At 42.5% G+C, this 57,671-nt stretch carries 52 protein-coding genes (1 of these 52 running past the window's edge); 41 read left to right on the top strand and 11 right to left on the bottom strand.

Features of this window, described 5'->3' with window-relative positions:
• The 7 genes from floA to CEQ75_RS00225 form a co-directional block, all read left to right on the top strand.
• Positions 1–241, top strand: partial view of a flotillin-like protein FloA gene (gene floA, locus CEQ75_RS00255; RefSeq protein ID WP_089608563.1) — the end only. 761 nt of this gene lie to the left of the window's left edge; the window shows 241 of its 1,002 coding nt (coding positions 762–1,002); the start codon falls outside the window, past its left edge; its stop codon occupies positions 239–241.
• A gap of 98 nt (positions 242–339) precedes the next feature.
• Entirely contained in the window at positions 340–777 is a 438-nt protein-coding gene (locus tag CEQ75_RS00250) for a hypothetical protein (RefSeq protein ID WP_157677230.1), read from the top strand.
• A gap of 103 nt (positions 778–880) precedes the next feature.
• Positions 881–1,948 (top strand): PdaC/SigV domain-containing protein, encoded by a 1,068-nt coding sequence (locus tag CEQ75_RS00245; RefSeq protein ID WP_089608561.1) that lies wholly within the window; start codon positions 881–883, stop codon positions 1,946–1,948.
• 170 nt (positions 1,949–2,118) lie between these two features.
• Entirely contained in the window at positions 2,119–3,042 is a 924-nt protein-coding gene (locus CEQ75_RS00240; RefSeq protein ID WP_089608560.1) for a LysR family transcriptional regulator, read from the top strand.
• A gap of 13 nt (positions 3,043–3,055) precedes the next feature.
• Positions 3,056–3,979 carry a LysR family transcriptional regulator gene (locus CEQ75_RS00235; RefSeq protein WP_089608559.1) on the top strand — a complete coding sequence of 308 codons (924 nt, stop codon included), beginning with the start codon at positions 3,056–3,058 and terminating at the stop codon, positions 3,977–3,979.
• Positions 3,980–4,225: 246 nt separating this feature from the next.
• Positions 4,226–5,749 (top strand): SLC13 family permease, encoded by a 1,524-nt coding sequence (locus CEQ75_RS00230; RefSeq protein WP_089608558.1) that lies wholly within the window; start codon positions 4,226–4,228, stop codon positions 5,747–5,749.
• A gap of 134 nt (positions 5,750–5,883) precedes the next feature.
• The gene (locus tag CEQ75_RS00225) at positions 5,884–7,770 is read left to right on the top strand and encodes an aryl-sulfate sulfotransferase (RefSeq protein WP_089608557.1); all 1,887 of its coding nucleotides are present in this window, start codon (positions 5,884–5,886) and stop codon (positions 7,768–7,770) included.
• Positions 7,771–7,864: 94 nt separating this feature from the next.
• On the opposite strand, the gene CEQ75_RS00220 is transcribed toward CEQ75_RS00225, so the two are convergent.
• The gene (locus CEQ75_RS00220) at positions 7,865–9,748 is read right to left on the bottom strand and encodes an aryl-sulfate sulfotransferase (protein WP_089608556.1); all 1,884 of its coding nucleotides are present in this window, start codon (positions 9,746–9,748) and stop codon (positions 7,865–7,867) included.
• Positions 9,749–10,059: 311 nt separating this feature from the next.
• Here CEQ75_RS00220 and CEQ75_RS00215 point away from each other — a divergent pair, with 311 nt between their 5' ends.
• The 3 genes from CEQ75_RS00215 to CEQ75_RS00205 all read left to right on the top strand — a co-directional run bounded on the left by CEQ75_RS00215 (position 10,060) and on the right by CEQ75_RS00205 (position 12,512).
• Complete coding sequence (locus CEQ75_RS00215) at positions 10,060–10,698, top strand: Crp/Fnr family transcriptional regulator (RefSeq protein ID WP_089608555.1); 639 nt, start codon at positions 10,060–10,062, stop codon at positions 10,696–10,698.
• 221 nt (positions 10,699–10,919) lie between these two features.
• Positions 10,920–11,246 (top strand): thioredoxin family protein, encoded by a 327-nt coding sequence (locus CEQ75_RS00210; RefSeq protein ID WP_089608554.1) that lies wholly within the window; start codon positions 10,920–10,922, stop codon positions 11,244–11,246.
• A gap of 48 nt (positions 11,247–11,294) precedes the next feature.
• On the top strand, positions 11,295–12,512 hold the full coding sequence (locus tag CEQ75_RS00205) for an FAD-dependent oxidoreductase (RefSeq protein ID WP_089608553.1): 1,218 nt from the start codon (positions 11,295–11,297) through the stop codon (positions 12,510–12,512).
• Positions 12,513–12,653: 141 nt separating this feature from the next.
• Here CEQ75_RS00205 and CEQ75_RS00200 read toward each other — a convergent pair whose 3' ends face one another.
• Positions 12,654–13,328: a Crp/Fnr family transcriptional regulator gene (locus tag CEQ75_RS00200; RefSeq protein ID WP_089608552.1), complete on the bottom strand. Its 675-nt coding sequence runs from the start codon at positions 13,326–13,328 to the stop codon at positions 12,654–12,656.
• 318 nt (positions 13,329–13,646) lie between these two features.
• On the opposite strand from CEQ75_RS00200, the gene CEQ75_RS00195 reads away from it, so the two are divergent.
• Positions 13,647–15,134, top strand: coding sequence for an aryl-sulfate sulfotransferase (locus CEQ75_RS00195; protein ID WP_198306594.1), 1,488 nt, complete (start codon positions 13,647–13,649; stop codon positions 15,132–15,134).
• 123 nt (positions 15,135–15,257) lie between these two features.
• Here CEQ75_RS00195 and hpsH read toward each other — a convergent pair whose 3' ends face one another.
• From hpsH to CEQ75_RS00170, 5 genes are all read right to left on the bottom strand, one after another.
• The gene (gene hpsH / locus CEQ75_RS00190; protein ID WP_089608550.1) at positions 15,258–16,193 is read right to left on the bottom strand and encodes a (2S)-3-sulfopropanediol dehydratase activating enzyme; all 936 of its coding nucleotides are present in this window, start codon (positions 16,191–16,193) and stop codon (positions 15,258–15,260) included.
• Positions 16,194–16,282: 89 nt separating this feature from the next.
• A complete protein-coding gene (gene hpsG / locus CEQ75_RS00185) occupies positions 16,283–18,766 on the bottom strand; it encodes a (2S)-3-sulfopropanediol dehydratase (RefSeq protein ID WP_089608549.1) in 2,484 nt (827 codons plus the stop codon).
• A gap of 87 nt (positions 18,767–18,853) precedes the next feature.
• A complete protein-coding gene (locus tag CEQ75_RS00180; protein WP_089608548.1) occupies positions 18,854–20,734 on the bottom strand; it encodes a TRAP transporter large permease in 1,881 nt (626 codons plus the stop codon).
• Between the two features lie 89 nt (positions 20,735–20,823).
• On the bottom strand, positions 20,824–21,858 hold the full coding sequence (locus CEQ75_RS00175; RefSeq protein ID WP_089608547.1) for a TRAP transporter substrate-binding protein: 1,035 nt from the start codon (positions 21,856–21,858) through the stop codon (positions 20,824–20,826).
• Between the two features lie 640 nt (positions 21,859–22,498).
• Positions 22,499–23,959, bottom strand: a complete 1,461-nt coding sequence (locus CEQ75_RS00170) for a sigma-54 interaction domain-containing protein (RefSeq protein ID WP_089608546.1) — start codon at positions 23,957–23,959, stop codon at positions 22,499–22,501.
• 187 nt (positions 23,960–24,146) lie between these two features.
• Here CEQ75_RS00170 and CEQ75_RS00165 point away from each other — a divergent pair, with 187 nt between their 5' ends.
• The 26 genes from CEQ75_RS00165 to CEQ75_RS00040 all read left to right on the top strand — a co-directional run bounded on the left by CEQ75_RS00165 (position 24,147) and on the right by CEQ75_RS00040 (position 50,051).
• Entirely contained in the window at positions 24,147–25,088 is a 942-nt protein-coding gene (locus CEQ75_RS00165) for an amidohydrolase family protein (RefSeq protein ID WP_089608545.1), read from the top strand.
• A gap of 112 nt (positions 25,089–25,200) precedes the next feature.
• Positions 25,201–25,500: an ethanolamine utilization microcompartment protein EutM gene (gene eutM / locus CEQ75_RS00160; RefSeq protein WP_157677228.1), complete on the top strand. Its 300-nt coding sequence runs from the start codon at positions 25,201–25,203 to the stop codon at positions 25,498–25,500.
• Positions 25,501–25,548: 48 nt separating this feature from the next.
• The gene (locus tag CEQ75_RS00155; RefSeq protein ID WP_338031982.1) at positions 25,549–26,838 is read left to right on the top strand and encodes an aldehyde dehydrogenase family protein; all 1,290 of its coding nucleotides are present in this window, start codon (positions 25,549–25,551) and stop codon (positions 26,836–26,838) included.
• A 548-nt stretch (positions 26,839–27,386) separates the two neighbouring features.
• The gene (eutM, locus tag CEQ75_RS00150) at positions 27,387–27,683 is read left to right on the top strand and encodes an ethanolamine utilization microcompartment protein EutM (protein WP_089608543.1); all 297 of its coding nucleotides are present in this window, start codon (positions 27,387–27,389) and stop codon (positions 27,681–27,683) included.
• Between the two features lie 143 nt (positions 27,684–27,826).
• Positions 27,827–28,174, top strand: coding sequence for an ethanolamine utilization microcompartment protein EutS (gene eutS, locus CEQ75_RS00145; protein WP_089608542.1), 348 nt, complete (start codon positions 27,827–27,829; stop codon positions 28,172–28,174).
• Positions 28,171–28,611: a EutP/PduV family microcompartment system protein gene (locus tag CEQ75_RS00140; RefSeq protein ID WP_089608541.1), complete on the top strand. Its 441-nt coding sequence runs from the start codon at positions 28,171–28,173 to the stop codon at positions 28,609–28,611. Before eutS ends, CEQ75_RS00140 begins: the two co-directional genes overlap by 4 nt.
• Before the next feature lie 24 nt (positions 28,612–28,635).
• On the top strand, positions 28,636–30,000 hold the full coding sequence (locus CEQ75_RS00135; RefSeq protein WP_089608540.1) for an ethanolamine ammonia-lyase subunit EutB: 1,365 nt from the start codon (positions 28,636–28,638) through the stop codon (positions 29,998–30,000).
• A gap of 17 nt (positions 30,001–30,017) precedes the next feature.
• Entirely contained in the window at positions 30,018–30,935 is a 918-nt protein-coding gene (eutC, locus tag CEQ75_RS00130) for an ethanolamine ammonia-lyase subunit EutC (RefSeq protein WP_089608539.1), read from the top strand.
• A 75-nt stretch (positions 30,936–31,010) separates the two neighbouring features.
• A complete protein-coding gene (locus CEQ75_RS00125; protein WP_338031981.1) occupies positions 31,011–32,477 on the top strand; it encodes an ethanolamine ammonia-lyase reactivating factor EutA in 1,467 nt (488 codons plus the stop codon).
• Between the two features lie 54 nt (positions 32,478–32,531).
• Positions 32,532–33,188 (top strand): ethanolamine utilization microcompartment protein EutL, encoded by a 657-nt coding sequence (gene eutL / locus CEQ75_RS00120; RefSeq protein ID WP_089608538.1) that lies wholly within the window; start codon positions 32,532–32,534, stop codon positions 33,186–33,188.
• 37 nt (positions 33,189–33,225) lie between these two features.
• Positions 33,226–33,984 (top strand): ATP-binding protein, encoded by a 759-nt coding sequence (locus CEQ75_RS00115; protein WP_157677226.1) that lies wholly within the window; start codon positions 33,226–33,228, stop codon positions 33,982–33,984.
• Between the two features lie 21 nt (positions 33,985–34,005).
• A complete protein-coding gene (eutJ, locus tag CEQ75_RS00110) occupies positions 34,006–34,842 on the top strand; it encodes an ethanolamine utilization protein EutJ (RefSeq protein WP_089608536.1) in 837 nt (278 codons plus the stop codon).
• 48 nt (positions 34,843–34,890) lie between these two features.
• Positions 34,891–35,139: a BMC domain-containing protein gene (locus CEQ75_RS00105; RefSeq protein ID WP_089612439.1), complete on the top strand. Its 249-nt coding sequence runs from the start codon at positions 34,891–34,893 to the stop codon at positions 35,137–35,139.
• A gap of 43 nt (positions 35,140–35,182) precedes the next feature.
• Complete coding sequence (locus tag CEQ75_RS00100) at positions 35,183–35,452, top strand: EutN/CcmL family microcompartment protein (RefSeq protein WP_089608535.1); 270 nt, start codon at positions 35,183–35,185, stop codon at positions 35,450–35,452.
• 14 nt (positions 35,453–35,466) lie between these two features.
• On the top strand, positions 35,467–36,807 hold the full coding sequence (locus CEQ75_RS00095; RefSeq protein WP_089612438.1) for a 4Fe-4S dicluster domain-containing protein: 1,341 nt from the start codon (positions 35,467–35,469) through the stop codon (positions 36,805–36,807).
• Entirely contained in the window at positions 36,807–37,352 is a 546-nt protein-coding gene (locus CEQ75_RS00090) for a BMC domain-containing protein (protein WP_089612437.1), read from the top strand. Before CEQ75_RS00095 ends, CEQ75_RS00090 begins: the two co-directional genes overlap by 1 nt.
• A 41-nt stretch (positions 37,353–37,393) precedes the next feature.
• A complete protein-coding gene (locus CEQ75_RS00085; protein WP_089608534.1) occupies positions 37,394–38,074 on the top strand; it encodes a cupin domain-containing protein in 681 nt (226 codons plus the stop codon).
• Positions 38,075–38,129: 55 nt separating this feature from the next.
• Positions 38,130–38,429, top strand: a complete 300-nt coding sequence (gene eutM, locus CEQ75_RS00080) for an ethanolamine utilization microcompartment protein EutM (RefSeq protein ID WP_089608533.1) — start codon at positions 38,130–38,132, stop codon at positions 38,427–38,429.
• Positions 38,430–38,456: 27 nt separating this feature from the next.
• Complete coding sequence (locus CEQ75_RS19135; protein WP_089608532.1) at positions 38,457–39,032, top strand: BMC domain-containing protein; 576 nt, start codon at positions 38,457–38,459, stop codon at positions 39,030–39,032.
• Positions 39,033–39,047: 15 nt separating this feature from the next.
• On the top strand, positions 39,048–40,493 hold the full coding sequence (locus CEQ75_RS00070) for an acetaldehyde dehydrogenase (acetylating) (protein WP_089608531.1): 1,446 nt from the start codon (positions 39,048–39,050) through the stop codon (positions 40,491–40,493).
• Between the two features lie 62 nt (positions 40,494–40,555).
• The gene (pduL, locus tag CEQ75_RS00065) at positions 40,556–41,182 is read left to right on the top strand and encodes a phosphate propanoyltransferase (RefSeq protein WP_089612436.1); all 627 of its coding nucleotides are present in this window, start codon (positions 40,556–40,558) and stop codon (positions 41,180–41,182) included.
• 181 nt (positions 41,183–41,363) lie between these two features.
• Complete coding sequence (locus tag CEQ75_RS00060; protein ID WP_089608530.1) at positions 41,364–46,220, top strand: Ig-like domain-containing alpha-2-macroglobulin family protein; 4,857 nt, start codon at positions 41,364–41,366, stop codon at positions 46,218–46,220.
• Positions 46,217–47,098 carry an AmmeMemoRadiSam system protein B gene (gene amrB, locus CEQ75_RS00055; protein ID WP_089608529.1) on the top strand — a complete coding sequence of 294 codons (882 nt, stop codon included), beginning with the start codon at positions 46,217–46,219 and terminating at the stop codon, positions 47,096–47,098. The genes CEQ75_RS00060 and amrB overlap by 4 nt, the downstream gene beginning before the upstream one ends.
• A gap of 147 nt (positions 47,099–47,245) precedes the next feature.
• Positions 47,246–47,752 carry a potassium channel family protein gene (locus tag CEQ75_RS00050; RefSeq protein WP_089608528.1) on the top strand — a complete coding sequence of 169 codons (507 nt, stop codon included), beginning with the start codon at positions 47,246–47,248 and terminating at the stop codon, positions 47,750–47,752.
• A gap of 76 nt (positions 47,753–47,828) precedes the next feature.
• Positions 47,829–49,088 (top strand): amidohydrolase family protein, encoded by a 1,260-nt coding sequence (locus tag CEQ75_RS00045; protein ID WP_157677224.1) that lies wholly within the window; start codon positions 47,829–47,831, stop codon positions 49,086–49,088.
• A gap of 93 nt (positions 49,089–49,181) precedes the next feature.
• On the top strand, positions 49,182–50,051 hold the full coding sequence (locus tag CEQ75_RS00040; RefSeq protein ID WP_089608526.1) for a homocysteine S-methyltransferase family protein: 870 nt from the start codon (positions 49,182–49,184) through the stop codon (positions 50,049–50,051).
• Between the two features lie 167 nt (positions 50,052–50,218).
• Here the strand turns inward: CEQ75_RS00040 and CEQ75_RS19130 are convergent, their stop codons facing one another.
• The 4 genes from CEQ75_RS19130 to nudC all read right to left on the bottom strand — a co-directional run bounded on the left by CEQ75_RS19130 (position 50,219) and on the right by nudC (position 53,285).
• A complete protein-coding gene (locus CEQ75_RS19130) occupies positions 50,219–50,350 on the bottom strand; it encodes a hypothetical protein (RefSeq protein WP_257912488.1) in 132 nt (43 codons plus the stop codon).
• A 170-nt stretch (positions 50,351–50,520) separates the two neighbouring features.
• Positions 50,521–51,819 carry an FtsW/RodA/SpoVE family cell cycle protein gene (locus tag CEQ75_RS00035; protein WP_089608525.1) on the bottom strand — a complete coding sequence of 433 codons (1,299 nt, stop codon included), beginning with the start codon at positions 51,817–51,819 and terminating at the stop codon, positions 50,521–50,523.
• The gene (locus tag CEQ75_RS00030; protein WP_089608524.1) at positions 51,810–52,154 is read right to left on the bottom strand and encodes a PadR family transcriptional regulator; all 345 of its coding nucleotides are present in this window, start codon (positions 52,152–52,154) and stop codon (positions 51,810–51,812) included. The genes CEQ75_RS00035 and CEQ75_RS00030 overlap by 10 nt, the downstream gene beginning before the upstream one ends.
• A 312-nt stretch (positions 52,155–52,466) precedes the next feature.
• A complete protein-coding gene (nudC, locus tag CEQ75_RS00025) occupies positions 52,467–53,285 on the bottom strand; it encodes an NAD(+) diphosphatase (protein WP_089608523.1) in 819 nt (272 codons plus the stop codon).
• A 158-nt stretch (positions 53,286–53,443) separates the two neighbouring features.
• Here nudC and CEQ75_RS00020 point away from each other — a divergent pair, with 158 nt between their 5' ends.
• The 4 genes from CEQ75_RS00020 (at position 53,444) to CEQ75_RS00005 (ending at position 57,294) form a co-directional block, all read left to right on the top strand.
• Positions 53,444–53,902, top strand: a complete 459-nt coding sequence (locus CEQ75_RS00020) for a hypothetical protein (protein ID WP_242965326.1) — start codon at positions 53,444–53,446, stop codon at positions 53,900–53,902.
• A 251-nt stretch (positions 53,903–54,153) separates the two neighbouring features.
• Complete coding sequence (locus CEQ75_RS00015) at positions 54,154–55,629, top strand: protein adenylyltransferase SelO (protein ID WP_089608522.1); 1,476 nt, start codon at positions 54,154–54,156, stop codon at positions 55,627–55,629.
• Positions 55,630–56,217: 588 nt separating this feature from the next.
• A complete protein-coding gene (locus CEQ75_RS00010) occupies positions 56,218–56,610 on the top strand; it encodes a secondary thiamine-phosphate synthase enzyme YjbQ (RefSeq protein ID WP_089608521.1) in 393 nt (130 codons plus the stop codon).
• Between the two features lie 102 nt (positions 56,611–56,712).
• On the top strand, positions 56,713–57,294 hold the full coding sequence (locus CEQ75_RS00005; RefSeq protein WP_089608520.1) for a hypothetical protein: 582 nt from the start codon (positions 56,713–56,715) through the stop codon (positions 57,292–57,294).
• Positions 57,295–57,671: the final 377 nt, after the last annotated feature.

Here is a 57,671-nt window from a genome sequence, read left to right as displayed (position 1 = left end):
GGCCATGGCTGTGGCTAAAGAACAGGAAATGTTGGCTCGCGTCCAGGAAATGAGAGCAAAAGTGGTTGAGGCTGAAGCCGAGGTTCCTGAAGCCCTGGCGGAGGCTTTCCGGAACGGACGACTGGGTGTGATGGATTATTATAATATGCAAAATGTGATGGCGGATACAAAAATGAGGGAAAGTATTTCCCAGATTGATAAAGATAACGTCACACCAAGCACCACCCCCCCTAAGAAGTAAGAACAATGAGAAAAGGTGAGGATTGTAAAAGGTGAGGTGAGGTTACGATCGATATTCTCGGCATATTATTATTGGTGCTCTTCTGGATTGCTTCTAATGTGGGAAGAAAGAAAAAAACACCTCCTAAGGGGGGACAGGGACAATCCACGCCCCCTGCTACATCAAACTTCCCTAAATTTGAGGATTTTGGTAAAGAGCTGCAGGATCTTCTGCGAGAAATGAGCGGGGTTCCGCCCACGGAAAAATCTGCTCCGAAACAAGAGCAGCCGGAGCCGGTTATCTTGGAACCGGAGGTTTTTCAAAATAAGAAGACTTATCCCATCAAAAACATGGAAGAAGGTGAGATGCTTTCTACCACACCGGCGGAATCGGTACTTCCTGTCAACGAAGTTGCGGTAACCGCACCGAATGTCAAATCTGATAAAGTTCGGGGTTCCCGGAGGGATTTGTCTTTGACACCCCAGACCTTAGTTCAAGGCATTATTATGTCGGAAATCCTCCAGCCACCCAGGGCAAAACGCCCCTATCGACGCTAAATTTAATTTTACTGTAAAGCAAGGAAAGGGGCTAATCTCATTTCCTTGCTTTTTATACGAATACGAACTTTTCTAATTCTAGATAAACTGGAAAGGATGGTTTATGATGAAGAAAATTATTACATTTGGACTCATGGCTTTCATGCTGGTCACATGGTCTTTAGGAGCCTGGGCTGCTGATTTCAAGACCCAGGAAATTAAGTTGAATAACCGGATCCTTCAGCTTGGTGCTTATGCGGAAGATGGTTCTCTCTACCTCCCGGTACGGGAAATTTGTGAGACCATGGGATATAAAGTGGGTTGGATGTCCTCGAATCATTTAATTTCCCTTGACAACCAACAAAGATCATTTTCCTTGGATTTAAAAAACCGATTGATCAGGGATGATGATCATCTTTTCTATTTTTCACATGAATACAGGATCATTCAGGGAAGAACTTATTTCGCCGCGGAGTTCTTTTCCGATTATTTTTCTATGCAGACCCAATGGGATCAATCCGAGGGAACAGTGCTATTGAAAAAAATTCAGGAAAATAATATTACCATTGATACGGTAAAAGAATCTTCGGAAAATGATACCCTTAAAATTACCCTTCAGTATCCGGTGATCGAAGGAATGAAATCACAAATGCTTCAGGATGAAATCAACGGAATTTTTAAGGAGCTAGCAGAAAAAGCAGCCCAAGAAGGGAAAAATAATGCCTTGAGTCTTACCGAAGCTGCCAAAGAAGTAAAGGACTGGATACCCAATCAGTGTGAAACTTATTTTAACTATCAGATCAAATTTAATCAAAAAAATATCTTGAGCCTGGTCTTTCAAAATTATCAGTATGCAGGCGGAGCCCATGGTAGCACGGTACAGACCTCCTATACCATCAATCTGGAAACGGGGCAGCAGTATGCTTTAAAGGATTTGTTCCGGGAAGATGCAGACTACGTCTCTCTGATCAGTAATGAAGTAAAGCAGCAGTTGGAGGAAAGGGACTTAACCGAAGCATTGTTTGAACCTTTCGATCAGATTGCTGCTGATCAGCCTTATTATCTTTCCAATAACGGTATCGTAGTCTATTTTCAACAGTATGAAATCCTGCCTTATGCAGCCGGAATACAGGAATTCAGTAATGAGCAACTGCCGAGCCAACTTTTGAATGATCCGGAGCTCTTCCAATAAAGGATTGACCATGATCTTTCACCACAGGAAATCTTTGCGTCAGACAGTGCTGCTCATGAATTAGACCTCCTGCTTTTTAATAGATTCTCGGGACAAAAAAGAAGTGGAAATCAAGGATCGAGAGAGAATACAAGAGATAATGAAAGACAATTGAGGGAGGGGTATTATCTGTGCGTATAGAGCAGCTTCAGCATATCATCGAGATTAATAATAAGAAATCTATCTCTGAAGCGGCGAAAACATTTTTTATGGGTCAGCCTCAGCTTAGCCATTCTGTGAAAAACCTTGAAGACGAGCTTGGCTACAAAATATTTCGCCGCAATCGTATCGGCATGATTCCGACCTGCCAGGGGAAAGAAGTCATTAGTATGGCCCGGGAAATAATTAATAGTATTGAAGTACTTAAGTCTCTGTCAAGTGGCGAAGCCAATCTAACCGGAAATTTCAGTCTGATTCTCGCCCCGGGAGTATTCAACTCTTTTGGTGGCCTTCTCATAGCGCGATTCCATGAAAAATACCCCAATGTTAATCTTGCGCTTACAGAGGATATAGGCATCAGCATCGTTGACAAGGTAGCCGCAGGAGCATGTTTAATGGGAGTCACGGTTTGGAACAGTAATTATGATGAGACAATGCGCAAGCTCCTTGATCAACTGGACATTGCCTATGAAGAAATAATTCAGGATGATTTATGCTTGATAATTGGTACACATCATCCTCTAGCAGCTAAAGAGACCATTAGCTTAACAGATATTGAAGGAATGACTATTGTGGATTATCGCGGCAGGTATCGTAATTTATTGCGAAATTGTGGGATAGATATCGCTAAGAATGAATTTTTGATTGTTTCTAATCGTGAAGTCATGAAAATAATCATCGCCAAGAATCAGGCAATTGCTGTCTTCCCTCGTTTCTTTTTTTATAACGATCTGTTTTTTGAAAAAGGGCTGCTGAATTATCGTACCATTGAGAAGGTGACCGATGAAAATAAAATGAAAATGCACCTTATCTATTCAAAAACTGAGCCTTTGTCTTATTCGGCAAAACAATTAAAAAAGATACTTATCGATACAATTGTCGACAACTGTAATTAAAGGAGAAGTTCCTATGCGTATCGAACAGCTTGAGCAAATCGTAAAAATTGATGAATTTGGATCACTGTCAAAGGCTGCCAATGCTCTTTTTATTAGTCAACCCTCCTTAAGTGTATCTCTTAGTCGACTGGAAGAAGAACTGGGCTTAAAAATCTTTGAACGCAGCAGCACAGGCGTTGTCCTTTTAGAACAAGGGGAAGCTGTCCTGGAGCTGGCAAAATACACCTTAAACTTAAGCGAAAAGATTAAGGGAATCATGGACGAAAAAAACATCCTGATCCGAAATTTTCATATGGCTATTCCAGGAGCCTTTGCAAATGCCATAATCCCTGAGCTACTTATGAAATTTCATTCCCTTCACCCAAAGATTTGCTTGCATATTCATGAAGCACCTTATTATGAAATTGTGGAGAGCATGGATAAGGGCGCCTATTCCATTGGCATAATAACCTGCGATCCAGAGGGTAAAAACAATTTACTCAAGCAGTTAAAAGATGTAGATATTGAATGTGAGATTATTTCCGGAAGTCAGACTAGACTGTTGGTTTTTTTAAGCAGTAAGAACCCTCTGGCTGATAGAGAATGGCTCGGCGCCTCTGATCTCAAGTCTTTGAAGATGGTTTCTTATAAAGAAAACTATGTCCAGGTTTCTAAAGCCTTGAGATATCATCTTAATAAACCAATTATAGTCGAAGATATCGAACTGCTTAAAAGACTTATCAGCGATGACTTCGGATTCTCAATTTTTCCTGAGATTTTATCCTTTAATGATCTATATATGAACAGTGGCATGATTAAAGCCATACCGATACAGGAGTTCAGTGAGCAATGGGATATTTTTATCTTATACACTCCCTATGAATCCTTATCATTTGTCGAGAAGGAATTGCTTGCCCTGGTTAAAAAACTGATTAAGGAGAACTTGATAAACAAATGACAAACTTCTATTTTCTGATTAGTTAAAACAAAATAGAACTATAATTATCAACAAAAATATATGCACTTTAGGTGCATATATTTTTTTTCACATGAGCGATATCACAAAATCTGTATTATGCTAAAGAAGATTGATACATTATAATAGATATAACCAATTGGTTTATAAGTATCATTTATCTTAAAAGTTCTGTTAGCGGAGAAAATGGAAAGAAAGAATCTAAGTACTAAAGGAGTGTGAAAAAATATGGGACCCGCTGCTGGTTCTAAAAAAGCGGTTGCTAGTGATAAAGGAATACTTCCTAATGATAAGATGGTTTATTTTCATAGTTTGGTTGGTCTTGCTATTATGGCGATTTTTTGGTTTATGTCTCCGATTGAACCGATTACCCCAGTGGGGATGAAGGTCGTTGGTGCTTTTCTGGGTATGGTGTATTTGTGGTCAGCCGTCGGCAGTTTATGGCCAAGCTTGATTGGCCTGGTACTTATTGCTATATCCGGCTATGCTGGACAAGGCGCTCTTGGCTTTAAAGCCGTTTTCCTCAATGCCTTTGGCGCGGACGTAGTTTTGCTGACTTTGTTTTCGATGATCTTGTTTGGCGCTATTGACGAAGCGGGCTGCACCAAATATATTGCGCGCTGGTTGCTAACGCGGAAGATAATTAATGGGCGTCCCTATTCTTTTATGGCTGTAGTTTGGTTTACCTGCTACGTTATTTCTGCATTGGTAACGCCGATCACCGGTTTGATCCTGATGTGGCCAATCACCTTGCGTATCATGGACTCATTGAAGATAGAACGTAGCGATAAAATCTGGCCCTATTTCTTTGTGGGCATGTTTGCCGTTATGACTTTGGGTCAACCCTTTTTCCCCTTTATGGGTGCACAATTGATTGTTGTAAGTGCGTATGGTTCCATGACTGGTGTTCCTGCTGATTTGACACCGGTTCCTTATGTGCCTTATATGGCGTTTAACTTTATTATGACTATGCTGCTTCTGATCACTTATATTCTCGTTTTGAAATATATTCTGCGTCCGGATGTCAGCAAACTCAAGGGCGTCGATGCTGATCAGTTGGCCAAAGAACAGCCGTTGCCGGCGATGGTTTGGCCGCAGAAGCTAATGATGCTGATGATACCTTTGTACCTCATCATGCTGCTGGCTCCGAGTTTCCTGGACAGAAGCAATCCGGTGGTAAATATTTTAGCAACTTTAGGACCCTTAGGTGTGACATTAATCTGGGTTATCTTTTTCACCATCATTCGCTATAAAGGCAAAGAAGTTTTGAATTTTAGAGACGTTGCCTATAAACAGTTCAATTGGGGTATTTACTTCATGATCGCTGCCGCAGTTTACGGTGCTAATGCCTTGTCCAATGAGGCTACCGGTGTTACAGGTTTCTTGCTGAATGTACTTAATCCTATTTTGGGCGGACAATCAGAGATGGGCTTTGTCGCCATTATGTTTACAGTGGCTTTAATCCTTACCAATTTTGCTAACAACGCTGCTATGGCAGTGGTGCTTATGCCGGTAATACTGGCTTTCTGTGGACAGATGGGTCTGAATCCTTTACCGGTTGCCATGGGCGTGACCATGATGGTCTTCGTAGCGATGTTAACCCCTGCCGCCTCCCCTCATGCCGGAATGATGCATGGGCGTAAGGATATCTATAGTACTGGTGAGATTATGCGTATAGGCTTCCCAATCTGCATTGTATCTCTGATATACTACATCTTCATTGGTTATCCATTGGCGAAGATGCTGTTTTAAACAAAATTTTCAAGGGCTGATGTGTCCCAGGCTTTACCACGTGGATGACCGCTGGAGAAAATCGATTAATAACCGGTAACATTCGGTATTAAGCTAGTAAATAATAAATTTAAAATATAAGGAGTGTTGATTGAATGAATGCTATCAAAAGTGAACAAGTTCCCCATATTATTCATCAACAGGAAAAACTAGAAAAGGCATTTTTAGCTGAATTTGCAGCAGGGGGTTATACCCTTTATAACCCCCTTGTTAAAATCAACCCCTATGGAATTTGTCCCCTGACAGCTATGGTCCTATTTGAAACACCGGTAGCTACTGAAGCGACAGTCGTCGTGCGCGGCAAGGAACATCTTGGGGATATCCGTCATACCTTCCCCGCCGGTAAGAAGCATATTCTACCAATATATGGTCTCTATGCAGATTATGAAAATAAGATCGAACTCATCATGGCTAATGGGCAAAAAAACACAATCAAAATACAGACCGAGCCGCTTCATACGGATGTTCCGGTCGCTACCTCTATTAAGACTACCCCTGAATACATGGGAAACAATCTGATGTTCCTGACTGCTGCTATGCGATCGATGCCTGTAGGCTACGACTATGCCGGTGATATTCGTTGGTATGCTACGAAGAATTTTGCATTTGATCTCAAGCGCTTACCCAATGGTCATATTCTCGTAGGAACAGAACGTTTAGTAAAAATGCCCTATTTCACCACAGGCCTTTATGAAATGGCCTTTAGTGGTAAAATCTTTAAAGAATACGTCCTGCCCAGTGGCTATCATCATGATCAATTCCCCATGGAGGATGGCAACATCTTGGTTCTCACTTTTGATTTTTACTCTGGTACCGTAGAAGATATGTGCGTATTGTTGGATGCAAAAACAGGAGAGGTTTTGAAGTCCTGGGATTATAAAAAAGTCCTGCCTCAGGACGTCGCTGGTTCGGGAAGTCAAGATGAGCATGACTGGTTCCACAACAACGCCGTTTGGTACGATAAAAAGACCAATAGCTTAAGCTTATCCGGTCGTCATCAAGACGCTGTGATCAACATTGATTATGAGACAGGAGAATTAAATTGGATTATCGGTGACCCGGAAGGTTGGCCTAAGGAAATGGTGGATAAATACTTCTTTACCCCGGTTGGAGACGGAGATTTTGACTGGCAGTATGAACAACACGCTTGCGTCGTATTACCTGACGGGGACATCATGCTGTTTGACAACGGTCACTTCAGAGCAAAAAACAAAGAAAATTATTGGCCTAATAGCAAGAACTTCAGCCGTGGGGTCAGATACCGCATTGATACTGAAAAGATGACCATCAAGCAAGTATGGCAGTATGGGAAAGAACGGGGCGCCGAATTTTTCTCTCCTTACATTTGCAATGTGGAGTATTATAATGAAGGCCATTACTTGGTTCATTCCGGTGGTATAGGCTATGAAAATGGTAAACCATGTGAAGGTATGGCGGTCATGAAGACCATGCAACCGGAGTTTAAGGATAATGTGTATACCTTCAATTCCATCACCTGTGAGCTTAAAGATGACGTGCTCATGTACGAATTGCAGGTGCCTGCCAATTGTTACAGAGCGGAGAAATTACCGCTCTACTATGCAAACGAAACTGCGGAATTGGGCGCTGGAGAAATCCTTGGCAACTTAATTAAGACCGAAGAAACAAAAATGAAGATTAAAGCTGAAGAGACGGGTGCGTTAGTACCGGATCATTTCCAAGCATCCATCACCGAGGAAGAAGATCGTTTTCTCTTTAATGCCATCTTCGACGCCGGGGAAATGGCCCAATTGCTCCTGGTGAACGAAGCCGGTGAGATAAAAAGATATCCCATCAATACCGTACCTCAGGCCTTCCAAGCGATGTGCGTAGGTACTTTCCAAAAAGCGGATCCACGCAATATCGATACCTTTATCAACAAGATCGGATTATCCGGTAACTATCAAGTAAAACTTGTCGCCGAAGAAAAAGTTTATGAGACCGGCGTTACAATTAAGGCATAAATACAGGTAATAAACTTTATAAAATTAAAACGGCCGGAGAGTAAGGGTAATACCCCTATTCTCCGGCCGTTACATAAAATCCACAAGGCTATTTTTAAAATTTTACGCCCTTGTTTACATCATATCTTAGATTATCAATATTTAAATAGATGTCAAATTCTCCGCTAAATCCCTCGTTGCTGACGTAGAATTGGAAATCGTTATCGCTCTGTTCCTCAAAGGATACACAAGCGGCGGTCACATCATGAACCACTGTGGGTATGGAATAGAATTTGGACCCATCCCTGCCTTTCAATTCCAGGAATACATCTGAGCCTTCTCTAAAACGTGCCCTGAGCGCCAATCTATCTTCTTCCAATGTCAATGATAAGTTATGTTTTTCCGGAAGCTCAGCATCGGCATCTTTAAATTTGATCTTCATGCCAAACTCAGGGGTTACACCGAACCCGCCTAACATTTCCCCTTTACCCAAAGCAAAATTGATGGTTTCGTCATAGAAAGTAAGTCTTCGCGCCCGGTAATAGTTACCGCCCTGCACGTTTAACTCGTATTTTACTTCATCATTTTGCACTTCTACGGTGATGGACTCCAGGGTTAAATGAATATGCTCATCCTTATATTTGTTTAAGAGCATAGCGCCCAGACCGTCAGTATGTTTCCCCCTGTAGGTGGCGATGCCGCCGGAGTGAACCATATAATGGTCTTCCCCGTAATAATCAACGTTGCAAATATAGGGGGAGTAAAATTCCGCACCTCTTTCCTTGCCGTACTGCCAAACCTGCTCGATTTCCATTTTATCTGTATCAATGCGGTAGATGACACCTCGGGAGAAATTATCTTGGGGATCTACTCTGGTGGCTTCATTTTTTGACCGGTAGGTACCGTTATCAAAGATGAATACATTCCCGTTAGGTAAAATCATCGCTGCATGCTGTTCATATTGCCAGTCAAAATCGCCTTTGGTAACATTTTTAAAGAAATATTTTTGCCATTCTTCGCCCCAGCCTTCCGGGTCACCAATGATCCAGTTCAGTGCACCGGAATCATAATTAAAATTAATTACGGCATCCTTATGTCTGCCGGACATAGTGATGGAATTGGTCGGTTTGTCATACCAAACAGAGTTGTTGTGGAACCAGTCATGGTGATTCCAGTCGCCGGCTTTGCCGCCGTCTCTGGGCAAGATGTCCATCAAATCCCATGATTTAACGATTACGCCCGTTTTTCTATCGATCTCCACCACGAAATCTTCCACTGATTCATTAAAGTCATTATCAGAAGCGGCCAGCAAGTTTCCGTTTTCTAACTCGATGACATCATGGTGATAACCCCCGGGCATTCTGTATTCTTTATAGATTTTGCCGCTAAAGTCAATTTCCATAATACCTACGGTGTAGTATGGCTTTTGGATCGTTCTGTAAGATGTAACTAACAGTCTGCCATTGGAAATTTTCTTAATATCCCAGCTTTGTTTATTAGTTATACACCATCTTAAATCACCAGCATAGTCAAAACCTACTGTTTTTGCCGATTCGATTAAAGGTGTTGTGGTGGAAATAGCCATGATATCTTTTCCAAAATACTCCGATGTTGTCTTGCAATATTGGGCTTTATTAACATTTAATTCGGGGATAGAGATTTTCACCTCTGATGTTTTTCCCCTGCCGTCTTTTAAAATAACCGTATTTTCATAATCGTCATATAATCCATAAATGGGTAGGATATGCTCCTTGGCGGCATCGAAGGTATGGGTTAAATCGCCTGGTTCTGCTTTTCCTTTTACGGTGATTTCTATTGCCGTTTCTTCGTTTGTGTTAAAACATATGACTGCTGCCAGGGGATTAATGATATAGGGATTCTCCACCACCAGAGGATTTTCTAAGGTATAGTTTCCTGATCTTAGTTCAGCTAAGAATTTTTCTTCAGCTTCGAATTGTACGGTAATTAAATGTTGTTCAGTTTCCAAATAATTACTCAAAATGGTCACTCCTTTTAAAATAATTTCGAATATGATATTATTATTTTAATAATGATTGTATTATACAAGTCTAAATAAGAATGTAATATAAATTACATTCTCGCAAATTAAAAACTTATCAGGTAAAAAACAATCAAAAAATGCGATCAACCTGCGTGACAAAAAGAAGAAGTGGTTTATAATAATTACAATAGTTTCTAATATAAACTAAGTTAGCGTGGTGATGGTTTATAAAAGATACATCAAAAGAATTAATTGAATATATTACCCAGTCCCATTATTTTGGAGAAACTACCCAAGAGAGTGAAGGAATGTCTTCCCAGATATGGGACAAGTATCTGCATTTGGGCACGAAGATATTGAGAAAAAGCGGTGAATATATTATAGCAGTCAGTGACAATCCCGCCGGTCTGTATTTTCTTAACAAAGGCAAAGTAAAAGGCGGTTTACTAAGTAAAGATGGTATGTTGAAAACAATAAGTATCAAAGCAGAAAAAACAATATTTGGCGAACAATTTGTTTTTCATCACCAACCCGGCATATATGAAGCGATTGCCATAGAGGATTGTGAATTGTATTTTTTTACCCGGGAAAGAATTTTGGAAGTGATGAAGGAAGATTTTGAAATTACATTGTTTATTGCTAAATCCCAATCTATTTTGTCAAGAATGATGGCATATCAAATTTATGATATGTCCGTAAGCAACATTTTGCGCAGTTTAGCAAGAGTTCTTTACAGCATCTGTTGTTATGAGAAAAAAGAGAATCCCCAAAACAAAAGTATCACAATTAACCTGACTCATGAGCAGATCGCAAATATGCTAGGTGCTCATCGGGTTACAATAACGAAAAATTTGAATCGATTAAAAAACCTTGGTATTCTTGATTATAAATATGAGAAGATTATGATTAAGGAACCGCAAAAATTGCTGGATATCGCAACTGAATAAAATATTTTACTGGAGGGGATGAGAATACTCTCCGATATCTTGTTTTAGGGTCATTTTTGTATGAAATATATCTCAAAAATATCTCAGGAAAATGTAACTTAGGCTACTGAATTTTAACCTAAAAGCTAGTATATTTATAATAAGTATATCTTATTGAAATGGTGCTTTCACTGGGTTATCATGCTGTTGAAGAATATATTTAAAATAGAGGAGTGGGGAAAATGTCTTTGAAACAACTGGAAGTAAGTAGCTTTGAGGAAATTATCTATAATAAAGGTGAAGCATGTTTAGTAATTTTCTCACGCAAATCTTGTCATGTTTGCCAAGAGGTCACAGATGTCTTAGAGGACCTGGTAGATCAATATGAAGGTAAATTTGGTTTCTATTATGTTGATGTTGAAGAGCAAAAATCTCTCTTCCAGCAATTTTCTCTTAAAGGAGTACCACAGATTTTATTCTTTAATGAGGGAGAATATCAGGGGAAAATGGCTGGCAGTGTAGAGGATGACCAGATAGAAGAAAAGATTGCCGAGGTATTGGACAACTAACTTGCATTATTATCCGAAATTTTAGGGATAAGAAAGGACAGAAGATAATTGGAAAACAACTATGATTTAATTATTATTGGTGGTGGCCCTGCCGGTCTTTCAGCTGCCATTTATGGGGGCAGGGCAAAGCTTAAAACCTTAGTTATTAATAAAGGTGCTGTTGGCGGCTTGGTAAATACGACTCAAGAATTGGTTAATTATCCTGGTTACACAAAAGTTCATGGGCCGGACTTAATGAAGGATTTTAAAAACCATGCAGAATCATTTGGTGTAGAATTTTTAAAAGATGAGGTCATTGGGGGAGATTTTTCAAAAGACGAAAAAATCATTAGAACCAAAAAAGGCAAAGAATTTTCAGCCCCGGCTGTGATATTGGCTTGCGGCAGTGAACCAAGATTATTGAATGTACCCGGAGAAAAACGGCTGCGGGGCATGGGTGTTGCCTATTGTGCTACCTGCGATGCCGAATTCTTTGAAGGTGAAGATGTAGTTGTGCTGGGCAGCGGTGACCAAGCTATTGAAGAAGGCATGTTTATTACTAAGTTTGCCCGTAAGGTAACAGTTATTGTTCTCCATGATGAAGGAATCTTGGATTGTAATAAAGCCAGTGCGGAAAGGGCCTTTGAAAATGAAAAAATGGAATTCATTTGGAATTCGACTATTGAAGAAGTCTTAGGTGATGAAAATGTGGAAGGGGTTGTGGTTAAGAATCTAAAAACGGGGGAATTAACAAACCTTGAGTGTCAGGGGGTATTCTTCTTTGTTGGGATGATTCCTTCCACAGGGTTTTTGAAGGATAGCGGAGTGAACCTGAATGAAAAAGGCTATATACCGGTGAATAACATGATGGAAACTAATGTTAACGGTGTCTATGCCGCCGGCGATAATATTGTTAAATATCTGAGACAGGTTGCTACCGCCACCGGTGATGGTGCAACAGCTGCAGTTGCCGCTGAGCGTTATATTGAAGAAATGAGTGAATTCAAGACGAAGGTACTCCAATGTAACAGTAAAAGTTTATTGCTCTTTATGGATCCCACTGTGGAAAAAAGCTTGAATTTTGGCACCTTGTTGGAGGCAGTGATTCAGGATCAAGGTGGGGAATATAAGATTGTACAGGTGGATATTTCTACCAAGAAAACCTTAGCAGAGAAGTTTGATGTTAAAGAAGTACCATCTGTCGTTGTGCTTTGTAATGGCGAGAAGTTGAAAGATCTGGAATGTACCATGGATAAAGAAAAATTAGCTGCGCAGATTATTTCATAGAGTGGAATTTCTCATGGTTGGTTTTTTTTTAATCCTCGAATGATAGTTAAATGATAGACATTCTATTCATTCAAATATTAAGCTGTTTCAACGATCAAAAAGAAAGTTGGAACAGCTTATTTTATTTCCGGTTCACAATGTTTATTCTTGTTCAGCCTCAATTAATTCTAATAAACCTTTAGGATCACAAAGAGAAAATCTTTTTTCGTTTTCATTTTTTTGGATAATCCCATCATTCTTTAAATCTGAAATTATCCGGTTTAAGGTAATCCGATGCATACCTAATAGATCTGCTAACTCTTGTTGTGATATGTGCGCAGTTTCATTATGGGACAATGAGGCATAGATCATTTTATAAACGCGTAATTTAGGAGGATTAAGGCTTAAATCGTTAATTTGGCTGGACATCAAGCGAAGCTTTTTAGCCATTGTTTCAAAGATATTCATTACAATATGGGGATATTTAGGAAAAATAGTTTCCATAAGTACTTCTTTACTAAAAAAATAAACACTACAATCTTCGGTGCAGATAAAATAACTATTCATAATGCCATGATCAAAAAAAGGGACCTCCCCAAAGACATTCCCTGCTTTTATATACCAGATTGGTTTTTCGTTACCGCTGGCACTGGTACTGGATAATTTAATTTCACCGGTGTGCAAATAACAGAGTTCACTAACGGTTTGACCTTGCCCCAAGATGATACTGTTTTTTTTGTAATGCCGCTTTCTACCCAAATCCAAGATTTCTTCCCAAGGTGTATTTGAGGTATCCAACCAAGGGGACCATAAGTATAAAATTTCACTATCTTGCATAACAAACACCTCTTATGAAATGCATTTTATCATTTATGGTTTTTATTTTGTTATTGACTACAGTATATCATAAAATCGATTAAATATTTAAGAACATAGTAAGACGGATTACAATAATAGTGTTGCTTATACTACAACATTAATTATATGTTTATGCTATTATATTAATAAGATTTAATTATATATGCAGTTATTGTTGCTGTGACAGATTATCTTAATAGCGTAGTATGCTGTGGTCCTGTTGTAGTTGATGCTAATGCAGCTTAGATACAGTTTATGTGAATTTAAAAAAGTAATTAAAAGTAAGGAGTGTTATCTATGGGTCAACCTTTTATTCATCCTACAGGAGTAACCATGTACGATCCGGAAAAATGTTTTAACGGTTATACCATTTTGAATGCACCAAAGTTAGGTACTGTAATCATCGACATGAATGGAAATGTAGTTCGTGTATTTAAAGATCTTATGGGTTTCCCCAATAAAATTCTTCCCGGCGGTTATGTTATGGGGAGCCGCGGCAGAAGAAACGGTAAATTTGGCTATCAGGATCAAGTTGATCTGATTCAGGTGGATTGGGAAGGAAAAGTGGTTTGGGAATTCAACAAATTAGAACATATTGAAGATGAAGGCGAAAAGCCGCAATGGATGGCTCGCCAACATCATGATTTTCAAAGAGAGGGGAACCCCGTTGGTTATTATGTTCCCGGCATGGAGTGTAAAACCGATGGTGGCAACACCTTAATTCTTTGTCATAAGAACTGCTATAATAAACGCATTTCCGATAAACAACTACTGGACGATGTCATTGTCGAAGTAGACTGGGAAGGCAATGTTGTTTGGGAGTGGAATGCTGTAGATCATTTCAACGAATACGGCTTTGATGCTGTTGCTAAATTAGCCATCTATAAGAACCCCAACATGCATGAAGCAGGAGGCGGTATGGGTGACTGGATGCACATTAACTCCATGAGCGTTCTAGGGCCCAACAAATGGTACGATAAAGGTGATGAGCGTTTCCATCCGGATAATATTATTTGGGATGCACGTGAGTCCAATATTTGTGCGATTATCTCCAAAGAAACTGGAAAAGTAGTTTGGAAAATGGGTCCTGATTTCAGTGACGATCCGAAGCTCCGGAAAATTGGGCAAATCATTGGTCAACACCATGTTCATATGATTCCCCAAGGTTTACCTGGTGCGGGAAACATCCTTATTTTTGATAATGGTGGTTGGTCCGGATATGGCGCACCCAGTAATGTCTCCAGAGACGGTACCAAAGTTAACATTGCTGACCGTTCACGTGTCTTGGAATTAAACCCTGTGACCATGAAAGTGGTTTGGCAAATCGCGGGAAGTGAACTTATGGATTACGGTTCCCCCCTTATTAATGATTATCGTTTCTACAGTCCATTAACAAGTGCTGCCCAGCGTCTTCCTAATGGGAACACCTTTATTACCGAAGGTGTAGGCGGTCGTTTCTTCGAAGTTACCAGAATGAAAGAAGTTGTGTGGGAATTCATCTCCCCCTTTACGGAGAATCCGGCTGTGATTTTCTATCGCGGATATCGTTATCCTTATAGCTATATCCCACAGCTTCCCGAACCAAAAGAAACGGCTATCCCCAAGCTTGACATTCGTAAATTCCGCGTTCCCGGAGCAGCTGATTGTGAAGTTAAGGAAGAAAATGTACGCTCAGTAGAAGGAACCATCGGATATCCTGCGGTTCATCAAGGCTGCGTAGCGGCCGGGGATCAGGATCTTTCCTTGCAAGATGATGATGATTACGATGGCTACACCAAGTTCTAATATAGTCATATTCCAAGCATTCTCAGGGTTATACGACACACGGCTTTCTTTGAAACATTAATGTCGAAAACCTCCTGCTTTTTAGCAGGAGGTTTTCGTATAAATCGGAGGTATCATTGACCTTTATTGATCAGAGGTGTAACTATTGTTTACGATTTCATTTAAAACTTTCATCTTATTATCATCCGGTCTGAGATTGACACAGGGGTAATCTTTGCCAATGAACTCATATTTTTGCTGGCCTAGACGGTGGTAGGGAAGAAGTTCATACTTTACATTAGGGAAGTCTTTGATGAATGCGATAATAGCTCGGATATCTCCCTCGGTATCATTAAATCCCGGTATTACCGGGGTTCTTACATGTACTGCTAAACTGGGATAAGCAGTACACATTTTCTTAAAGTTATCGAGGATAAGTTCATTTGAAACTCCGGTAAATTTTTTGTGTTTTTCGGAGTCCATGGATTTAATATCATACAATATTGAGTTTAGGTATTTACATGCCTCTGATAGGTTTTCCCAATCTGTATAACCCGTTGTTTCAATGGCTGTATTATGCCGCCTTTTTTTTGCTTCTTTAAGCAGTTCAATAGTGAATTCCGCCTGCGTAAAAGGTTCACCTCCACTGATGGTGATTCCGCCGCCGGAGCGGGAGAAGAAGATACTGTCTGCTTCCGCCTCTTTTAAAACTTCTTCCACACTCATTAGTTTTCCATAGACAGTTATAGCTTTGGCAGGGCAAACCTCAGCACATGCCCCGCAATTATTGCACAGCTCCCGGTCAATCATAATCTTGTCATCAGGTCCTTTTTTAATGGCCCCTTTGAGACAAATCTCAATACAACGAATACATTCATTGGTTCCAATGCATTTGTTTTTATTATAGGCTATTTCGGGATGCCGCTCATGGGATTCCGGATTGCTGCACCAGCTGCATCTTAAAGGACAGCCTTTCAGGAAGATCATGGTTCTGATACCGGGCCCGTCATGTACGGAATATCTTTGAATATTAAAGACATAGCCCATTTTGTTCTTGTCAAAATTTTCATTACTTGTCATATTAAAAATTCCCTTCGGTTAAATATAAAAATCAATAGAATGCAGATATAGGGAAGTCCTGCTAAAAAGCAGGACTTCAGCTAATGGACTTATACAGCCTCGTGTTCAGTTCTTTCAATAATATCTTGCTGCAATTCCGGAGATAGATCTACAAAATAGGCACTGTATCCAGCTACCCGCACCAGCAGGTTGCGGTATTTTTCCGGATCATCTTGAGCAGCCAGCAAAGTTGCCTTATTGACGATATTAAATTGGACATGCCAGAGTTTCAAGTCGCAGAAGGTTCTGATATAGGAAACCAGTTTTGCGGTACCTTCATCGCCGGCAACACATTTAGGACTAAATTTGATATTCAGCAAGCGGGCAGCTCGTTCCCTGTGGTCATAGTTCTTCGATTCAAAGTTGGACAGCATTACCGCTGTGGGACCATGGGTATCGGCGCCCTGTGAAGCAGAAGACCCGTCGGATAGAGGCGTCCAGGCTTTACGTCCATTTGGTGTAGCACTGACTACTTTACCAAAGGGAACGTGGGAGGTAAAGGGTACATATCTTAAATCAAGATGTACGCCTAATTCCTTGGAGTATTTCTTAGTGTATTCCAAAGAAGCCAGATCCATATCCTTGGCAATCGAATCAGCATATTCATCGTTATTTCCGTATTTAGGAGCATTTAATAACATTTGACGAATGACTTCCTTGCCTTCGAAATTGCTTTCTAAAGCTTCTAATAACTCAGCCATGGTCAATTTTTTCTCTTCAAAGACAAGCTTTTTGATGGCAGCCAATGAATCAACCACGGTAGCATAACCAATACATTCAAAGTAACCTAAGTTAATGCCGCCTTCAATATTAGGCTGATGCAGGTCAATGCAGTTTTTCATACATAGGTCATGCATTGCCGAACCCAAAGGAGCCGCAAAATGCTTGGCTCTATTACTAATTACGTGGTGCTGTTGGATGAAAGCGTGTTTAAGGAAATTATCTTGTTGAGCAATATAAGCGTTCCAGAGTTCATCCCAGGTTTTAAATTCTCGAAGATCTCCCGTTTCCAATCCCAGCTGTTCATCTCCATAGGTTTTCATTTTGCCGTTATAGAGCAGCATCTCTAAAGCAGCAGCGTAGTTAATGTAGGGGTTGCCGCTGGTGTAAGTGTCTCTGTTCGGCATTCTGATTTCAGCACAACCGGATACAGCATAATCGTAAATTTCTTCAAAAGTCGCTCCTTTGGCCAGATGGAGAGGAATAACTTCTTCATCGTTAATCAGTTTGGGGAACCCAGAACCTTCCTTGATAGTTTCTGCTACTTCCCAAAGGTATCTTTCCGGAGCCCGGGCATGAATTCTCGCTGCCAGGTCTGGATAGTTCAGAGGGAATTCTCTCTTGGACTGTAGGAAAATGTATGTCAAATCGTTGGTCGCATCACGTCCATCTGGAGTTTGGCCGCCAACGGTCACAGCTTCCCAGTGGGCATAGCCTTCATTGATTGCTCCGCCAGCAGGTGAGATGTACAGATCAATAAATTGGGCCATGGCCACCCACATTAATTCAATTAATTCTGTGGCTTTTTCCGGGGTTATTTTGCCTTCTGCCAAATCTTTTTTATAGTAAGGATATAGATATTGGTCCATTCGGCCATTAGAAACCACGGTGCCTGTTTTTTGTTCTAAACGGGAGAACATTTGGGTGAACCATTGAGATTGCATCGCTTCGTGGAAATTACGTGCCGGATTTTCCGGAACCCAAGCACATCTTTCAGCGATTCCTTCCAGTTCTGCTTTTCTTTGAGGATCAGTTTCTTTGGCAGCCAGTTCTGCTGCTAATTTGGCATGACGATTAGCCCAAAGTACGATAGCATCGCATACAGTAATGATTGCTTCTAAGAACGGCTTCTTTTCCACATTGTCTGCCGGACTCATAGGATCGAGAGCGGCCATTTGCTTCTGAGCTTTTTCTTTGATCCCTTTGAAACCAATTTTGAGCACCTTTTCGTAGTCATGCACCCATTGGATGGATGAACGGAAGGAAGCTGTTTCGTTAACGATGAAACGAGATTTCAGTAGATCCTTGGGGTCATAAGTTAATTTCAAGGTATCTTCAGGTAATGATTGGGCAAATTCTTCGTGGAAGGTTTTACCTTTCCAATAAGGTGCAATTTCATTAATGATGATGTCCCCATCTTTATTAGAGAGATTAAAAGGGGATTCCACTCGCTTGGGAAGATCCTTAACGGCTAAATCAAGGAAGTCTCCGTCTAATTCCGGGTAAAGAATACCATATCTGCCGGGATGGCCAATTCTGCCCGCTAATAGCTGCTGGTCGTCAATATACACGGTGATGTTTTCTGCAATGTGCTTTAAAGCCTTGGCCCAACGTAAGGTTAACAATTCACCTTCCGTTTCTTTAAAAGATTCGGTAAAGTACTGGGCTCTTTCCACATCCACGCTGGGGCGTTGTCCTTGGAAACTATTCAAAATACCAAAGACTCTTTCCCGGCCTTCAATACTTGCCTTTCCCATAATTTCGTCTTGGATTCTTTGTTCATGGGGTGATAATACTCTTGCACAGCATTCCATAATAAAATACTCCTCTCGATAAATATTATTATATTTTTTATTTACTTATAAATTTATCCAAATCTTAAGGCGTGGAAATTAAAAACCTTATTTAACATACTTGGTCAGGAACATGGAGACCTCTGGTACATAAGTGATCAAAAGTAAAACAGCAATCATAGCAAGCAACATAGGTATCACAGCCTTAGCAATATCTTCGATTTTGGATTTGGCGACTCCGCAAGCCACGAATAAGTTCACACCTACTGGTGGGGTAATAAAGCCAATTGCCAAATTGGCCACCATGATTACGCCAAAGTGAACAGGGTCTACCCCAACCTGGGTTACGACGGGAAGGAGAATGGGGGTGAGAATCACAATTGCCGCCAATGCTTCCATAAAAGTCCCTACCCAGAGAAGGAAGATATTAATAATCAGAAGGATCATAATCTTACTGGATGTAAATTTAAGGATAGCAGCAGCGATCATCGTCGGTACCTGTTCAACGGTCATTATATTACCGAATATTGTAGCCATGGCCATTAAAACGATGATAACCGCGGAGGTGCTGCAGGCCTCCATAAAGCAGGAAATAATATTCTGCATGTTAATTCCTTTGTAAACAAATAATCCTACAATTAATCCATAAAAGGCAGATACCGCAGCTGCTTCTGTGGGGGTCATCTTTCCTGAATAGATACCACCTAAAATGATCACAGGTACCATTAATGCCCATTTGGCATCCCAAAAAGCTAATCCAATGCTCTTGGCGGTACGCTTACGCGCTTCGCCTTTCCAATTATTTTTCTTAGCGTAATAATAACTAACACCCATTAATACTAAGCCGGTTAAAATTCCTGGTACGATCCCGCCCATAAAAAGCTTGCCAATAGAAGCCTGAGAGGAAACACCATAGACCACAAAAGGATTGCTGGGAGGAATCATGACCCCGATGGCGCCGGCCGCGGCAACTAAGGCGGCGGAAAAATACTTGTCATATCCTCTTTCCACCATGGCTGGAATGGTTAAAGAGCCAATTGCGGCCACTGTGGCAGGTCCGGACCCGCTAATGGCAGCGAAAAACATACAGGTAGCAACAGTGGCTAGAGCCAAACCTCCGGTGAAATTGCCCAGAAGTTCATCAGCTAAGTCTAAGAGTCGTTTGGATAAGCCCCCTACGCCCATAAAAACACCACCGGCAACAAAAAAAGGAATGGCCATAATAGGGAAGCTGTCAATAGATGTAAAAGCAATCTGGGCTACATATTCTACCGGCATCGTTCCTGCTCCGATAATGGTGGCCATGGCGGAAAGTCCTAAGGACATGGCCACAGGCACACCGATAGCCAAAAAAAGGATAAAGTAACCGAACAGCCAAACCAAAGCAGGTAATTCCAAGCCGATAAAGAGAGGAATTGCAATAATTATTGCACAGAGTAGGCCTATAAGCGTATCTTTCATTGGTATTGATTTTATTTCTTTTATCAAATCCTGAATCGCACGGATGGCCATTAAGCCAAAGCCAATAGGTAAGATTAAATAGGGAATAAAATAAGGGATACCCATTGAAGCAGTATTTTGGGGAAATTCAAACTGCATCCGGATGTGGTCGATCCCCATGTAGAAAATCATTCCAGTGAGTGCAAGAATGCAAAGATCCACCAAAATCCAGCTGATTTTTTTCCATCGATCCGAAAGACGGTCATAAAGTATATCTACTCGAATGTTACTACGTTCCTTAATGGCTATGGGAACAGCTAAATAGGAGATCCAAATAAAGATAAATCTGGATAGTTCTTCAGTCCAAACGGGAATCCCGGCTCCGCCAAAAAATTGTGAAACTAAATAGCGATAAAGGGTTTGGTAGGTAATAAAGATAATTATCGCCAACATACCAATAAAGAGGAATGGTTTCTCAAAATTTTCATCCAACCATGATAGGATGCCCTTAGGCTTTTTAGATTGATTTTCATTAGATGTATTAGCCATATCGATCCCTTTCTATACAGTAAGTTTTTAGAACGGTAAGTAGGATGTGAGGGGGTGTTACCCCCCTACACTCATATCCCCTGCTGCGTTTATTGTTGGGTTGCTACCACTAAATCAACCAGTTCTTGGGAAACCTGGTCTTTAAACTTATCCCATACCGGTTTGGTTATGTTTTTGAATTCCTCTCTTTCTGCATCAGTCAGTTTATATACTTCAATTCCTTGATCAACAAACTTTTGTTCAGCTGCTGTTTCTAAGTCATTGGAAATGCCACGTTGATAAGCTAAAGCTTCTTTGCCGGCTTCCATGATGATTTTTTGGATGTCCTCAGGTAAGGCATCATAATATTTCTTGTTCATCATTAACATGTGCATGCTGTAGTTATGGCGGGAATCAATAGCATATTTTAAAACTTCGCCGTGTTTGGCATCCCAAAGTAAACCAAAAGTATTTCCTTCCCCGTCAACGGTACCTTGTTGCAAAGCGGTATAGGTTTCACCCCAGGCAACTGGAGTCGGAACCATGCCTAGTGATTCCGCCACAGCAATTTCAACAGGGGAGTCCGTGGTTCTCACCTTCAGCCCCTTAAGACTGGCCGCATTGGTAATGGATTTGGTGGCGGAAGCAAAGTTTCGATAACCGTATTCACTGTACATAATGGGCTTTAAGCCAATTTTGGCAGAGGCTTCATCCAAATATTTTCCTAATGCGCCTTCATCCAGGGCAGCGTATAATTTTTCTTGGTTAATAGGATCTGTGATATAGGGGAAGTCAAATACTAAAAATTCTTTTGAGAAACTGGCCATATTAGGGGTAGAACTGGAGGCCATTTCTAGGGTGCCTTTTTGGGTGGATTCCATGGTAACTCGGTCACTGCCCAAGGTGTTATTGCCATAAATTTGAACTTCCACTCTGCCTTCAGAATTTGCTTCCACCAGTTCTTTGAATTTTTCATAGCCTACGGTGACGTTATTCCCGGGTGCCATGGGATGACCTAAGCGGATGGTGATTTTTCCACCGTTATCACCAGTGCCTTCTTCCCCGCTGCCTCCGCAGCCGGTCAAAGCAAATACGACAAGAATAAGGGCAAGTAATAAAGATGGGATGGCAAATTTTCTTCTCATGTTAATAAAACCCCTTCCAAAAATACTTTATAATTTTTTGAATATGTCTTTCTTTAGCATATAAGGGATTACATATTCAGATTCATGCAAAGCGTTTCTTCACCTCCCCGAAAAGTAATGTAGACCTGATCAAAAATAGGCAACAAGTCCATATAATAAGCCGCACTTATTATGATAACTTAAGTATAATAATTAGCAAATTTGATGCCAATTAAAGATGCCGCATTTAAAACTTTGCATATATAGTTAGAACAGGTCGATCAAGAGGAAGTTATTTTGGGGGAAATTTTTTAAAATACGTGTAAAAAGCAATGATGATGAAAGGTTTTTTGATATTATCAAAAGATTTAAGCAGGTTGCGTGCCAGAATAGTAATAATTATCGTTAAAGATAATATTTTGTTATAACCAGTAAGATCATTACCGACATCGTTGAAATTTTTAAATTCTTCTATGATTTATTTTTCTAATAAAAAAGGATTTTTCCATTGAATTCAACAGAAAAACCCTCAAAATATGAAAATTGGTGCAAAAATGCAATGATAATAAATATATTATATAATTAAAAAGCATTGATTTATTATGCGTTTACTGGGTTTGAAAGAATAGCAACAACCAGTGCAATTATGCACTGGTTGTTGCTATTCTGCAATATATTCGGGATTCTTTTTTAATTTTCTAAAGATTGTAGACCGATCAACTTTAAATGCTTTAGCGACTGCTGATATACTCCCATATTTTTGCATTGCATCATCCAACAATTTTTGTTCGATCTCATTCATGATCTCTTTAAAAGATTTATCAGCAGTATTAATATTAATAGAGGGAAATTGGGCAACACCGGCATGATTCGTATTATGATACATATTGGAAGGTAAATTGGTAGTTCCGATCACATTGTTTTCCGAGGTGATAATTAAACTTTGAATCAAATTTTCCAATTCGCGAATATTTCCCGGCCATTTATATTGGAGGAAAACATGCTCAACATCTTTTGAAAAAGTTTTTCTTTGGTTATATTTAAGATTAAATTTCTCCAGGAAGAATTGGGCCAGAGGCAGGATGTCCTTATTTCTTTTCCGCAAAGCGGGAATATTGATCACAGCTACTTTTAGCCGGTAATAAAGGTCAGATCGAAAAACCCCTTTTGCAACTTCATCTTCCAGATTTCTATTGGTAGCAGCGATGATGCGCACGTTAACATTTTTGACACTCGTCGCTCCAACCCTCAAAACTTCCTGGTCCTGAATGATTCTAAGGAGTTTCCCTTGAATGGCCAAGGGAAGTTCCCCGATTTCATCAATAAATAAGGTGCCTGTATCGGCCATTTCAACCAGACCCGGTTTCCCCTTGGCATTTGCCCCGGAAAAGGAACCTCGTTCATAACCGAACAATTCCGATTCAATGAGACTGGGCGGAATGGCGGTACAATCAATTTTAAAAAAAGGTCTTTTGTTGCGGGGACTGAATTCATGAATTTTTCGGGCGATAACACCTTTTCCTACGCCGGTTTCTCCCAGCAACAGCGCAGTAGCATCTGTTAAAGCAATTCTCTTCAATAAATCCATCATGTCCAACATTATTTCATCGCAGCTGTTAAAAAATTTGCCGCTTTCCTTCTGATGTTTGTTATATAAAAACTCCACTTCTTGTTGGGATTTCTTAATGATTCCCTGTTGAAAGCTGATTTGATCCTCCAATTGGGACAAGACAGTGATATCTCTGGCAAAGGTAACTACTAAAACAACTTGGCCGGTTGTGTTAAAGATGGGATATCCGCTTAATACCACCTTTCTTCCTTTGGCATTGTATTGTACCGAGGAGGCGGCCTTCCCCGTTTTGACGATTTTCGGGTTTAATATGTTATTAAAAACACCCTCATTTTCTAAGTCTGTGACATATTTGCCGATTATTTCTTCTCCCTTAATACCGGTAAGCATTTCATAAGTTTTGTTGACTTTTAAGGTTTTACCGGAAGCATCAGAAATATAGATGCCATCAGTAATGGTATTAAGAATATCATCAAAATATTCTTGCACAATAAGGTCTTCGTCATGATTCTTTTTTGTATTTAGCGTATCACTCACCTCAATTATGCCCATGCAGTAATATTATCCATAATAAATTGCTTTAGGATTTAAAAACATTTTATCATAGGTAATGAAAAAAGGGAAACACGAAAAATTTTCTCCGCTAGTTCAAAATACTTTTAGTTGGTATGAATATTGCTATAAATTTGACGATATGAAACTATTTTTATTGATAACTTGAAAATGAAGGGAGAAAATCATGAAGGTAATTGACTTTAGGTTTAGACCTAACACCCCTGAAACATTAGCAGGGATTGCTAATAGCACCATGTTCAAAGGATTATGTGCTTCCATTGATTTTTCGAAAATGAAAGGACAGGCTTTATCTGAAGTTGTAGCAGAAATGGATAAGTATCAAGTGGTTAAGGCCGTTATCACAGGACGTGACTGCGAAACAACTTATGCGGCCAAATCAAATAATGACAGCGTCATTGAATTCTCCAGTAAATATCCTGATAAATTTATCGGTTTTGTTGGCCTTGATCCCCATAAAGGTATGCGTGCTATTGAAGAATTAAAAATTGCTGTCAGCGAGCATAACATCAAGGGTGCTGCCATTGATCCTTACCTAGCGCAAATCTATGTAAATGACGCGAAGTATTATCCTATTTTCGCCAAATGCTGTGAACTGAACATTCCGCTTGTTATTACAACTGGAACAGCAACTTTAGTGCCAAATGCTATTATTGATCATGTTGCCCCCAGATATATTGATTTTGTAGCCAGAGATTTTCCAGAGTTAAAGATTGTGGTCAGCCATGGCGGTTATCCATGGGTAAATGAAATGATCATTGTTTGCCAGCGTAATGCAAATGTATATTTGGAATTATCCGAATATGAAGCATTTCCTTTGTCGGATACTTATATTCAAGCTGTTAATACCATCATCGGTGATAAGGTGATGTTTGCCAGTGCCCACCCCTTTGTAGACTTTAGAGAAGCCATCAAGACTTATGAAAATATGCCCCTCAAGGATGATGTAAGAGAAAAAATCATGTATAAAAATGCCTCCCGAGTTTTGGGATTACAAGATGAAGGAACTATTCTACCAGATCAACCAAAAACTCAAAATTCCCAGTTAGAAAAAATGATCATTGAAAATGTGATGAAGGAACTTTCTAAAAGAGGCATGCTGGGTTAATGTTTCTCTATTGAATGCTTGATTTTTACTGACTCAAAGCTGCCATTAGATGGAAAGGGATTAAAATAAATTAAAAGAGATTAAAAGAGATAACTGAAGGAGGATTATAATTATGACGAATGCATTAGGAATGATCGAAACGAAAGGTTTGGTTGGTTCTGTCGAGGCAGCAGATGCCATGGTTAAAGCGGCCAATGTCTCCTTGATAGGAAGAGTTATTGTCGGTGGTGGTTTGGTGACTGTGATGGTCAGAGGCGATGTGGGAGCTGTAAAAGCTGCTACAGATGCTGGTGCGGCAGCCGCACAAAGAGTAGGAGAGTTGGTTTCAGTTCATGTAATTCCCAGACCTCATCAGGATGTAGAGATGATTTTACCTGATGATTATAAGAAATTTCCCCAAGGCAATGAATAACGGGCACATCATAAAATCTCCTCAAGGATGTGGGAAGGAGTTGGCATAGTGACAATAGATTATGATTTGAGTTCCATTCAGGAAGCTCGGGATGTGGCCCGTAGTGCCAAAGCAGCTCAGGGAATATTAGCCGGTTATTCTCAGGAACAGATCGATAAAATTGTAACTGCAATGTTTGAAGCAGCCAGAGATAATGCGGAATGGTTGGCAAAGATGGCCGTAGATGAAACGAAATTCGGGATTTTTGAAGATAAAGTCAAGAAAAATTTATTTGCTTCACAAAATGTTTATGATTATATCAAAGATATGAAAACTGTTGGGGTGCTAAAAGAAGATCCGGAACGTAAGGTTATTGAATTTGGTTCTCCCATGGGTGTGGTTATGGGGATTATTCCGTCTACCAATCCTACCTCTACGACTATTTTTAAATCATTAATTGCTCTCAAGGCAGGAAATGGGATTGTTTTTTCACCCCACCCCAATGCCAGCCGTTGCATTAATGCAGCTGCTCAGGTTATGCATGAAGCGGCCATCCGAGCTGGTGCTCCGGAGGGGATCATTGGCTGTATTTCCAAGGTAACACAGGCGGCAACCAATTCATTGATGCATGATGAAAATATTGCCGTCATCCTTGCCACCGGCGGACCAGGCATGGTGAAAGCTGCTTATAGTTCCGGTAAACCGGCGATGGGTGTGGGAGCAGGAAATGCACCGGTTTTTATTGAACGTACAGCTAATATTAAAAAAGCGGTTTATAGCATCGTTACCGGGAAAACCTTTGATAATGGAGTGATTTGCGCTTCTGAAAATTCAGTTTTAGTGGATGAGCCGATTAAGGAGCAGGTAGTTGCTGAATTCGAAGCACAAGGCGCATACTTTCTGAACAAAACAGAGGTTGAAAAGGTAAGCCGAGTTGTCATGACACCAAAAGGTGGCATGAATGCCGCCATGGTAGGGAAAAGTCCTCATGTTATTGCGGATAAGGCGGGTATTCAGATTCCCGATGGCACGCGCCTCTTAATTGCCCCTTTAGACGGTTTCGGCCCGGGATATCCCCTATCATATGAAAAACTTACCACAGTTTTGGCTTTTTATGTGGTAAAGGACTGGGAAGAAGGCTGTTATCTGGCGATTGATTTGCTCTCCTTGATGGGAGCGGGACATACCTTCTGTATTCATTCTGAAGATGAAACTGTGATTCGAGAGTTTTTCCGTAAACCTGTGTCCAGGATTCTAGTGAATACCCCGGGTTCCCTGGGGGGGGATTGGCTTAACTACCGGATTGGTTCCCTCTTTGACTTTAGGCTGTGGTACTTTGGCAGGAAGCAGCACATCTGATAATGTATCTCCGATGAATTTAATTAATATTAAAAGGATGGCGTACAACCTCAAATCTGCCGAAACGAAAATTTCTTTTATTTGTAAACATGATGAATTAAATATCGATAATATTACAGCGGTTGTTCAAGAAATAGTTGCCAAGCTAAAATAGAATTAAATGCCAAGTGGCGGCAAGTCGAGAAACTCTTCAAGGCTCAGCTTTTGTGGAGCCTTGGTGAGTTTTTACGCTCACGTGGAAAAGTCATGTGATATCTTTTTTATCTTGAAAAGACATATGTCGGGAATTATTTTTAATTTTTGCCGATGTGTTTATGGATATAGAAATATAATAGTAAGTTCAACAGCATTGGTTGAGTCATGAATGACTCGAAAGGAAATTGCGATTTGTGTTGTAATCCCAGTCTGGCGGGCCTTCTGAGGTTTTTGTATGTGGCATGATTCTTGCAATAGAAAATATATAATTTAATATGAAATTTTGCAGAAAAGAAACAGTGTAAGCATGGAACGAAGGCGGAGCATACTATCAACTTGAGGAGGATGAAACAATGACGAATGCATTGGGCATGATTGAGACGAAGGGACTGGTCGGCGCCATTGAAGCGGCTGATGCCATGGTAAAAGCTGCCAATGTATATTTGATCGGTAAAGTACATGTCGGCGGTGGCTTGGTAACTGTAATGGTTAGAGGAGATGTGGGAGCAGTGAAGGCAGCAACCGATGCGGGAGCAGCTGCCGCCCAAAGAGTGGGAGAACTAATCTCTGTACATGTGATTCCCCGTCCCCACAACGATGTGGAAATGATTCTTCCGGCTGATTATAAAAAGATTGAGCAAGCTGAGTAAATCATCAAAAGTATGTTTAATTAGATTTTTGACAAAGATGCTCCCGGGATATGACAGGCATATTTTTTGTCATGGGACTGACTTAAAAAGTCAAAACTGACTTAAGAATTAAGGCGCCAAGAATATGAGGAGTTGAACACCAGATGGATGATCATGAAAAAATACAACGTTCCATTCAAGAATATGTTCCCGGTAAGCAAGTAACCCTTGCTCATGTTATTGCCCATCCGGTAAAAGATATCTATGATAAAATGGGTCTTCCGGAAAGAGGAGCCATTGGGATTTTAACCCTCACCCCCGGGGAAACAGCCATTATTGCGGCCGACCTGGCCACGAAAGCCGCAGAAGTGGAAATTGGTTTTTTGGACCGCTTTACGGGAGCATTGGTGATCATTGGTGATGTAGCCAGCGTCGAAACGGCGTTAAAAGAAGTCAACAACATTTTGGAAATTCAGCTGAATTTCACCCCGGCGAGGATGACAAAATCATGAAAACAAAACGAATTATGTTAGTGGGTGCTGTAAACAGTGGTAAGACGACTTTGGCCAATGCTTTGAATGGGGATGCCACGGCTTCTGTACCTAAAACCCAGTCATTAGGGTATTCGGCATGCTCCATTGATACCCCAGGGGAATTTATTGAAAACCCATCTTATTACAAAGCACTGTTTGCCACTTCCCTGGAAGCAGATGGGGTTGCTTTTATTCAGGATGCCACCCGCAACCGATCCGTTTTTCCGCCTGGATTTGCCGCTGCCTTTTCCAAAAGAACCATGGGTATTGTGACCAAAATAGACCATCCTCAAGCAGATGTGGAGCAGGCCAAAGGATTTTTAAAAAGCCTGGGTTTAAGCGGCGCCATCGTTGTTGTATCTGCTCTTACCGGGGAAGGAATTGATGATCTAAAACAACTTTTAAATAGAGATTGATTTTTTGAGGGGAGGTCATTATAAGTGAATTTATCAGCGAAGGTTTATAACAAATCTTTTACCTTCAAAAGTGTCAAGGAGGTTCTCGCGAAAGCCAACGAAGAAAAATCAGGTGATATGCTGGCGGGAATCGGTGCTGCTTCCGCATCGGAGCGGGTAGCGGCTAGACTTGTGCTCAGCCGTCTGACTTTAGAAGATATATATAATAATCCGGTGATTCCCTACGAAATAGATGAGGTAACCCGGCTTATCTACGATGATTTAAATATCAGCATTTATAATCAGTTTAAAAATTATACCGTAGGTGAGTTAAGGGATTATATCCTGGATCTGGATACCGGGGACAATGATCTGAAACATCTGGGCCGGGGCCTGACCAGCGAAATGATTGCTGCCGTGGCCAAGCTCATGTCTAATATGGACTTGGTCTATGCAGCCAAGAAAATGAGAATTCAGACTCATTGCAATACGACCTTGGGGGTTCCGGGAACTTTGGCTTTTCGTAACCAGCCCAATCATCCTACAGACAGCATTCAGGGGATTATGGCGTCCATGAAGGAAGGCCTGTCTTTTGGAGCAGGAGATGCGGTGATTGGCATCAACCCGGTGGAAGACAATGCGGAAACGGTCAAAAGACAATTGGAAGCCGTTAAAGAATTTATGCATAAATGGGAAATTCCCACCCAGGCTTGTGTATTGGCCCATGTTACCACTCAGATGAAGGCTCTGGAATTAGGTGCTCCCTCTGACCTTATTTTCCAAAGTATTGCCGGAACTCAGGCCGCTAATGATGCTTTCGGTGTCACCAAGGCAATCTTGGATGAAGCCTATGATCTGGCTTGCCGCAAAGGTTATGGCACCGGCCCCAATCTCCTGTACTTTGAAACGGGACAAGGTTCTGAGATCTCCCTTGAATGCCATCATGATGTGGATGAAATGACATTGGAAGCTAGAACCTATGGCTTTGGCCGGCACTTCCGTCCCTTTATGACCAATAATGTTACCGGGTTTATTGGACCGGAAACCATCTATGACGGTAAGGAAGTAATCCGGGCAGATCTGGAAGATCTGTTTATGGGTAAGCTCCACGGACTTCCCATGGGTATTGCCCCTTGTTATACCAATCATATGAAAGCGGATCAGAATGACCAGGAAGTAGGCACCATGCTATGTGCCATGGCAGGCGCTAATTTCTTTATGGGTGTTCCCGGCGGAGATGATATTATGCTTAGTTACCAGGACACCAGTTATCATGACGATGCTTCTGTACGAGAAATCTTAAATTTAAGGCCGCTGCCGGAATTTGAAAAGTGGTTGGAGAAAATGGAAATCATGGAAAATGGACGGCTCACGAAGAAGGCGGGAGATCCTTCAATTTTTGATAAATAATTCAGGGGGTGACACGGATGAGTGCAGATAATCAAATGGAAAAATTGATCATAGATAATGTGATGAAAGAATTGGCGAAAAGAGGGATGCTTGGCGGAGAAGTGGAAGCGGCTTGTAAAGAGGCAGTGCAATCGGTTACCACTGGATCTCAAGCTGCAGTATCTTCCCCATATACTGAAGAAGCTCCGATTGAAGTGCCTGATATCAGCGGAGTTTGGGTACCCAATCCGGTGAATTTGGATGCGATTAAAGCGATGAAAGCATCTACGCCGGCCCGAATTGGCTTATTCCGAGCGGGAGCACGGCCCAAAACCGATGCCCATCTAAAATTCCTGGCAGATCATGCCCAGGCTATGGATGCTGTCTTCATGGATGTTGCCGAGGATTTTCTTGCTAAGATGAATCTTTTCACCGTAGAAAGTGCAGCTAAAGATAAAGATGAATTTTTAAAAATGCCTCATCTGGGGAGAAGATTGTCTGAAGAAGGGAAAAAAATAGTGGCCGAGAAGTGCCAGCAAAATCCCCAAGTGCAAATTATTATTATCGATGGCTTAAGTTCCTCCGCGATAGAGGCCAATGTGGCAGATGTGCTGCCTGCTCTGACTCAGGGCCTCACCGCAGCAGGCATTAAGGTGGGCACGCCCTTCTTTATTAAAAACGGCCGGGTTGGAGTACAGGATGAGGTAGGGATGCTTTTGAATGCTGAGGTGGTAGTGTCCTTAATTGGAGAGCGCCCCGGATTGGTTACGGCAGATAGTATGAGCGCCTATATGATTTACAAGCCAAATAAAAATACAGTTGAAGCGGATCGTACGATGATCTCCAATATTCATAAAGGGGGTACTCCTCCGGCGGAGGCAGGAGCCCTTTTGGTTGATGTTGTGAAACAAATCTTAGCAGCTAAATGCAGCGGGATGAAATTAAATCTTCAGTAAAAGTCTATTGAATGCTATTCATGGGAGCTTACTTTAATTTGAGGAATTTGCTTTAACCAAGCCCTTTTAAAGGTGGTGAGTTCAATCAGTAGTTCCAGCAAGCAAAGTATCATCAGTGTGGGCATCGATATTGGGACGACAACCACCCAATTGGTCATCAGTCGCTTAACTATCAAGAATATTGCTCCCGGATCAGCCATTCCCCGCATGGAGATTACAGATAAGGACGTGCTGCACCGCAGCGCCATTCATTTTACACCTTTAAAGAACCATGATCTGATCAATGCTGCAGCAGTGGCTCAAATTGTGGAGCAGGAATACAAAGAAGCCGGTATCACAGCAGAAGGAATTGACACCGGAGCGGTGATCATTACAGGTGAAACGGCGAAAAAAGAAAATGCCAGGAATATCCTGGAATCTATGGCTGGGCTGGCTGGAGATTTTGTTGTAGCCACGGCGGGTGTGAATTTAGAATCAATCCTCGCCGGCAAAGGTGCAGGAGCAGCGGCTTTTTCTAAGGAGAAACATCGGGTTACAGTAAATGTGGACATGGGCGGAGGAACGTCGAATATCGGAGTTTTCCGGGAGGGAAACACTATTGATACCGCTTGCTTGAATATTGGGGGCCATCTAATTGAAATAGAAAAGAACTCCGACAAGATCACATATATTACGGAACCGGCACGGATTGTGCTCCGTGAATTAGGACTTCCGCTGATGGTGGGAGATCGGGTCAGCTTGGCTGAACTAAAGACCATCGCCTCCCTGATGGCGCAAAGTGTGGTGGAAGCCATCACCCTAAGCAATATCAGTGATCTTACCCGGAATCTGCTGATGACATCTCCCTTAAGGCTGGATTATCCTGTCGAGCGGGTGATGTTTTCCGGCGGGGTAGCAGACTTTGTTTATTACGATTTTACGCCCATCTCTGTGGCCCAGGTTGCTCAGTATGGGGATATCGGTCCTGTGCTGGGCTGGGCGGTGCGGCAAGAACTGCACAAGGCCGGGATTGAACCGGTGCAACCGGGAGAAACCATCAGAGCCACAGTAATCGGTGCGGGAGCACATTCCGTGAACCTCAGCGGGAGCACTATTACCGTGCAGGATGAAAATTTACCTTTGAAAAACGTATCTGTCCTCTCTCCCTTTCCCCATAGAATTCCTGACACCGTGGACGAAATCGCGGAGCAGGTGCTAAGAACCGTAGAGAGAGTGGTTTCTGACGGGTCCGTTTCCCAGGTGGCATTAGCTATGGCGGGGCCGGAAGAGGTCACCTTCGCCAATATTCAGACGCTGGCGGAGGGATTGATCAAAGGAATGGGGGATTATCTGGAACCAGGAAAGCCTTTGATCGTCGTACTGCAAAAAGACTGTGCCAAAGTGCTGGGTCAGACCCTGCAAATTCGTTTAGGTATGGATGCGGAAATTATTTGTATCGACCAGGTCTGGGTTGATGAGGGGGATTATATCGATCTGGGGAAACCCTTAATGGGTGGAAGAGTCGTTCCTGTTGTGGTGAAAACCTTGGTCTTTGATCGATAATTCCATATTTCAATGAGCAATCAAAATAAGTAAAGCATAGGGGAGGTTTATAAAATGGCAATTTTAGAGCCGGTAAAGGCAAAAGTTCTTGCTGTCCGGTATATTCCCAATGTATCACCGGGGTTGGCTCAAAGCATGAACCTGAAACCGGGACAAAACAGTATCGGATTTTTTACCTGCGACATTGATGATGTGGCCTATGCGGCCATTGATGAGGCAACAAAGAAAGCGGCTGTGGAAGTGGTATATGCCGACTCCTTTTATGGCGGGGCAGCTAATGCCAATACACCATTAGCAGGGGAATTTATCGGTATTTTAGCGGGACCCGATCCGGCGGAAGTTCGTGCCGGTATTGATGCTGCTTTGCAATTGATTGAAAATGATGCTTTCTTTTATACAGCCAATGAGGAAGGGACGATATCTTTCTTTGCTTACACCATCTCCCGTACGGGATCCTATTTATCCAAGGGTGCCGGGGTGAGTGAAGGGGAACCCATCTGTTATCTCATTGCTCCTCCCTTGGAAGCAACCTATGGGGTGGATGCAGCCCTTAAGGCCGCAGATGTAAAAATGGGTGTTTGGTATGGGCCTCCTAGCCGGACTAACTTTGGCGGTGCTCTGCTCACAGGATCCCAAAGTGCTTGCAAAGCAGCAGCTGATGCTTTTCGTGATGCGGTCGTCAGTGTTGCCCGTAATCCCATTGAAGGATAATAGTTCTTTGACCAGAACAGATAAGGAGGTGGGATCAATGAGAGCGATCACGGAAACCGAACTGCGGGATGAATATCGTAAGAACGAATTTACTTCCTTTACCCTTCCGGAAGGAAGCCGCTTAACACCTGCTGCGGCCCAGTTTCTTAGTGAACGGAGGATTGCTGTAAATGGAAATTCGACCTCTGCAAAAAACGGGGATGGGCAGGAAAAGCTTCTGGGGGAAGCAGGAAGCCAGACTCAATATAAAAGGTATCAGGTATCGGAAATTAAAGAAAAGCCGGAGCAGATGACCCATTTGAATGGCCGTGAAATGGTCTACAAGAATCATCCCCGGATTAAATTTCGTGGGCGTTTGGATACCTTTGAGGCCTTATTGATCAACGGGATTATTGAGTTCGAAGGAGTCGGGTATCAGGAAGTGGGACGGGATTTAAGAGAAATTTTAGACTATGTGCGACAAATGCTCCGGGCAGAGGTAAAGAACGAGCCCTTGGTGCCGATCAGTTTTCACGGATGGTCTGCGGAGGAAATCCGAACCCGCTCCCATTTTCCCCAAAAGTATTTTGGGGTAAATCATCTGTTGCCTGATCCTGCCCAGGGATCATATATGGCACGGTTAAATTATCTTAGAACCCAAGTGCGGGAACTGGAATTATCCGCCATGGATGCCTTTACCGTTGCTCCGGAAGTAGTAGAACGGGAAGATATTATTCAAGGATTAAACAGGTTAAGCAGTTTGCTTTATATAATGATGGTTCAACTCGTATCCGGTCACTATCGGATAGGGTGTTGATATAGATAGGAGAATATCGTCATGGACTTCTTAGAGGATGCGAACCAGTTGATCAAAAGGTTTGAAGAGACAATGACTCACCCTGCTTCAGTAAAAAAGGGGGCGAAACTTTTTACCGGTGTGGACTTGGGGACCGCCTATATTGTGCTGGCTGTGGTGGATGATCAAGGTCGGCCGGTCACAGGAGCCATGCGTTATGCTGAGGTTGTTAAAGACGGACTAGTCGTTGATTTTGTGGGTGCGAGAAAAATTGTGCAAGAACTAAAGGGAGAAATTGAAGAGAAGCTGGGTGTAGAACTTTTAGCAGCTGGGGCAGCCTATCCCCCGGGTACTGTAGGGGGAGATCAAAAAGCTATTCAGTATGTAGTGGAAGGCGCCGGCTTTGATGTGACTCATCTGGTGGATGAGCCTACGGCAGCTAATTATGTTTTAGGGATTAAAAACGGAGCCGTGGTGGATATCGGAGGAGGAACCACCGGGGTGGCGATTCTCAAAGAGGGAAAAGTCATTTATGTAGCTGATGAGGCTACCGGAGGAACTCATTTCACTCTGGTGGTATCAGGAGCATATGGGATCCCATTTGAAGAGGCTGAACAATTAAAAACCAATCCGGAACGGCAGAGGGAATTATTTCCGGTGCTCAAGCCGGTGATGGAAAAAGTAGCTACCATTATTAAGAAGCACGTTGAACCTTATAAAATCGATAATATCTATCTTGCCGGCGGCACCAGCTGCTTTCCGGGCATTGAAACGATTGTGCAAAATGAGACGGGCATTCCCGCTTGGAAGCCCAACAATCCTTTCTTGGTTACGCCCATGGGTATCGCCCTCAGTTCCCAAAAACAGGAGGAGGCGTAAACGGTGTCGGTTAAAATTCAGTTTATTAAATCTCCTTCTCCCGGTACCATGGCAATTCTGGCCCGGAGAAGAACGGGCAATGTACAAAGTCATCATGCTCCCGGTGCTGTTGGTCTGGTGCAAGGAGCTTTAGTTGATATGATTACCGCGGCAGACGTGGCGGAAAAGGCAGCGCAGGTTGAAGTGGAGGAAATCAGAGGTATTTGTCCCCAGCATGTCACCCTGATTGCCATCTTCGGTACCATTGCCGATGTAGATGCTGCCCTTAAGGCGGTTACGGAATTTTTCAACTCCTGAAAAAGATATAGAGCCGGTTGTATGGGGAAGGCAGGTGGATAAAATGTTAATTGGTAAGGTTATTAATAGTATCTGGTCTACGAGGAAAGACGAATCCCTTAAGGGAGCAAAATTTATGATTGTGCAGCTTCAAGATACTCCTGAAAAAGACAAAGGCAGAATCATTGTGGCCTTGGATATGATTGGGGCAGGTATTGGGGAAAGGGTTTTAATTACCCAGGGGAGCTCGGCTCGGCGCATGCCGAATTTTAAAGATGCTCCTATTGATGCCACAATTGTGGGCATCATTGATGAGGACCAGCAGGATGTTTGATCGAGGTGAAAGTTATGCGTGAGGAAATTATTAAGAAAATTAAAGATGGTGGTGTAGTGGGCGCTGGCGGTGCCGGGTTTCCTACCTATGTTAAAGTTAACGCCGGAGCGGAGCATGTAATTGTCAACGGCGCGGAATGCGAGCCGCTGCTCCGTGTCGACCAACAATTGATGGCTGAACAGGCAGAAAAGATGGTCCGAGGATTGGAAGCTGTGATGCAGGCGGTGGGGGCATCACTGGGCACCATCGCATTAAAAAGTAAATATCATGAGGCGATTGAAGCCCTGGAAAAAGCGATAGCCGGTAAACCTTTAAAGCTGTTTATTTTAGGTGATTTTTATCCCGCCGGGGATGAGCATGTCACAGTCTATGAGGTGACAAAGAAGATTATTCCTGAAGGGGGGATCCCCTTAAAAGTTGGCTGCGTGGTAGACAATGTAGAAACATTAATCAATGTGGCAGATGCCTTAGATGATGTCCCGGTGACAGACACTTATCTTACAGTGACAGGTGAGGTGCCCAATCCGATCACTTTAAAATTGCCCATCGGAATGACCATAGCGGAAGCATTGGCTTTAGCCGGGCAAAGGAATCTGGAGGATAAGCTGGTGGTAGAAGGTGGTCCTATGATGGGCAAGGTGCTGGAGGACTTCGACCAGCCTATTACCAAAACGACGAAAGGATTGATCCTTCTTGCTGCTGATCATCCCATGATGAAGGTGCGCAGCATGTCCCTGGCCACGATCATCAAGCATGCCAAAGCTGCATGTATCCAGTGCCGAAGATGCACGGATCTTTGCCCTCGTCATATGCTGGGCCATAAGTTGAGTCCCCATCGTATTATGCGGGGATTGAATTATATGGATGGTGAACTGGGCGTGATGAAAATGGCTTTAAGCTGTACCGAGTGCGGTGCCTGTGAATATGCTTGCAATATTATGCATCTCTCTCCCCGACGCATTAATGCCATGATCAAGATGGAATTGGGTAAAAACGGCATTAAAGCCGATCCCCATAATCGGGAAGAAGAGGTGACTCCCACCAGGGAATATATGAAAATCCCCGTAAAACGGTTGGTAGCTTCTTTAGGTTTAATGCCCTACAATGTGGCAGCGCCTCTGACAGAGGTGGATTATGCACCTCAAAAGGTCACGATTCCCCTAAAGCAGCATCTTGGTGCTCCAGCCCAGCCTTTGGTAACAGTAGGGCAAAGAGTTGACAGGGGTGCATTAATTGGCGGAATTCCCGAAGGCGCCATGGGTGCCAATGTGCATGCCAGCATCAGCGGGGTTGTGAGAGAGGTATCAGCCAATATTGTCATTGAAGCAGACGGGGATGGAGGTGGTAGACCGTGATTCGGACCATTGGTTTTGTAGAATTTAACAGTATTGCCAAAGGAATTGAAAGTGCAGATGCCATGCTGAAAACGGGGCAGGTTGAGATTATTATCAGCCGTCCCATTTGTCCAGGAAAATATATTACCATGGTGTGGGGTGATGTTGCAGCTGTGGAAAGTGCCGTTAAGGCCGGTGTAGCAAAAGGAGACATCCATGTCATTGATGATTTTGTCCTGCCCAATGTGCACCCCCAGGTAATTCCGGCTTGTTCCGCCGGGAGTTCCGTGGTGGAAGTAGCTGCTCTGGGTGTGCTGGAATCTTTCTCTGTAGCTACGATGATTGTAGCAGCTGATGCAGCAGTGAAAGCCGGTGACGTGGATTTAATCGAAATTCGCATTGGTATGGGTTTGGGTGGGAAGAGCTTTACAACCTTGACCGGAGACGTAGCGGCGGTGAATTCGGCGGTGGAAGCGGGGTCAAAAATTGCTGCAGATAAAGGATTCCTGGTACAGCAGGTGGTAATTCCCTCACCTCATAAAAACTTGATCTCCAGTATTCTTTAATTCTTTTATGATAAAATTGATAAAATCAGGGAGGTGAAAAAGTGAAGACTTTAATTACGGCGAATGATGTCAAGAGTTTGGCAAGTACCGGTAAAAAGACTCACTATATTGAACCGGGTACAATTATCACGCCGGCAGCGAGAGATGCAGCCAGTGAATGGGGCATTACTTTTGAAACCGGAACCGCTCCCAAAGATCCTTCGGCATGTACCCAGCCATTTATCATGGACAGTCAGGCAGAAACGAAATCAGCCCCTCGGGATGTAGACCCGGCGATGATTTCTAAGATTGTGCTGGAAGTGATGGCCCGGCTGCCCCAATTATCTTTACCCCCCATGGAAAGGGAAGTGGATCCGGAAACGGGTTTTGCTTTGATCAAGGGCAGCTCTGTGGTCTGTGAAGAGTTTAATACGGGAAATCCCAAAGACAAAGTAGGGATCAGAGAGATACTTACCATCAAGGAAAGCCCCAATATGGCCGCGGGCTTTATGACGATTGAGGATTCCACCTTTGATTTTCATTTAAAATATGACGAATTTGATTATGTGGTGGAAGGAACTTTGGAGTTTATTGTGAACGGCAAGAAATATACAGGGCATCCGGGGGATGTATTCTTTATTCCCAGGGATACCAAGGTGACCTTTACGACTCCTGATAAATGCCGTTACTTTTTTGTTACCTATCCAGCCAATTGGGCGGAACTGGCAGATTATCAGAAATAATTTCTATAAATCCTGATGAATAAACCATAAATTTTAAATTTGGGGAGGTAAATGAATTATGACAAGTGCATTAGGTATGATTGAAACCAAAGGTTTGGTAGGTGCCATTGAGGCAGCAGATGCCATGGTAAAAGCAGCGAATGTTTATTTAATTGGTAAGGAACATGTGGGCGGCGGACTGGTTACCGTGATGGTCCGGGGAGATGTAGGCGCTGTGAAAGCCGCTACCGATGCCGGTGCGGCAGCTGCCCAAAGAGTTGGTGAATTGATCTCAGTTCATGTTATCCCCCGTCCTCATGCAGACGTGGAAATGATTCTGCCCAATGACTACAAGAAGGCTGATAAAGCTGAATAAGATTGACGGATAAAGGGGTTGGGGCAGATGAAAAACCAAGCGCTGGGGATGATTGAAACCAGAGGTTTGGTCCCGGCAATTGAGGCTGGGGATGCCGGAGTGAAAGCCGCAAATGTGAAACTTTTAGGATATGAAATCGTTGAAGGCGGGCTGATAATGGTTGCTTTTGCCGGGGATGTTGCTGCTGTCCAGGCCAGTGTCAGTGCCGGCAGTGCCGCTGCAGCCAAGGTTGGCCTTGTCATCAGCCAGCATGTAATTCCCCGGCCGGAAGTTGACATCAAAATGGTTTTCAAAGGAAAATTAGAAAAACCGAAAAAACCGGAGGATGATCCTATTCCGCCGCATTCTTCGGGGCATACATGTTCAGATGCAAATGATGAGTTTAATCAAACCATAACCAACAAGGAGGCGGAGACTGAGGGCTCCTTTGGGGTTCAGGAAGGTACTGAAGAAAATGATGCTTTAGCTTTTATGACGGTAGGAGAACTCCGGAGACTGGCCCGGGAAACGCAGGGTATTGCCATCCAAGGGCGAGAAATATCCAGGGCCAATAAAGAGCAGCTGATCAAGGAAATTCTTCGAGCCCGGGGTGAGCAGCAGTAAGAAAGGAGCTAGGTAATGGCACTAGATTATGATCTTAGTTCCATCCAGGAAGCCAGGGATTTAGCCCGCAAGGCGAAAGAAGCTCAAAGGATATTAGAAGGTTACGATCAGGAGCAAATTGATCGCATCGTAGCTGCCATGAGTGAAGCCGCCGTAGCGAATGCCGAATGGTTAGCCCGCATGGCCGTGGATGAAACGAAATTCGGAATTTTTCAAGATAAGGTAAAGAAAAATCTCTTTGCTGCTAAAAATGTTTATGAATTCATCAAAGATATGAAAACAGTAGGGATTCTTTATGAAGATACCCGGAATAAGGTGATTGAAGCAGCCTATCCCATGGGCGTGGTCATGGGTATTATTCCTTCTACCAACCCTACGTCTACTGTAATCTATAAATCCTTGATCTCTATAAAATCTGCCAATGGCATTGTTTTTGCGCCTCACCCTAATGCCAGCCGGTGTATTAATGCGGCGGCTCAGGTCATGCATGAGGCCGCTGTCAAAGCCGGTGCACCGGAAGGTATTATCGGCTGCGTTACCAAAGTGACCATGGCGGCGACAGATGCCTTGATGAAACATGATGATATTTCGGTGATTTTAGCGACCGGCGGACCCGGTTTGGTCAAAGCAGCCTATAGCGTGGGCAAACCTGCCTACGGAGTAGGTGCCGGGAATGCACCGGCTTTTATCGAACGGAGCGCGCATATTAAAAAAGCAGTTTCCGATATTATGACAGGGAAAACCTTTGATAATGGCGTGATTTGTGCCTCTGAGAACTCTGTACTAATCGACGCGCCTATTAAAGATAAAGTTGTGGCAGAATTTGAAGCCCAGGGAGCCTACTTCTTATCTAAAGAAGAGGTAGAAAAAGTAAGCCGGGTCGTTATGACACCGAAGGGTGGCATGAATTCATCTTGTGTCGGAAAAGAACCAAAAGTGATTGCGGAAAAAGCAGGCATTTCCATTCCGGAAGGAACCAGGATTTTAATTGCCCCTCTGGAGGGTTATGGTCCGGGCTTTCCCCTGTCCTATGAAAAATTGACTACTGTGTTAGCCTGTTATACTGTGAAGGATTGGGAAGAGGGCTGTCTCTTGGCCATTGAACTGCTGAATTTGATGGGTGCAGGACATACTTTCTCCATCCATTCTCAGGATGATGCTATTATTCGGGAATTCATCCGAAAACCAGTGTCCCGAATTTTAGTGAATACTCCTGCTTCTCTCGGGGGCATTGGTTACACCACCAAACTGGCTCCTTCCCTAACCTTGGGTTGCGGAACTATTGCCGGGAGCAGTACTTCTTATAATGTTACCCCCATGCATTTGATTAATATTAAAAGAATGGCTTATGGAGTCAGCGAAGCAGTAGCTTCAGAAAGGGGCAATTGTTCTTCGGGGACAGTGAGCACGGAGGATATTGCTGCAATCGTGAAAAAAGTCCTTGCAGAATTGAAAGGATAGATTCAAAGGGAAAAAGGCAGGTGATCCGGTTGGACAAAGGACAGCTGGAGGAGATTGTTAAAATGGTATTAAGGCAGCAATTGAGCAAGGAATGCTGCGATCAGCCACTGATGAAAGAAGATAAAAAAATCCCGATTGGGATTTCCAATCGGCATGTCCATCTTTCCGGGCATGATTTGGAGATTCTTTTTGGAGGAAATGCCACCCTGACCAGGTTTAAGGATCTTTCTCAACCTGGACAATTTGCTTGTGCCGAAAAAGTGACCTTGGTAGGACCTAAAGGTGTGATTGAAAATGTCCGCATTTTGGGTCCAACCCGTAACAGAACTCAGGTAGAGATATCCGTGTCCGATTGCTTTAAATTGGGGGTAAAGGCTCCCATTCGGGATTCCGGGGATTTGTCAGGATCTGCCGGGTTAACCCTGGTGGGTCCGGCGGGATCAGTCACGGTCCCTGAGGGATGCATCATTGCGGCGAGGCATATTCATATGCATCCCAAGGAGGCAGCCCGTTTCAATGTCAAAGACGGTGAGCGCATCAATGTGCAGACAGAGGGTGCACGAGGTGTCGTTTTTTGTGAAGTAATGGTGCGGGTAAGTGAGGAGTATAACCTGGAAATGCATGTGGATATGGATGAGGCCAATGCTGCTTCATTAAAAAATGGTGATTTCGTAAAGATAATTGATTAGTATTGGGCTCCGCTTATCTGAAAGGATGATGCGGAGCTTAACTATTCTTAGGAATGGGCAGGCAGGAAAATGGCAAACGGTATGGAATAAATTTATATGTGAAACATAACAGGGAACATTTTAAATTTATTCTGCGTCTAAAAAGCAGACCAAATTATCCTAAGCGACTGGGGAGAAGAATATGAAAAGGAAAATTGCTTTTTTTGTCGTCATCATCGGACTGATTGTAGCCAGCGTTGTTTTTTTCTTCATTGATAAAGGACAGCAGCCTTTAGATTTAACCAGTGCCTTGGCTGCTGAAATTAATCTGGAACCAACCCAGGCTGATCGTGCCGGAGTGGATCCTGCTTCTCAATTTTTAGTAAAAACATCAACCTACATTGATCCTAAGATTGTGGCGAAAAATATTTCAGTGCAACCGGAAATTGAATTTAATGTTGAGGAACAAAAGAATACCAATCAAATTAAGCTTATTCCCAATGCTCCCCTGGCAGAAAATAAGGTTTACCGGTTTACCTTGGATTTGCCTGGCTCCAGTCCTTTGAAATGGGCTTTTCAGACCAAGGGTACATTTAAAGTGAACAGTACCCTGCCCCGGGATCAATCAACGGGGGTACCGACAAATACCGGCATAGAAGTGACTTTCAGTCATGCCGGTTTTGCAGATTTGAATAAATACTTTGAAATTACACCCCAAGTCAAAGGACGGTTTGAAGAGCACAAAAAAACCGCGGTTTTTGTACCCGATAGTTTACAACCGGGAACGGTTTATACGGTGAAGGTGAAAAAAGGCCTCAAGCTCGCCGGCAGTGATGTGGCTTTGGCGGAGGATCTGGTCTTTCAATTTGAAACACAAGACCCAACTCAACATAATACCAATGATGCTTATATTGAGTTTTATAATAATACCATGGAATTTCCCAGCACAAGCGCACCGGTGCTTCCGATCGGCTATTATTCTGCCAAAGGAAATGCAGCACCCCAGGTAAAGGTCTCCTTTTTTAAATATCAGAAGGGAGAGGATTATATCAAGAGCATCCAGGAACGAGAAAAAATACCTTCCTGGGCATATTTCAGCCGCGGTGTTTATCAGGCAGAGCATAAGGGATTAGAAAAAGTCTTATCCTTTGACACTGATTTAAAAAAATACGGCGGGGAGCATTTTATCGAATTGCCCCAAACTCTTACGCCTGGATATTATCTGGGGGAAGTATCGTTAGGTACTATGACCCGTCAGGTATGGGTGCAGGTAACAGACTTAGCGGTTTATGCCGCAGTAGGAGAGGACGAAACCTTAGTCTGGGCCCACAATCAGTTAAATGGTGCGCCTTTAACAGAGGGAATCGTTTCTTTATCCGGTCATGTGGGCGAAGGTAAGACAGATGAAAATGGATTGGTATCCATGCCTACCCCTCCCCTGGAAAATAATAATGCTTATGTAGTGGTAAAAGGGAAAGATCAGGAAGCCGTTGCTGTTTTAAAACCTACTTGGTTTGGCCCCCTCATGGGAAATCAAGATCAGACTGAAGCTTCAACCCAGGATTATTGGAAATATATATATTTGGATCGCGGCCTTTATCAACCGAATGATACGGTTTCTTTTTGGGGTCTGGTTAAAAGCAGAAAGGAAGGACTTAAACAGCCCGGTCAGTTAACTGTTGCCTTGACCCAATGGAAGGAAAGCCAGGAGGAAGTAATTTTAGAAGAAAAAATGCTGCCGGTGGAAAATCAGGTTTTCAGCGGAGAGATGAAGCTGCCTAATCTGATCCCGGGCTACTATCAGATCACGGTGCGTTTGGATGATCTAACCCTAATGCAGCAAGGGTTTGATGTACAAACCTATACCAAACCCTCCTATCGTATTGACGTGGAAACAGAAAAAAATGCTGTTTTTGTCGGCGATACCTTGGACATCAATGTGGCTACAGCCTGCTTTGAAGAAACACCTGTGCCTCGGGTAAAGTTAAATTATTATTTGGATCAGCCGGGAGAAATAACCACAGATGAACGCGGCCAGGGAAAGATCACTTACAAACCTACGTATCAGTCGGAATACTCTGACGTGGTTCAGTATCGTTATCTATCCATCAATGCCACATTGCCGGAAAGCGGACCGATCTCTACGGCAACTTCCATAATTGTTCTCAATAATGATCTGGAGATTGAGGCGGAGGGAGCCATTCGTGATCATCAAGGTCAGGTAAATATTACCACGGATCGGCTCACGGTAGATAAGGTAAATCAGGGAGAGAAGGATTATTGGGAAGAAGATGCCTTCTTTTTGGAGAAAGCAGTACGGGTGCCTGTTACGGTTGCAGTTTTTCGTCAGGAGTGGACCCGGGAAGAAGATGGAGAGTATTATGATTTCGTCAATAAAAAAGTAGTTCAGAAATATCGCTATCAGGAACGGAGAGTTCCGGTGACTATGGAACAGGTGGTGACAGACAATACCGGAAAGGCCCGGTTCAACTTTAAAGCGGAAGAAGAAAAATCCTATTATGTAGAATTGAGCGCCATGGATGGTAATAATAACCAAACGGAAAATGAGATATTTCTCTTTGGCGGGCAAAACCCTCAAGATGAAAACAATAATTGGTATTACCTGGATGACGGGGAGTTCGGGGCAGCAAGATATCAAGAGGGAGAAAACGTGCGCTTAACGGTAAAGAATAATGAACAAAAGCTTCCTGATCGGGAAAATGGATATCTTTTTTATACGGCAAAAAGAGGGATCATGGATTACCGGATTCAGGATACCGGAGTTTATAGTGCCAAATTTAATCGCAGGGATATCCCCAATTATTGGGTTTCAGGCGTTTATTTCGATGGGAAAAATTATCATATGACACCGGAACAGCTGGTTGCCTATGATGAAAAGGCCAAAGCATTAGATATCAAAATCACCACTGACAAAAAAGAATACCGACCACAGGATAAGGTGCAGGTCAATGTAGAGGTTAGAGATCAGAGGGGTCGTCCCGCACCGGCCACAGTTAATTTGAATTTAGTGGATGAGGCCTTGTATCAGCTCAGTCCTCAGGAAGTGAACCTGCTGGGCTCCATCTACAGTGATTATATTTCCAGCGGGGTAATTTTAACCGGCAGTACCCATCAGGATCCCACACGTTTTAGCGGCGGCGGTGCTGAACATGGGGGAGAAGGCGGATCCGGCAGGCAAGACTTTAAGGATACTGCTTTCTTTGAAACTATCCATACCGGTGCCGACGGAAAAGCCACAGTTACATTTACCGTACCGGATAATCTTACTTCGTGGCGCTTGACCTATCAAGGGATTACCCCGGATCTGGAAGGGATGAGCGGAACCGCAAAAATCAATGTACGCTTGCCTTTCTTTACGGATCTGGTATTGAATGAGAATTATCTGGCCGGAGACCGGCCGGTGATTAACCTGCGTTCTTTAGGGTCTGCCCTTAAGGTTGACGCACAGGTGAATTATCGGGTGCAGGTTGTTGAGGAAGCCGGGAAAAAGGAAATTTTATCGAAAAATCTCTCTGCTTCGGCCTTTGATACGGTACCGGTACAGCTACCTGCTTTAGAACCGGGGGACTATCAAATCACCGTCCGCGCAGCAGGGAATAGATTGGAAGACACCATTACCAGGACATTTCAGGTGGCAGAATCTTATATGACCCAGGAGAAAGTTAACTTTGCCCCTTTAACGACGGAGAGTAAGGTGGAGGCAGCCACGAACAAACCGGTGACTATTACCTTTGCGGATACTACGCGCAGTCAATATTTATCCGCTCTTTGTTCTTTGGCCTATCTGGAGGGCAGCCGCATCGAACAAAAATTGGCGCCCTACGTGGCAATATCGTTGCTGCAGGAGCATTTTGAAGAATTTACAGGATTGCCTGATGAATTGGAGAAATTGGATCTTTCCTCTTATCAAACCCCAGATGGCGGGATTGCAATATTACCCTATGGGAGCAGTGATTTAGAAGTCAGCGTGCTGATTGCTCCCTGGTCAGAGGAATATTTTGATGTGGATGCCCTAAAGTCTTACTTCTTTAAGATCATTAATGATCCCCAAGAAAGCAGGGAAAGAGGTATCATGGCCTTGTATGGGTTGACCTCTCTGGAAGAGCCGGTACTCCAAGAAGTGGTTCTGGCAGCTAGTGAAAAGGACTTAAGCCTTACAGAAAAACTGTATCTGGTGCTATCCTTAAACCAATTGGGCGATGAACAACCGGCCAGGAAGATTTTAAAGGGACTGCTTCAGGAATATGGAGAAACCAACGGTCCCTATATGCAAATAAACAGCGGTAATAATAAGGATGATATGACAAAGTTGACCGGTCTTACGGCTTTGGCAGCGGGCAGACTAAACTTTGCGGAAAGCAGCCTTCTTCTGCGTTATGTCATGGAAAATCCTCCTCAAAATGAACTGAATTATCTGGAGCAAATCACATTTATTGAGGAAGGCTTGGATAAAATGACGGATGTAAGTACGAGCTTTACTTATATTCTGGAAGGCAAGAAAAAACAGGTTAAATTGCCTGCGGGAGAAATCCATTCCCTGACTTTAACGCCTGATAAATTAAAAGCCTTGTCCTTTGAGAATATTCAAGGAAAAGTTGGTATGACCTGGAACTATCAGGAAAAATATACTCCTCTCAAGAGCAGTTCCACAGAAGGGGTCACCATTGCCCGGGACTACCTGGTGGCAGGAAAAACCACCCGCCAGTTTAATGCCGGTGATTTGGTCGAAATTAAAGTCTCATGGAATATCGGGGGCAAGGCGCCCGATGGTGTCTATCAGATCACTGATTACCTTCCTTCAGGACTAAAACTGGTGGAGAGGCCCTATGAATGGGGTGTGACAAAACATGATATCGGCTGGCCCATTGAGGTGGAGGGACAAAAAGTAGCTTTTGCGGTCACGGAGAAAGGATCTTTTAATTATTACGCCCGGATTGTCAATCCTGGTAGTTTTACAGCCCAAAACATGACATTGCATCATGTAAAGAGTGGTAAAATTTATAGTATGACAGCAACGGATAGGGTGGAAATCAAATGATGAAAAAAATACTCCTGGTCGCAGTAATCATTTGGGCAGCAATTGCCTATATTGCGCTCAGCGGGGATCGGACAGGAACCAGTGTTCAGCCTGGTTCCTTCCCCCCCGTACATCCCAATGCTTTTTTTCAAACGGGTAATTTCTACACCGGGGAATTTCCTGAAGGCCCTGATTTAGAAAATATTCGCGGCGGAGTCATTCCCCATCACCTGGTGGCGGACAAGCTGATTGCCCGGGTGTTTGATACGTTGAAGGATCAAAAACCGGACACGATTATTCTATTAGGACCTAATCATAGTAATGAAGGGGGCCGAATAGTGACCAGTTCCTTGGGCTGGCAAACGCCCTTTGGGGTGGTGGATGTGGATGAAAAACTATTAAAAAGCCTTCGTCAAGCTTCTTCCTCCGTACAAGTAAATGACGAAATCATGAGTGTGGAACATGCGATGGGCAATATCATGCCTTTCATCAAATACTATCTCCCGGAGACCAAGGTGTTACCAATCATTTTCCCCAATAATTTTTCTCGGGAAGAGGCGAATGTTTTAGGAGAAAAAATTGCCGGGATCATGGGTGATAAGACGGTTGTTTTGGCATCAGTGGATTTCTCCCACTATTTAAAATGTGATGAAACGGAGCTGAAAGATCAAGAAACCATTCAAGCCTTAAAAGAGAGGAATTTAGGACGTATTTTTACCATGAATGACGATTATCTGGATTCACCTGCAGCCATCGGCGTTTTATTTACAGCAATGAACAAATTGGGCAAGAATGACTTTGCCGTTCTCAATCATACCAATTCCGGTGTGATCCTGGGTAATAAAAATATCGCCACGACCAGTTATATTACCTTGCTTTTTGGCATAGAAAATAAGTAAATTTCTAATTGACGCAAGTTCTTAACTTGCTAAGTGATTTTCTTAGCAAGTTTTAGAACTGCTAATGCATGACTTAGTTGGCGTTTGACTCCCGTCTAATGAGGCGGGAGGCTTACGCCAAGTTAGTCAGGTGAAAAGGTGGCATCTGTGGCCAAAAAGCTAAGCCCCAAGGGTGAAATCATGTTTTTGCTCACTATGTTTTTATTTGCCATACCCATCAGCGATTTCTTGTTGGGTTTTTTTGGCGTACCCGGTATTTTGGCGGCATTGATCAGCATTTTACTCATCCTGATCCTGGCCTTGGTTTTTTATCAAAAAATTCTCATGATTGACCGCGTATTTATTGCCATTCTCTCCATGCGTTGTTTAAAAGAATTTGTCATGATCGTTGTTTTGGTCTATGGCTTGGTGATTGTAGCCTTTGCTACTTTTTATTATTGCGTGGATAGATTTTATTACCCCACATCCTCTTATTTTAAATGGTTTTATTTTAGTGTCATTACTTTAACAACGGTAGGCTACGGTGATGTGACACCCATAAATGGGTTGATGCAGTTTTTGGTATCCTTAGAGGCCTTTATCGGATACATTTTATTGCCTATCATTTTCACCATTGGCCTTAGATTGATTCTGAAAGATAAAAATGGCTATTAAAAGCAGGAAATTTTTCTGTCATAAACCCTAAAAACTCGACATAATGCTTATCACGAACATAAAGGAGGGAAATTGTATGGCAGGAAAAACGTTTTATGATGTTCATTGTCATGTGATGAATTTAAGTCATCCTAATTTTCTGGCATTTTTACGTCGTTTTGAACCGACTCTATTAGATCATCCTATTAAAATTTTTTTTGGTGCCAATTTAGCAATGCTTTCTTACCTGGTATTTCATACTTTCAGTCCCCGTACTCTGACTCGAATTTTAAATACCATGGGGGTCACGGATCTGCTCAATCGAGTAAAGAATCTATTAGTGATCATGGAACATGATGCCGCTTCTGTATTTCAAATGCTGGATCGGGAAATGCATCAGGAATTATTAGAAGGAAGCCGGTTGTCTTTAGGAAATTTTCACTATGATAAAATTGTGCTTACTCCTTTAATGATGGATTTTGGGTATAAGAATATGACCAACCCAGCCATTTATTATAATGCTATTCCGGTGCAAAAACCGATCGTTGAGCAGGTCCTGGATCTTTTTAATGGGATTCGCACCTATTATCAGGGAAAAGAAACCAAGGAAAGATTCTTTCAGGTTTATCCCTTTTTAGGGATTAATACAAGCAACTATACCATGGAAAAAGTTGAGAAGATGCTGGATAAATATTTTGGAGAGTATTCTGGAAATCCTTTAGAGTTAGAAGCAAACCAGGGAAAATTTAACGGCGATATTGACAGCATGGGCAGTAATTTCTTTTCCGGCATTAAGGTTTATCCTCCTTTAGGTTTTGACCCCTGGCCGGAGGATCCGGAGGAACGGAAAAAATCTGAGTGTCTTTATGAGTTTTCCTCGTGTAAACGTATACCGATCACAACCCACTGCAGCAATGGAGGCTATCGGATTATCGATACCAAGGATGCAGAGTTATACAGTTCACCTGCCAGATGGGCATTGGTTTTAAAAAACTTCCCGGAATTAAAGCTGAATTTTGGCCATTTGGGAAATCAGGAGGGCAAGGGGAAAAATAAATGGGCCCAGGATATTTTTTCCTTAATCGATCAATATGAGCACGTATATACGGATTTTTCCTGCCGGGGCTTTGATGATCAGTATTATCGCTCCTTAAGGAAAATGATTGCCCAAGGGGATTCGGGCTTGAAAAAGAGACTGGCAGAGCGGATTCTTTTTGGCTCCGATTTTTCCATTAATTTATTATGGATGAATTCCTACAGCAATTATTTAAAAATATTCCGTGATACGCCATACTTTTCTCAGCAGGAGAAAGATGTTTTTTGCTCTCAAAATCCGGAAAGCTTCCTGTTTAGCTGAAAAATTGCAATTGGGGTTAAGCAGGAATTCTTTTCAAGGAGCGCGAAAGGTGTTAGAATAATGAAAAAGCTGGTGTGACGGAGTGTGAATGAAATGGACTTTTTATCCTTTATTAAGACCAAACAACCTGTCATCTTTGATGGCGGTATGGGAACTCAATTAGCTCGTTACGGCCTGGAACTTAGCGGCGGGGTCAATAACCTAATTCATCCGGAAACTGTTTTAAAGGTTCATCAAGATTATGTGTCCAGCGGGGCTGATGTCATCACCGCCAATACCTTTACCATGAATCCCATTTATCTGAAAACCCATAACGTGCAGGTTGATATGGCGGAGGTCAACCAAGCCGGCGTGCAACTGGCAAAAAGATCAGGTGCCCGTTTCATATTGGGTGATATGGGGCCTACCGGTCAATTGATGGTACCCTTCGGGCCTTATACGGAGGAGGAGATCATAACCGGTTATCAGGCTCAGGGCCGGGTTTTGGCTGAAGCAGGAGTGGATGGTTTTATTATTGAAACCATGATGGACCTTAAAGAAGCTCTATGCGCATTAAAAGCCTGCAAAGAAGTTTCCCGCCTGCCGGTGGTGGTATCCTTTACACTATCTTCTAAAGATTCCGGCGGTCGCACCATGATGGGGCAAACCCTGGCGGAGTGTGCTGCGGCTGTGGAGCAAGCCGGAGGAGATGTGATTGGTACCAATTGCGGGGACTTAGATCCGGAAGAAATTGCAGATATTATCGCAGAGCTTAGAGAAAAAACAACATTACCTATTTTGGCCATGCCCAATGCCGGTAAACCGAAGCTGGTAAAAGGGGAAACCATTTATGACATGACCCCCGAGGTCTTTGCTCAAGGTGTGCTGAAATGTTTCCAAGAAGGAGCTTCCCTGGTGGGGGGCTGCTGCGGCACTACCCCGGAGCATATCAAAGCATTAACTGAATTATTTGCAACGCGGTAAATTATATCTTGGCCATAAAGAAAACTTGGCTTACGCCAAGCCGAAAGCTTAGCGGAAGCCTTAGTTGCTCTTATACTTTCAACCTTTTAAAAGTTATATTTCCGAAAGTATAAATAAGGGGCTGGTAAAAAATTCTTTACCAACCCCTTATATTTTAAAAAGGTTATTTATTTTTTGGCATAGGCCAGCAAAATAATGTCATTTTTTCCCCCTTGCTGATTGACCATTTTTTCAGCCTCCTGAATTTTGGTTAAATCCTGGTCGCTTAAAGGAGCAAATATCATTTCATCTCGGTTCATTTTATTCACCTCCCTTTTGTCTGATCTTGGTGGATCACTCTCTGATAGTATCAACCAATTCTCCCAATCTATTCAGAGATCATCATGGGTAACACGGAGGTGACAGTTTTTAAAAATTGCCAGGGAAATGATTGGGGACAAAGGCCAATGTATGACAAAGAATTAATCGATCATTGGCAGTTTTGAGAAACATTTCTTCGCTTAAAAATGCTTGAGATCATCCCCACTATGACGGCATTAATGATCAGCTGAGAACCGCCGTAACTGATAAAAGGCAACCCGATGCCACTGATGGGGGCTAATCCTAAATTCATCAAGATATTCCACAAAAATTCTACTGTCAGAATAGATACAAAGCCACTGATGAGCAATTTGGCATAATTATTCTTCACAATCCTGGTGATTCGTGCAATACGGACAAGAAACAAAACAGTTAAAGCAATCAGCAAAATGCCGGCGATCCAACCGAAAGTATATGTAATAAAGGAGAAAATAAAATCTGTATGAAGATCTGGCAATCCTTGGGGAGCAAAGGTGAGTCCTTGACCGAAAAGCCCTGCATCCTCAATAATTTTATTCAACTGTGTGTTTATATACCCGCTTCCATGTGGGTCGCTGCCGGGGTTTAAAAATATCAGGAGTCTATCTATTCTATAAGGCACCGTAAAAACAGACAGGATGATCATCGCGATAAATGGGACTGAGATGAAAAGCAGCCTTTTTAATTTTGCCCCTGAGGCAACCATCAAAACCATGCTTGCTACGGCATAGATAACGCTTGAAGAAATAGAAGGTGCTCCCAGCATCAGAATCAATGGCACGGCACATAAGGCTACACCTTGCAGAAAGTTAAACGTGTTGTCCCAATCCCATTTATTAAAGATCCCAGCCAATGCTATGATAAATAATATGGGACTAACTGCCACAACGTTAAGGCTTAAGGAACCTAGCGTTAACCAACTGCTGCTGCCATTGTATTGAATTCCAAATAAAACTGTATAAGTAAGAAGTGCAAGTGTTCCCAGATAAATATGTTTAGAATACCTCTCCAATTTTTTATAACTGAAAAAGTAGAATCCAATCATAATAATGAAACTTATCAATGAAAAGAGCAAACTTCTTTCAAATATAGGGATATTATGTGAGAGCAAACTTTGTTTCTGAATAAAATACAAGGACAACAATCCCGTGTTGATAAAAAGAAGAGAAATCAGTAAAATACTCCATTCCGGTTTTGGTTTATGAACTTTATTCAGCTGTTTCCCAACCATATCAGCATCGCCCATTTGAACAACAGCCTTCTCAGCAGCCTCCTTTTCAGAAAAGCCTTGGGCTAAATGCTCTTCTATAATTTCCTGGATATGGGCTTCCAGTTCCAGTTTTACATCCGGATGAACATCACGGAATTTAACTTGGGCGCATACCTTGTTCACATAATCCTGGATGATGCGATTGTTAATTAGATCCACGCCAAAACCTCCCTCTTTAAAATTTTATCAACGGCCCCGCGGAAGCGCACCCATTCTTGTTGTTGTTCTTTTAAATGAGCTTTACCTTTTGTCGTCAATTGATAGTATTTTCTTTTCCTGCCGCCTTCTTTACCCAACCAGTAGGATTCAATCATGCCTTTAGATTCTAAGGCGTGAAGAATGGGATAAAGTGTCCCTTCTTTAAAAAGGAAGATTCCGCCGGATTCCTGTTCAATTTCTTTAATCATCTGATAGCCATACATAGGCTCTCGGTCCAGCATACTTAAAACTAAAACAGCGGTGCTGCCCCTAAGCATTTCCTGATTTACCGACATTTTGTTCTGCCTCCTTTCATAATACATCCTAAATCGATGCATTGAATATCTATGTATTATCATACAGGATTTTCCCCGCCTATGCAATAGAGTTTTGTATATTCTTTTGCAGTAGCACCCTGTTTTTCTAGCGAACTCGTTCAGCCAAAGCTGAACATATGGGCTTCAGATGGGGAATCTATCCTAATTGGAGTAATAATAGGAACTCCCACTTATAGAAGTGGGAGTCTTGGAATTTGAAAACATAGAAAGAAAAGACGGTTGGTATAAAGGAAGGATAAGGGAATTCTTTCTCCAAAAATTCCGATAATCTTAAAATCGGTTTTTAAACCATTCGATTAAATGATGAGCGATGCTGATATTTCCCGGAGTTGCCGGCAGCTCATCCTTGCAAAACCAATCAGCTTCGGCAATCTCCACCCCATCCACCTGAATTTCTCCGCTTTCATACTCTGCAGTGAAACCCAGCATCAAAGAATTGGGGAAAGGCCAGGGTTGGCTGCCAAAATAGGTGATGTTCTTGACCTTGATCCCCACTTCCTCCATAATTTCTCTTCGTACACAGTCCTCCAAGGTCTCTCCTGCTTCAACAAAACCGGCGAGGACACTATAAAACTTGGAAAGGTTTTGCTTGTTCCGGGCAAGAAGGATTTTATCGTCCTTGACCACCGCTACAATCACCGCCGGAGCCATATTGGGGTAACTGATCAGACCGCAATGAGGACATTCTTTGGCGATTTCGTTAGTTTTATTTTGGGTGGGTGTAGCACAGCGGCCGCAGAAGATATGGGTCCGATGCCAATTCATGATTTGAAAGGCTCGGCCGGCTGCCCAAAATACATTATCCTCCACAGCATCGAAAAGTCCCCGCAGTCCGACAAAATTTAGGTTCTTCGGCTGCAAAGGCGGATAATCCGCAGGCAGCTCCGCAATATAACTGGGATGATCGTTGATAATTCCGATATAGAGTTTTTTATCTATGATGATGCCGTGATTATCTAAATCTAAAGGTGTGGGTATAATCAGGCGGTCATTATTTGTTTCCACCAATATTTTTTCCTGATAAAAGGCAAAGATCAGGGGCTGATTCCACTCCTGGGACAGCTTATTGGTTTGATAGATTAAGTTCATGAGGAGTCATTCCTTTTTTGTTTTGTATAGATTAATCATACTATTTTTGTGGGGAATTAGCCATAAAAATTATGTTAAGAAAAGCTGGTAATCTGGAACATTTGAACGAAAAAGACGTCTAACTACAATAACGATCAAATTGACAAGGGGGGAGAGGCATGACGATGGTATCAATTTTAATACCGGTTGCAATTATCGCAATCATATTAATAATTATTGCGGGAAGTAAAATAGAGCATCTAGAAGGAGGGGAAGACATGATTAAAAAAGTTTATTTGTATTTAGTTCTTTTTACCACATTAATGATGATGATCGGCGGGAGTATCGGGGTTTTCATGGCTGCTTCTGATATCATCAGTCCTGCTCCTTATTACCAGTCTTTTGCTGAATATCGTCAGTATGGCGGCGAGATTAAGCCGGATCCCTCTGGAGAAGGAGAAATTAAGTTGTCTGATGAGGAATTACGTGCCAGATATGATGAGATGGCAGCATCAGAAAAAGAAAGGCAGATTTTGAGGGCTAAGAACAGTTTGTTCAGGAGTTTCGGTTGGGTCTTGATACCATTACCTGTTTTTATTTTTTTCCAAAGACAGTTAGCGAGAAAAGAACAGTTATAATCACGATCATAAGGTGAGATAAATTCAATAATCATAAGTAAATAGATACGATGACATCGTATAAAACTAACACCGGTCGGGGAAAATTCCCTGGCCTGCGTTTTTTTATGAATGAATTAATATGCACTAATTTTATTGGTTTTGCTGAAATACTGGAAACATATTTTGGTATCGTTCGGGTATAGATTAAGCCGCAAGAAAGGGTATAATAAAAAAGATAGAATAAAGGATGGAAAAGGAAAGGAGCTGCCATGACAGTATGCAAAGAAATAATAAAAACTGGATGGAACTTTGATAACAGTTATGCTCGTCTTCCGAAATCATTTTTTACCAGGCTCGATCCAACGCCTGTACGGGCACCTGCATTGGTTATTCTAAATGATCCTTTGGCTGAAACTTTAGGCTTAAACATTCAGGCACTGGACGGCGATGAGGGAGCAGCGGTTTTTGCGGGTAACCGGATTCCTGAGGGTTCCATGCCTCTTGCCCAAGCATATGCGGGCCACCAATTCGGGCATTTTACCATGTTAGGAGACGGTCGGGCTCATCTCCTTGGCGAGCAGATCACGCCCCAGGGTGAACGTTTTGATATTCAGCTCAAGGGCTCAGGCAAAACACCTTATTCCCGAGGGGGAGATGGCAGGGCGGCACTGGGGCCAATGCTCAGGGAATACATCATTAGTGAAGCCATGCACGGATTAGGTATTCCGACCACCCGCAGTTTAGCCGTTGTGACAACCGGTGAGTCTTTGATTCGGGAAACTTTGCTGCCCGGTGCCATTTTAACCCGGGTGGCAGCTAGTCACATCAGAGTAGGTACCTTTCAATACCTTGCTGCATGGGGCACAGCTGAGGAACTGCGCACTCTCGCCGATTACACCTTGCAAAGACACTTCCCGGAGGTAAAAATTGATGGGAACCTCTATCTTTATTTGCTTCAAGAGGTGATGAAACGTCAGGCCAAGCTGATTGCCAAGTGGCAGTTGGTTGGCTTTATCCACGGGGTCATGAACACGGACAACATGGTTCTTAGTGGGGAAACTATTGATTATGGCCCTTGTGCTTTTATGGATACCTATGATCCCAAAACGGTATTTAGTACCATCGATAGACAAGGCCGCTATGCCTATGGCAACCAGCCCAATATTGCTGCTTGGAATCTGGCCCGATTGGCCGAAACCCTTTTGCCCCTCATTCATGACAATGAGGAGCAAGCCATCAGCATGGCCCAAGAGGTGATTGCCAATTTTTCGGAATTGTATCATGATCATTGGCTCAAAGGAATGCGGAGGAAATTAGGTTTGTTTAATGAAGAACCGCAGGATGAATCATTGATAGAAATGCTCCTCAATATGATGGAGAAGTATCAAGGGGACTTTACTAATACCTTTCGGGCTTTAACTCTTGATCAGACCGAGGACACGGTTCTCTTTGGCACCGAAGAATTTGCTGTATGGCATAAGCAGTGGCAGGCAAGATTAAGCAGGCAGCAGCAGTCTAAAACTGCTTCCCGTCAATTAATGAAAGAATCCAATCCTGCAGTCATTCCCCGAAATCATCGGGTGGAAGAAGCATTGGAAGCGGCGGTAAAAGACGGGGACTATCAAGTGATGGGGCGCCTTCTTGATGTCCTTAAGCATCCCTATGACTATAGCTCCAGACAGGATGAATTCTCTCTGCCTCCCGAACCATCGGCCTGCTCTTACCGAACCTTTTGCGGTACTTGATTCGGAAGCATTCAGGGCGCAAAAGCCGTCATTGAGAGGATCCAGAATCCAAGAATAAAGGATTAAGACTGTATATCTATTATGCAAAATATGGTATAATGATGCCAGATGATCTGCACCGTGACATGCTCCCGCCTCTAAGGCGGAGGTAGAATCGATGTACGTGATTAAAATAATCGCGGAAGGAGATGGATGACGTGAAATCTCGCTGTGAAAGCTGTAAATTTCGTGCTTACGCAGAAAAGAAACCTCGATCTCTACTGGGTAGATTATGGCATTGGCATACCGGCTGGTGCCCCGGATGGAAAGCGTATCAGAAAGAACTAAAGAAAGAAGTGTAAAGAAGCGTAAAAAATTGCAAAGAAATGTAATGAAAAGATTACAATAATCATTACGGAAAACCTGCAGTAAATACTGTAGGTTTATTTTTCTCAAAAATTATCAACATAATTTACGTCATTTATTTATTAAGGCAAGAAAAAGAATGATCAAACAAGATACTTTAAAATTAGCAGATCTGGGGAAATAAGTAATTGTTCAATTGTGCAGGCTATAAAAAGAGGGAAAAAGAGATGGAGGATTTAGCATATGGAGCATCAAATAAAAACTGGTAATGCCCAGGAATTGATCGATATTACAAACATCATTCAAGATGAGGTAAGAAGGAACCAAATAAAGGAAGGCATTGCCGTTGTATTCGTTCCTCACACCACCGCCGGCATTACCATCAACGAAAATGCTGATCCTGATGTGATATATGATATTTTAACGGGCTTAAACAAGGTATTTCCGGAACTGAATGGATACCGACATGCTGAGGGTAATTCCCATGCCCATATCAAATCATCCCTTTTTGGTTCTTCCGTGACCGTCATCATTGAAAATGGAAAGCTGAAGCTGGGCACCTGGCAGGGTGTTTATTTCTGTGAGTTTGACGGCCCCAGAACCCGAAAAATTTACATCAGCTTCATAAAAAACTAAGCGGATATGCTTTCTGCCGATTGCTCACACGTTGGCAGTATAATTGGAGCAAGAATTAACAATAATAGATTTATCAAATTGAATCTCTGAGGGAGCATGCAGGTGAGATACAAGATAACTCCCGGAATACTTTCCGGGCTAATTGGTGCGGTTGTTGTTGGTTTTGTAGGTATGGCTTTGAAGGCTATGGGAGTTTCGGATCGGATTTATATCGACCTTGCTAAAACCATCATCCTGTCTGAGCCAAAACCGGGATTAGCTGCTCTTATTGTTGGTTGGCTTGCCCATCTGACCATCGGTTCCGTACTTGGCGCGGTAGTGTGCTTTTTTATCAGTATGACATCAAGTAGATTTTGGATTTTAAAAAGCTGGGGCATCGGTATCTTGAGTTGGTTCGTCCTTTTGGCTATGGGTACCATCACCAGGCTGCCCCTATTTGGCGATATCCCCGCAAAAGCTGCTCTCACTCTATTTGTAGGAGCTGCCCTTTGGGGACTGACTAATATTTACGCGTTAAAGAAAATTACGGATGACTTTCAGAGCATAACTCATAGCGGACAGGAAGGAAGCAAAAGGGTTATCAGTTATGGGACATTCCCTGCACCGGCCAAAAAGGCGGAACCGGTTAAAAAGATAGTGAAGAAAGAAAAAATCAGGTTAATTAGACCGAAAAAACTAAAATAAGGTAAAGGAAGCAGAAAGGGAAGATCCCATCTTAGCACTGGGATTGTCCTGGCCTTTGAACAACAAACCCCCGATTCAACCAATTCTTGGAATAATCAATTACTGAACCCCTAAGCACATTGACAAAGTCGGAATCAAATACAACCTTAATTCCCTGGATCTCTTCTATGAGATCTTTTTTTTGATGTAACTCATCCAGAGTCACTTTTAATTTTGGGCCGCATCAGCTATGGCCGGCAAAGGCAATACGTAACATTACGTTTTGTGGATTTTCAAACCTTTTCCTGCCTTCTTCAAACTTTTCCAGGGCGCGATCTGTAATTGTAAACATTTCATTTTATCCCCTTTTCCATATTACATCTTTTTGGTTCGTTTAG

It is taken from the genome of Dehalobacterium formicoaceticum (assembly GCF_002224645.1).
Taxonomy (GTDB): domain Bacteria; phylum Bacillota; class Dehalobacteriia; order Dehalobacteriales; family Dehalobacteriaceae; genus Dehalobacterium; species Dehalobacterium formicoaceticum.
Note: the sequence above shows the minus strand (reverse complement) of the source record. Positions and strands in the feature narration are given on the sequence as shown.

What these genes read in the sequence shown, in the direction of transcription:
- CEQ75_RS00245 (WP_089608561.1), top strand. Translation starts at nt 881, where the DNA reads ATGATGAAGAAAATTATTACATTTGGACTCATGGCTTTCATGCTGGTC.
- CEQ75_RS00235 (WP_089608559.1), top strand. Translation starts at nt 3,056, where the DNA reads ATGCGTATCGAACAGCTTGAGCAAATCGTAAAAATTGATGAATTTGGA.
- CEQ75_RS00230 (WP_089608558.1), top strand. Translation starts at nt 4,226, where the DNA reads ATGGGACCCGCTGCTGGTTCTAAAAAAGCGGTTGCTAGTGATAAAGGA.
- CEQ75_RS00225 (WP_089608557.1), top strand. Translation starts at nt 5,884, where the DNA reads ATGAATGCTATCAAAAGTGAACAAGTTCCCCATATTATTCATCAACAG.
- CEQ75_RS00215 (WP_089608555.1), top strand. Translation starts at nt 10,060, where the DNA reads ATGTCTTCCCAGATATGGGACAAGTATCTGCATTTGGGCACGAAGATA.
- CEQ75_RS00210 (WP_089608554.1), top strand. Translation starts at nt 10,920, where the DNA reads ATGTCTTTGAAACAACTGGAAGTAAGTAGCTTTGAGGAAATTATCTAT.
- CEQ75_RS00200 (WP_089608552.1), bottom strand. Translation starts at nt 13,328, where the DNA reads ATGCAAGATAGTGAAATTTTATACTTATGGTCCCCTTGGTTGGATACC.
- CEQ75_RS00195 (WP_198306594.1), top strand. Translation starts at nt 13,647, where the DNA reads ATGGGTCAACCTTTTATTCATCCTACAGGAGTAACCATGTACGATCCG.
- hpsH (WP_089608550.1), bottom strand. Translation starts at nt 16,193, where the DNA reads ATGACAAGTAATGAAAATTTTGACAAGAACAAAATGGGCTATGTCTTT.
- hpsG (WP_089608549.1), bottom strand. Translation starts at nt 18,766, where the DNA reads ATGGAATGCTGTGCAAGAGTATTATCACCCCATGAACAAAGAATCCAA.
- CEQ75_RS00180 (WP_089608548.1), bottom strand. Translation starts at nt 20,734, where the DNA reads ATGGCTAATACATCTAATGAAAATCAATCTAAAAAGCCTAAGGGCATC.
- CEQ75_RS00175 (WP_089608547.1), bottom strand. Translation starts at nt 21,858, where the DNA reads ATGAGAAGAAAATTTGCCATCCCATCTTTATTACTTGCCCTTATTCTT.
- CEQ75_RS00170 (WP_089608546.1), bottom strand. Translation starts at nt 23,959, where the DNA reads ATGGGCATAATTGAGGTGAGTGATACGCTAAATACAAAAAAGAATCAT.
- CEQ75_RS00165 (WP_089608545.1), top strand. Translation starts at nt 24,147, where the DNA reads ATGAAGGTAATTGACTTTAGGTTTAGACCTAACACCCCTGAAACATTA.
- eutM (WP_157677228.1), top strand. Translation starts at nt 25,201, where the DNA reads ATGACGAATGCATTAGGAATGATCGAAACGAAAGGTTTGGTTGGTTCT.
- eutM (WP_089608543.1), top strand. Translation starts at nt 27,387, where the DNA reads ATGACGAATGCATTGGGCATGATTGAGACGAAGGGACTGGTCGGCGCC.
- eutS (WP_089608542.1), top strand. Translation starts at nt 27,827, where the DNA reads ATGGATGATCATGAAAAAATACAACGTTCCATTCAAGAATATGTTCCC.
- CEQ75_RS00140 (WP_089608541.1), top strand. Translation starts at nt 28,171, where the DNA reads ATGAAAACAAAACGAATTATGTTAGTGGGTGCTGTAAACAGTGGTAAG.
- eutC (WP_089608539.1), top strand. Translation starts at nt 30,018, where the DNA reads ATGAGTGCAGATAATCAAATGGAAAAATTGATCATAGATAATGTGATG.
- eutL (WP_089608538.1), top strand. Translation starts at nt 32,532, where the DNA reads ATGGCAATTTTAGAGCCGGTAAAGGCAAAAGTTCTTGCTGTCCGGTAT.
- CEQ75_RS00115 (WP_157677226.1), top strand. Translation starts at nt 33,226, where the DNA reads ATGAGAGCGATCACGGAAACCGAACTGCGGGATGAATATCGTAAGAAC.
- eutJ (WP_089608536.1), top strand. Translation starts at nt 34,006, where the DNA reads ATGGACTTCTTAGAGGATGCGAACCAGTTGATCAAAAGGTTTGAAGAG.
- CEQ75_RS00105 (WP_089612439.1), top strand. Translation starts at nt 34,891, where the DNA reads ATGGCAATTCTGGCCCGGAGAAGAACGGGCAATGTACAAAGTCATCAT.
- CEQ75_RS00100 (WP_089608535.1), top strand. Translation starts at nt 35,183, where the DNA reads ATGTTAATTGGTAAGGTTATTAATAGTATCTGGTCTACGAGGAAAGAC.
- CEQ75_RS00095 (WP_089612438.1), top strand. Translation starts at nt 35,467, where the DNA reads ATGCGTGAGGAAATTATTAAGAAAATTAAAGATGGTGGTGTAGTGGGC.
- CEQ75_RS19135 (WP_089608532.1), top strand. Translation starts at nt 38,457, where the DNA reads ATGAAAAACCAAGCGCTGGGGATGATTGAAACCAGAGGTTTGGTCCCG.
- CEQ75_RS00070 (WP_089608531.1), top strand. Translation starts at nt 39,048, where the DNA reads ATGGCACTAGATTATGATCTTAGTTCCATCCAGGAAGCCAGGGATTTA.
- pduL (WP_089612436.1), top strand. Translation starts at nt 40,556, where the DNA reads ATGGTATTAAGGCAGCAATTGAGCAAGGAATGCTGCGATCAGCCACTG.
- CEQ75_RS00060 (WP_089608530.1), top strand. Translation starts at nt 41,364, where the DNA reads ATGAAAAGGAAAATTGCTTTTTTTGTCGTCATCATCGGACTGATTGTA.
- amrB (WP_089608529.1), top strand. Translation starts at nt 46,217, where the DNA reads ATGATGAAAAAAATACTCCTGGTCGCAGTAATCATTTGGGCAGCAATT.
- CEQ75_RS00045 (WP_157677224.1), top strand. Translation starts at nt 47,829, where the DNA reads ATGGCAGGAAAAACGTTTTATGATGTTCATTGTCATGTGATGAATTTA.
- CEQ75_RS00040 (WP_089608526.1), top strand. Translation starts at nt 49,182, where the DNA reads ATGGACTTTTTATCCTTTATTAAGACCAAACAACCTGTCATCTTTGAT.
- CEQ75_RS19130 (WP_257912488.1), bottom strand. Translation starts at nt 50,350, where the DNA reads ATGAACCGAGATGAAATGATATTTGCTCCTTTAAGCGACCAGGATTTA.
- CEQ75_RS00030 (WP_089608524.1), bottom strand. Translation starts at nt 52,154, where the DNA reads ATGTCGGTAAATCAGGAAATGCTTAGGGGCAGCACCGCTGTTTTAGTT.
- nudC (WP_089608523.1), bottom strand. Translation starts at nt 53,285, where the DNA reads ATGAACTTAATCTATCAAACCAATAAGCTGTCCCAGGAGTGGAATCAG.
- CEQ75_RS00020 (WP_242965326.1), top strand. Translation starts at nt 53,444, where the DNA reads ATGACGATGGTATCAATTTTAATACCGGTTGCAATTATCGCAATCATA.
- CEQ75_RS00015 (WP_089608522.1), top strand. Translation starts at nt 54,154, where the DNA reads ATGACAGTATGCAAAGAAATAATAAAAACTGGATGGAACTTTGATAAC.
- CEQ75_RS00010 (WP_089608521.1), top strand. Translation starts at nt 56,218, where the DNA reads ATGGAGCATCAAATAAAAACTGGTAATGCCCAGGAATTGATCGATATT.